Source organism: Rhizobium sp. LjRoot98 (assembly GCF_964252935.1).
Classification (GTDB): Bacteria; Pseudomonadota; Alphaproteobacteria; order Rhizobiales; family Rhizobiaceae; genus Pararhizobium.
Genome location: NZ_CAXUPW020000002.1, coordinates 1 through 57,481 on the forward strand (window position 1 = coordinate 1; position 57,481 = coordinate 57,481).

Annotated in this window: 50 protein-coding genes (1 of these 50 cut by a window edge); 27 read left to right on the forward strand and 23 right to left on the reverse strand. The window is 58.7% G+C overall.

The window, feature by feature from the left end; all coding sequences use genetic code 11:
• Positions 1–407 precede the first annotated feature (407 nt).
• Positions 408–605: a hypothetical protein gene (locus ACSQ3J_RS08705; RefSeq protein ID WP_436038976.1), complete on the forward strand. Its 198-nt coding sequence runs from the start codon at positions 408–410 to the stop codon at positions 603–605.
• Positions 606–731: 126 nt separating this feature from the next.
• On the opposite strand, the gene ACSQ3J_RS08710 is transcribed toward ACSQ3J_RS08705, so the two are convergent.
• Complete coding sequence (locus tag ACSQ3J_RS08710) at positions 732–1,313, reverse strand: Crp/Fnr family transcriptional regulator (RefSeq protein ID WP_436038977.1); 582 nt, start codon at positions 1,311–1,313, stop codon at positions 732–734.
• A 60-nt stretch (positions 1,314–1,373) separates the two neighbouring features.
• Here ACSQ3J_RS08710 and ACSQ3J_RS08715 point away from each other — a divergent pair, with 60 nt between their 5' ends.
• Positions 1,374–1,892 carry a hypothetical protein gene (locus ACSQ3J_RS08715; protein ID WP_436038978.1) on the forward strand — a complete coding sequence of 173 codons (519 nt, stop codon included), beginning with the start codon at positions 1,374–1,376 and terminating at the stop codon, positions 1,890–1,892.
• A 179-nt stretch (positions 1,893–2,071) separates the two neighbouring features.
• Here ACSQ3J_RS08715 and ACSQ3J_RS08720 read toward each other — a convergent pair whose 3' ends face one another.
• The gene (locus tag ACSQ3J_RS08720) at positions 2,072–2,293 is read right to left on the reverse strand and encodes a heavy-metal-associated domain-containing protein (RefSeq protein WP_062583488.1); all 222 of its coding nucleotides are present in this window, start codon (positions 2,291–2,293) and stop codon (positions 2,072–2,074) included.
• A 265-nt stretch (positions 2,294–2,558) separates the two neighbouring features.
• Between ACSQ3J_RS08720 and ACSQ3J_RS08725 the strand changes: the two genes are divergently transcribed.
• The 12 genes from ACSQ3J_RS08725 (at position 2,559) to ACSQ3J_RS08780 (ending at position 18,365) form a co-directional block, all read left to right on the forward strand.
• Positions 2,559–2,930 (forward strand): hypothetical protein, encoded by a 372-nt coding sequence (locus ACSQ3J_RS08725; protein ID WP_436038979.1) that lies wholly within the window; start codon positions 2,559–2,561, stop codon positions 2,928–2,930.
• 171 nt (positions 2,931–3,101) lie between these two features.
• On the forward strand, positions 3,102–3,458 hold the full coding sequence (locus ACSQ3J_RS08730) for a FixH family protein (RefSeq protein WP_407692741.1): 357 nt from the start codon (positions 3,102–3,104) through the stop codon (positions 3,456–3,458).
• Complete coding sequence (locus ACSQ3J_RS08735; RefSeq protein WP_436038980.1) at positions 3,455–4,882, forward strand: efflux RND transporter periplasmic adaptor subunit; 1,428 nt, start codon at positions 3,455–3,457, stop codon at positions 4,880–4,882. The genes ACSQ3J_RS08730 and ACSQ3J_RS08735 overlap by 4 nt, the downstream gene beginning before the upstream one ends.
• Positions 4,879–8,055 carry an efflux RND transporter permease subunit gene (locus ACSQ3J_RS08740; RefSeq protein WP_436038981.1) on the forward strand — a complete coding sequence of 1,059 codons (3,177 nt, stop codon included), beginning with the start codon at positions 4,879–4,881 and terminating at the stop codon, positions 8,053–8,055. Before ACSQ3J_RS08735 ends, ACSQ3J_RS08740 begins: the two co-directional genes overlap by 4 nt.
• A 299-nt stretch (positions 8,056–8,354) precedes the next feature.
• Positions 8,355–8,810, forward strand: a complete 456-nt coding sequence (locus tag ACSQ3J_RS08745; RefSeq protein WP_436038982.1) for a DUF411 domain-containing protein — start codon at positions 8,355–8,357, stop codon at positions 8,808–8,810.
• Between the two features lie 252 nt (positions 8,811–9,062).
• Positions 9,063–9,665: a hypothetical protein gene (locus tag ACSQ3J_RS08750; protein WP_436038983.1), complete on the forward strand. Its 603-nt coding sequence runs from the start codon at positions 9,063–9,065 to the stop codon at positions 9,663–9,665.
• 55 nt (positions 9,666–9,720) lie between these two features.
• Positions 9,721–11,676 (forward strand): AAA family ATPase, encoded by a 1,956-nt coding sequence (locus ACSQ3J_RS08755; protein WP_436038984.1) that lies wholly within the window; start codon positions 9,721–9,723, stop codon positions 11,674–11,676.
• Between the two features lie 406 nt (positions 11,677–12,082).
• The gene (locus ACSQ3J_RS08760; protein WP_436038985.1) at positions 12,083–12,259 is read left to right on the forward strand and encodes a hypothetical protein; all 177 of its coding nucleotides are present in this window, start codon (positions 12,083–12,085) and stop codon (positions 12,257–12,259) included.
• A complete protein-coding gene (locus ACSQ3J_RS08765) occupies positions 12,256–13,005 on the forward strand; it encodes a hypothetical protein (RefSeq protein ID WP_436038986.1) in 750 nt (249 codons plus the stop codon). Before ACSQ3J_RS08760 ends, ACSQ3J_RS08765 begins: the two co-directional genes overlap by 4 nt.
• 10 nt (positions 13,006–13,015) lie before the next feature.
• The gene (locus tag ACSQ3J_RS08770) at positions 13,016–15,313 is read left to right on the forward strand and encodes a hypothetical protein (RefSeq protein WP_436038987.1); all 2,298 of its coding nucleotides are present in this window, start codon (positions 13,016–13,018) and stop codon (positions 15,311–15,313) included.
• The gene (locus tag ACSQ3J_RS08775) at positions 15,310–16,269 is read left to right on the forward strand and encodes a TniB family NTP-binding protein (protein WP_436038988.1); all 960 of its coding nucleotides are present in this window, start codon (positions 15,310–15,312) and stop codon (positions 16,267–16,269) included. Before ACSQ3J_RS08770 ends, ACSQ3J_RS08775 begins: the two co-directional genes overlap by 4 nt.
• Entirely contained in the window at positions 16,266–18,365 is a 2,100-nt protein-coding gene (locus tag ACSQ3J_RS08780; RefSeq protein WP_436038989.1) for a TniQ family protein, read from the forward strand. The genes ACSQ3J_RS08775 and ACSQ3J_RS08780 overlap by 4 nt, the downstream gene beginning before the upstream one ends.
• 2 nt (positions 18,366–18,367) lie before the next feature.
• On the opposite strand, the gene ACSQ3J_RS08785 is transcribed toward ACSQ3J_RS08780, so the two are convergent.
• From ACSQ3J_RS08785 to ACSQ3J_RS08795, 3 genes are all read right to left on the reverse strand, one after another.
• Positions 18,368–19,045, reverse strand: coding sequence for a hypothetical protein (locus tag ACSQ3J_RS08785; RefSeq protein WP_436038990.1), 678 nt, complete (start codon positions 19,043–19,045; stop codon positions 18,368–18,370).
• Positions 19,042–19,788: a DNA-processing protein DprA gene (locus ACSQ3J_RS08790; RefSeq protein WP_436038991.1), complete on the reverse strand. Its 747-nt coding sequence runs from the start codon at positions 19,786–19,788 to the stop codon at positions 19,042–19,044. The genes ACSQ3J_RS08785 and ACSQ3J_RS08790 overlap by 4 nt, the downstream gene beginning before the upstream one ends.
• Positions 19,789–20,066: 278 nt before the next feature.
• Entirely contained in the window at positions 20,067–21,965 is a 1,899-nt protein-coding gene (locus ACSQ3J_RS08795; RefSeq protein ID WP_436038992.1) for a potassium transporter Kup, read from the reverse strand.
• 275 nt (positions 21,966–22,240) lie between these two features.
• Between ACSQ3J_RS08795 and ACSQ3J_RS08800 the strand changes: the two genes are divergently transcribed.
• Both ACSQ3J_RS08800 and ACSQ3J_RS08805 read left to right on the forward strand, forming a co-directional pair.
• Positions 22,241–22,528, forward strand: coding sequence for a metal-sensing transcriptional repressor (locus tag ACSQ3J_RS08800; protein WP_060506621.1), 288 nt, complete (start codon positions 22,241–22,243; stop codon positions 22,526–22,528).
• A gap of 98 nt (positions 22,529–22,626) precedes the next feature.
• Positions 22,627–23,928, forward strand: a complete 1,302-nt coding sequence (locus ACSQ3J_RS08805; RefSeq protein WP_060506622.1) for an MFS transporter — start codon at positions 22,627–22,629, stop codon at positions 23,926–23,928.
• Positions 23,929–24,028: 100 nt separating this feature from the next.
• On the opposite strand, the gene uxuA is transcribed toward ACSQ3J_RS08805, so the two are convergent.
• Together uxuA and ACSQ3J_RS08815 are read right to left on the reverse strand one after the other, a co-directional pair.
• Positions 24,029–25,216: a mannonate dehydratase gene (uxuA, locus tag ACSQ3J_RS08810; RefSeq protein ID WP_436038993.1), complete on the reverse strand. Its 1,188-nt coding sequence runs from the start codon at positions 25,214–25,216 to the stop codon at positions 24,029–24,031.
• 36 nt (positions 25,217–25,252) lie between these two features.
• Positions 25,253–25,975 carry a GntR family transcriptional regulator gene (locus ACSQ3J_RS08815; RefSeq protein WP_060506624.1) on the reverse strand — a complete coding sequence of 241 codons (723 nt, stop codon included), beginning with the start codon at positions 25,973–25,975 and terminating at the stop codon, positions 25,253–25,255.
• Between the two features lie 90 nt (positions 25,976–26,065).
• Here ACSQ3J_RS08815 and uxaC point away from each other — a divergent pair, with 90 nt between their 5' ends.
• The 8 genes from uxaC to ACSQ3J_RS08855 all read left to right on the forward strand — a co-directional run bounded on the left by uxaC (position 26,066) and on the right by ACSQ3J_RS08855 (position 37,022).
• A complete protein-coding gene (gene uxaC / locus ACSQ3J_RS08820; protein ID WP_436038994.1) occupies positions 26,066–27,466 on the forward strand; it encodes a glucuronate isomerase in 1,401 nt (466 codons plus the stop codon).
• 59 nt (positions 27,467–27,525) lie between these two features.
• A complete protein-coding gene (locus tag ACSQ3J_RS08825) occupies positions 27,526–28,701 on the forward strand; it encodes an extracellular solute-binding protein (protein ID WP_060506626.1) in 1,176 nt (391 codons plus the stop codon).
• Positions 28,702–28,772: 71 nt separating this feature from the next.
• Entirely contained in the window at positions 28,773–29,873 is a 1,101-nt protein-coding gene (locus ACSQ3J_RS08830; RefSeq protein WP_060506627.1) for an ABC transporter ATP-binding protein, read from the forward strand.
• Positions 29,870–30,748: an ABC transporter permease gene (locus tag ACSQ3J_RS08835; RefSeq protein ID WP_436038995.1), complete on the forward strand. Its 879-nt coding sequence runs from the start codon at positions 29,870–29,872 to the stop codon at positions 30,746–30,748. The genes ACSQ3J_RS08830 and ACSQ3J_RS08835 overlap by 4 nt, the downstream gene beginning before the upstream one ends.
• A gap of 52 nt (positions 30,749–30,800) precedes the next feature.
• Positions 30,801–31,643, forward strand: a complete 843-nt coding sequence (locus ACSQ3J_RS08840) for an ABC transporter permease (protein WP_060506629.1) — start codon at positions 30,801–30,803, stop codon at positions 31,641–31,643.
• The gene (locus ACSQ3J_RS08845) at positions 31,640–33,115 is read left to right on the forward strand and encodes a mannitol dehydrogenase family protein (protein WP_060506630.1); all 1,476 of its coding nucleotides are present in this window, start codon (positions 31,640–31,642) and stop codon (positions 33,113–33,115) included. Before ACSQ3J_RS08840 ends, ACSQ3J_RS08845 begins: the two co-directional genes overlap by 4 nt.
• 378 nt (positions 33,116–33,493) lie before the next feature.
• Positions 33,494–34,855 carry a TadE/TadG family type IV pilus assembly protein gene (locus tag ACSQ3J_RS08850; RefSeq protein WP_436039219.1) on the forward strand — a complete coding sequence of 454 codons (1,362 nt, stop codon included), beginning with the start codon at positions 33,494–33,496 and terminating at the stop codon, positions 34,853–34,855.
• A gap of 250 nt (positions 34,856–35,105) precedes the next feature.
• Positions 35,106–37,022, forward strand: coding sequence for a DEAD/DEAH box helicase (locus ACSQ3J_RS08855; protein WP_436038996.1), 1,917 nt, complete (start codon positions 35,106–35,108; stop codon positions 37,020–37,022).
• A gap of 95 nt (positions 37,023–37,117) precedes the next feature.
• On the opposite strand, the gene ACSQ3J_RS08860 is transcribed toward ACSQ3J_RS08855, so the two are convergent.
• From ACSQ3J_RS08860 to pcaD, 5 genes are all read right to left on the reverse strand, one after another.
• Complete coding sequence (locus ACSQ3J_RS08860) at positions 37,118–38,161, reverse strand: 3-carboxy-cis,cis-muconate cycloisomerase (protein WP_436038997.1); 1,044 nt, start codon at positions 38,159–38,161, stop codon at positions 37,118–37,120.
• A gap of 285 nt (positions 38,162–38,446) precedes the next feature.
• Positions 38,447–39,061 (reverse strand): protocatechuate 3,4-dioxygenase subunit alpha, encoded by a 615-nt coding sequence (pcaG, locus tag ACSQ3J_RS08865; protein WP_436038998.1) that lies wholly within the window; start codon positions 39,059–39,061, stop codon positions 38,447–38,449.
• Positions 39,061–39,810, reverse strand: a complete 750-nt coding sequence (gene pcaH / locus ACSQ3J_RS08870; protein ID WP_436038999.1) for a protocatechuate 3,4-dioxygenase subunit beta — start codon at positions 39,808–39,810, stop codon at positions 39,061–39,063. The genes pcaG and pcaH overlap by 1 nt, the downstream gene beginning before the upstream one ends.
• A 9-nt stretch (positions 39,811–39,819) precedes the next feature.
• A complete protein-coding gene (gene pcaC, locus ACSQ3J_RS08875) occupies positions 39,820–40,224 on the reverse strand; it encodes a 4-carboxymuconolactone decarboxylase (protein ID WP_060506635.1) in 405 nt (134 codons plus the stop codon).
• Positions 40,217–41,029, reverse strand: coding sequence for a 3-oxoadipate enol-lactonase (gene pcaD, locus ACSQ3J_RS08880; RefSeq protein WP_436039000.1), 813 nt, complete (start codon positions 41,027–41,029; stop codon positions 40,217–40,219). The genes pcaC and pcaD overlap by 8 nt, the downstream gene beginning before the upstream one ends.
• A gap of 93 nt (positions 41,030–41,122) precedes the next feature.
• Here pcaD and pcaQ point away from each other — a divergent pair, with 93 nt between their 5' ends.
• Both pcaQ and ACSQ3J_RS08890 read left to right on the forward strand, forming a co-directional pair.
• On the forward strand, positions 41,123–42,070 hold the full coding sequence (gene pcaQ / locus ACSQ3J_RS08885; protein ID WP_060506637.1) for a pca operon transcription factor PcaQ: 948 nt from the start codon (positions 41,123–41,125) through the stop codon (positions 42,068–42,070).
• A 121-nt stretch (positions 42,071–42,191) separates the two neighbouring features.
• Positions 42,192–44,165, forward strand: coding sequence for an adenylate/guanylate cyclase domain-containing protein (locus tag ACSQ3J_RS08890; protein WP_060506638.1), 1,974 nt, complete (start codon positions 42,192–42,194; stop codon positions 44,163–44,165).
• A 3-nt stretch (positions 44,166–44,168) separates the two neighbouring features.
• Here the strand turns inward: ACSQ3J_RS08890 and ACSQ3J_RS08895 are convergent, their stop codons facing one another.
• Positions 44,169–44,825, reverse strand: coding sequence for a sulfite oxidase-like oxidoreductase (locus ACSQ3J_RS08895; RefSeq protein ID WP_060506639.1), 657 nt, complete (start codon positions 44,823–44,825; stop codon positions 44,169–44,171).
• A gap of 165 nt (positions 44,826–44,990) precedes the next feature.
• A complete protein-coding gene (locus tag ACSQ3J_RS08900) occupies positions 44,991–46,778 on the reverse strand; it encodes an APC family permease (RefSeq protein ID WP_060506640.1) in 1,788 nt (595 codons plus the stop codon).
• Positions 46,779–47,071: 293 nt separating this feature from the next.
• On the opposite strand from ACSQ3J_RS08900, the gene ACSQ3J_RS08905 reads away from it, so the two are divergent.
• Positions 47,072–49,441, forward strand: a complete 2,370-nt coding sequence (locus tag ACSQ3J_RS08905; RefSeq protein WP_060511759.1) for a DUF1989 domain-containing protein — start codon at positions 47,072–47,074, stop codon at positions 49,439–49,441.
• Positions 49,442–49,450: 9 nt separating this feature from the next.
• Here the strand turns inward: ACSQ3J_RS08905 and ACSQ3J_RS08910 are convergent, their stop codons facing one another.
• From ACSQ3J_RS08910 to ACSQ3J_RS08950, 9 genes are all read right to left on the reverse strand, one after another.
• Positions 49,451–50,050, reverse strand: coding sequence for a PAS domain-containing protein (locus ACSQ3J_RS08910; RefSeq protein ID WP_060506642.1), 600 nt, complete (start codon positions 50,048–50,050; stop codon positions 49,451–49,453).
• A 124-nt stretch (positions 50,051–50,174) separates the two neighbouring features.
• A complete protein-coding gene (locus ACSQ3J_RS08915; RefSeq protein ID WP_060506643.1) occupies positions 50,175–51,512 on the reverse strand; it encodes an NAD(P)-binding domain-containing protein in 1,338 nt (445 codons plus the stop codon).
• A 183-nt stretch (positions 51,513–51,695) separates the two neighbouring features.
• Positions 51,696–52,736, reverse strand: coding sequence for a heme-dependent oxidative N-demethylase family protein (locus tag ACSQ3J_RS08920; protein ID WP_060506644.1), 1,041 nt, complete (start codon positions 52,734–52,736; stop codon positions 51,696–51,698).
• Positions 52,737–52,754: 18 nt separating this feature from the next.
• Positions 52,755–53,720, reverse strand: coding sequence for a PDR/VanB family oxidoreductase (locus ACSQ3J_RS08925; RefSeq protein WP_060506645.1), 966 nt, complete (start codon positions 53,718–53,720; stop codon positions 52,755–52,757).
• Positions 53,717–54,322, reverse strand: coding sequence for a dimethylamine monooxygenase subunit DmmA family protein (locus tag ACSQ3J_RS08930; RefSeq protein WP_060506646.1), 606 nt, complete (start codon positions 54,320–54,322; stop codon positions 53,717–53,719). Before ACSQ3J_RS08930 ends, ACSQ3J_RS08925 begins: the two co-directional genes overlap by 4 nt.
• Positions 54,323–54,326: 4 nt before the next feature.
• The gene (locus ACSQ3J_RS08935; protein WP_060506647.1) at positions 54,327–55,460 is read right to left on the reverse strand and encodes an aminomethyltransferase family protein; all 1,134 of its coding nucleotides are present in this window, start codon (positions 55,458–55,460) and stop codon (positions 54,327–54,329) included.
• Positions 55,461–55,737: 277 nt separating this feature from the next.
• Positions 55,738–55,974, reverse strand: a complete 237-nt coding sequence (locus tag ACSQ3J_RS08940; protein ID WP_060506648.1) for a DUF982 domain-containing protein — start codon at positions 55,972–55,974, stop codon at positions 55,738–55,740.
• A gap of 119 nt (positions 55,975–56,093) precedes the next feature.
• Entirely contained in the window at positions 56,094–56,330 is a 237-nt protein-coding gene (locus tag ACSQ3J_RS08945) for a hypothetical protein (RefSeq protein WP_060506789.1), read from the reverse strand.
• Positions 56,331–56,340: 10 nt separating this feature from the next.
• Positions 56,341–57,481, reverse strand: partial view of an aminomethyltransferase family protein gene (locus tag ACSQ3J_RS08950; RefSeq protein ID WP_060511761.1) — the 3' portion only. 80 nt of this gene lie beyond the right edge of the window; only the last 1,141 of its 1,221 coding nucleotides appear in the window; its start codon lies beyond the right edge, outside the window; the stop codon is at positions 56,341–56,343.

Sequence of the window (57,481 nt, forward strand, 5' to 3'; positions counted from 1 at the left end):
GACTATCCTCATTGAACTGCACATATAAGTAATCCTTCCCATGATGGTAAGGTCAATAGCGAAACAGTTCTTTCTGGAAAAAGACCCGGAGCATGCATCGCGGCACTTTGGGAACGGGAAGGTCAGGCCTACACACCCCCGGCAGTGAAGAACGCGATAAACGTCGCGTCGGCCCATTTCGGCAGCCATTCGGTGGGTCTCTGGGAAAGCGCGACAGGGCTACTCTCGCCCACAATATGGGTCTCGCAGAAGCGACGGGCACAAGTTGAAAAACGGGTACGTACCTCACCTGAAGTGTCACATTTTCATCTTGTGCCCCTGCTACTTTAGGCTAAGGATGCATGTGCTGGAGGCCGCGAGGAGGCGGCTTCTCAACAAAAAAGATGTCAATCCTTGGGAGGGAAATGATGCAGCAATCTGATATCGCAATACCACCAAAAGACCTCAATATGCTCCAGACGGTTCTTGACGCTTGGTGCACTCAGCATCGCATTCTGCGCAAGGATGCGACTGCAGAAGCAAAGATACTGATCAACGAGTACAAGCGCGGCAACCGTTCGCAGCTCAAGCTCATCGACGCACTTATAAACAGCACCACGCACTAGCGGCTCAACTGCCGCTTATAGTCGAGAACCCGGCCTAACCAGCCGGGTTTTTCATGCCGAAAATAAATCCGCCATGACAAACCGCAACAGGCAGGCCCGCCCCAATCAATTCTCTTCGAGCCGCTCTTAGTCAGCCTTCCTGGGCAACTTGCCGATGTGGCCGCAACGCCTACGCTTTGACAGTTCGCGATAGAGCGCCTCCGAGGAAACTCCGAGTTCGTCTGCCAAACCTCTCCAATCGCCCCTGGCTGGGAAGGCATCATCGTTCCAGGCAATCCACGCGTCCAGGCGGGCACTGACCGTTCGGAGTGCAGCCATTTCGGACCGCTTCCTCGCGCTCAGCAGTTCCCGCGAGAGATGAGCCATCCATTCCCCTGCAAAGATCAGGTCATGTTCCAGCAGTCGCAGGACCTCGTTAACAGGTACCAGAATCGCATCGGTTGCTGTCGCTGCCACAGCGTCGCAATGATACCGGTCCGAAAACAGGGACGCCTCAGCCAAGACGGTTCCTGCCGTCGAGCGCTGCAAAAGCGCCTGGTTTCCATCCACTTGGTAGCGGACGAGGTTTACGCACCCTCCTGTGATGAGGAACAGCCCGCGCACCGGATCGTCTCGGTGGAATAGATGATCGCCTTTTGCGAAGGACTTTTGAGCAACGGCCTTGGGCTGCAGACATCTTATAATTTTCTCTGACATGATAGCTATCATGTCGCCAATGATCATAGGTTGGCAAGCTGCCGTTCTTGAAACAAGCCTGCCGGTGAAAATATGAAATCTCTGATTGTTGCGCTCCTTGCCGTGCTTGTGCCTTTTCTAGCTCTGGCGCAGGGGGAGCATACGCATTCTTCGCCTTATGTTGGGCAGCAGCTGCGCGAAATCAAAAGCCTGTCGGCAGAAGACCTTGCGGAATTGGAAAAAGGAGGAGGGTGGGGGCTGGCGAAGGCCGCCGAGCTGAACGGCATGCCCGGACCTTCGCATGTTCTGAAGATGCAGCATGAGCTGGGACTGACGGCAGACCAGGAAGCTTCGACACTGCGAATTATCGACAGGATGCGAGGTGATGCCATTGAGGAGGGGAGGAGATTGATCGCTGGGGAAATGGCGCTGGAGGACGGATTTCGCGAGGGCTCTCTAGATCAAAGAAGTCTCCGGGAGCGGATTCGCGAGATCGAAACAAGCCGGTCAAACCTGCGCTCCATCCATCTTGCAGCCCACTTAGAGATGATGGGCGTGCTGAAGGAAGATCAGGTCAAGCTGTACAACGAACTGCGCGGATACTCCCAGTGATCTGTGCAAGCAAGCGATGTAGCAGGTGAAGAGGAGTGGTTCGAGCACATCACCCCGGATGAACTCTTTTCGAAACATGGCTCGTTTGATACGATCTGTCCGTTAGCTCTCTTTCTGCATCAATCACACGCGCCGTCGAGACGGCGCGTGTTTATCTGGTTGAGCTGCGACCGACAATTCTAGGCAACGTGGCTGCAGCAGGATTTCTTAAAAGACGCGCCGTATCCGGCGCTCGCAATCGACGCAATGAATGCTTCGGATGCCACTTGCGACTCTATGGATACGGTCTTGGTGCCCAGGTCGACAGCCACCGATGCGTTCGGATCGACGGTCTTTACAGCCTTTTCCACGGTGCTAACGCAGTGACCGCAGGTCATGTCCGGTATGTTGAGATGATACATTGGAAAGTCTCCGATTAATGTGACTGATGCAATGTGGGGCTTCCAACGATGGGAGGGTCAAGGGCCTTCCTATATTTTAGGAAAACCGGTTCACCAACTTGTGGCCCGCTTGGATCGCGCGTCACTCCGCGAAATAGGCAGGACCTTCGCAGCAATGATATCGGTTTTATGTTGGATGATTGCACTGTTGTCTTGAGAGGCCCTTGCTCACACATCTGCGTGAACCCCACTTCACACGTCGTTCGCCGCGTGCCAGAGTATGGGCATGTCGTTTCTGAAGACCTTGCACCGGCTATTCTTCATTGCTGCCCTGCTCGGGATCATCCTTGGTCCCGTCGGCGTTGGAGCAGCCGACGGTGCTATGGCGTCATCAGTTTCGTCTGCACCAGTCGCGATGGCTGGCATGGATATGCCGGATGAAATGCCGTGCTGCCCGGAACAAACGCCCATCAAGCTAGACTGCGGTAAAGCCTGCCCCCTGGCGTTGCTATGCACTACAGCGATTGTTGGTCAGTCGGCCAATAATCATGAATGGGCGCTAAAACCAGGCTGGATCGCGCAGCGGTTCAGCGTGATGCCCCATGCCGAACTGGCATCCACATTCATTGATCCGCCCGCTCGCCCTCCCAGAGCCTGATCTCCCGTCATTGAAGCGCGTTGTCATTTAAACCGTGTCCGCATCTTGCGACCGGTCGTCCTGACAGCGATCCATTTTGACTAAGGACGCGGTCCAGGACCCGTCCGGATGAGACATTGAATCATGAGCAAGACACTCTTTAACGCGGGGACCGTCCTCCTCGCAGGCGCAATGATGTTCGTAACTCCAGTTGCCTCCTCTGCTGCGGCAACCGACTACGAATTTCAGGCAGTCAAGACCGACATCAAACAGGGGGCTGGGGAAACCGTATCCGTCCGCCTGGTCGACAAGAGAACCGGCAAAACAGTTCCCGATGCCGTCATCTTCACCACCCGTATGGATATGGCTCCAGAAGGCATGGAAACGATGACCACCCCCGTCGAGGCGGCTGCATCCACTGAACCCGGCGTCTATACCTTCACGACCAACCTTTCCATGGAAGGCGGATGGCGATTCCAGATCGCCGCCAAGGTTCAGGGAGAACCGGAAACGGTTCAGGGCGAACTCGTGCTCAAGGCTATGCCGTGACCACGCCGCGCTTTATTGCCACGGTTTCCCTCGCCGCAATTGTCGGTGGGGGAGGCTATTGGGCCGGAAAGAGCGATGTCGTCTCGGTCGTCGGAGCGTACCTCGGGGCCAGTCACATGGCCGCCGAAGCGGAACCGAGACCCGAGGGGACAGGGGCTGTGATCTATTACAGCCACCCGGACGGTCTGGCCGAGTATTCCGCCGAGCCAAAGAATACAAACGACGGGCGGCCATTCGTGGCCGTTCGTGAAAGCGAGGACGTCAGCTTCGGTGAAAAGGGTGTCGTACTCCCGGCCGCTGATGAAGCGTCGGCGAGTACCGAGCGCAAGATTCTATATTACCGGAATCCCATGGGCCTTCCCGATACGTCCAAGGTGCCCAAGAAGGATTCCATGGGGATGGACTACTTGCCTGTCTATGACGGGGAGGTCGGCGAAAGCTCGACCGTGAGGGTCTCCCTCGGAAAGCTGCAGCGGACCGGCGTCAAGACCGCGCTGGCAGAAACTACCACGGTCAGCCGGAAAATCCGGGTGCCGGGCACCGTCACACTCGATGAGCGCATGGTCAGCATCATTTCCATGCGGGCCGACGCCTTCGTTGAGGACGTCGCCGACGTCACGACCGGCGACAGGATCAAAAGAGGCGAAAATCTCTTCCATTTCTATTCGAAGGAGATCGCGACGGCCGGAGCCGAATACGCGACCGAGATGCGCAATGGTGGCAAGCCCGGCCCGGATTCTGGTTCGGCGCTGCGCCTGAAAAATCTCGGTGTGCCGACGGCTACAATAACCAGCATCGCAAACGAACGGAAGGTTCCGCAGAGCATCAGCTACACTTCACCGCGCGATGGCGTTGTCCTGGAGCGCATGGCGGTGAGTGGCATGATGGCGGAGGCCGGTGACATCCTGTTCCGCATCGCGGACGTCTCCAAGGTCTGGGTGATCGCTGATGTCCCCGAATACGAACTGAGTGCCGTCCGAAAGGGGGCGGTCGTGTCCGTTAACGTCCGCAATCTGCCCGGCAAGGTTTTTACGGGCAAGGTCGACCTCATCTATCCGGAGGTCCAGATGCAGACCCGGACGACAAAGGTCCGGATCGAGCTTCCAAATCGGGACGGGCAATTGATGTCCAACATGTATGCAGAGGTCGAAATCGAGGCCGGAGCGGGAAACCCGGTCGTCGCCGTCCCCAACAGTTCGGTTATCGACACGGGCGACCGCCAGATCGTGTTTCTCGACAAGGGAGAGGGAAAGTTCGAACCGGTGGATGTGGCCTTGGGCGTCCGGGGTGAGGATATGACCGAGATCATCAAAGGCATTGCATCTGGAGACCGCATCGTCGTGTCCGCCAATTTCCTGTTGGACGCCGAAAGCAACCTGAATGCCGCCCTCAGCGCCCTGACGCCATCCGAGGTGAAACCATGATCGCGCACCTCATCTCATGGTCGGCCCGCAACCTGGTCCTTATCTTCGTTGGCGCAGCACTGTCCATCGCGGGCGGCATCTATGCGCTGCGGACGTTACCGCTCGATGCGATCCCCGATCTCTCCGACGTCCAGGTGATCGTCTTCACCGACTATCCCGGACAGGCACCGCAGGTCGTTGAGGATCAGGTCACCTATCCCTTGACGACCTCGATGCTGACCGTGCCGAAATCGAAAGTCGTGCGCGGCTTCTCGTTCTTCGGCGTGTCGTTCGTCTACGTGATCTTCGAAGACGGAACCGATCCATATTGGGCCCGCAGCCGCGTGCTCGAATATCTAAACGCGGCCGCAAGCCGTCTGCCCGACGGCGTGTCACCCAGCCTCGGGCCGGACGCGACCGGCGTGGGCTGGGTCTACCAGTATGCCGTTGTCGCAAAGGAACTGTCGCTGGCGGAACTTCGGTCGCTTCAGGACTGGGTCGTGCGCTTCGCCGTTTCGAAGTCCGAAGGCGTGGCGGAAGTCGCCAGCGTCGGCGGCTTCGTCAAACAGTATTCCATCGTCGTCGATCCCGCGCGTCTGAAGGCCCAGAACGTCTCTCTGTCGGATATCGCCGATGCCGTGCGGTCCAGCAATCGCGATGTCGGCGGCCGGACTGTCGAAATCTCCGAGTTCGAATTCATGGTGCGCGGGAAGGGCTACCTTCAGGGCATCAAGGACATCGAGAGCATCGTCCTGAAAACCAACGGCGGCATCCCGCTGCGTCTTTCCGACGTCGCCAGGGTTGAGCTGGTTCCGGACGAACGCCGGGGCATCACTGAGTTGAATGGCGAAGGTGAGGTCGCGAGCGGCATCGTGCTCCAGCGCTTCGGCGCAAACGCCTTGACTGTCATCGACAATGCCAAGAAGAGCTTAGCCGCGATCAAGGACAGCTTGCCGGAAGGGACGGAAATCCTTCCGGTCTATGATCGATCTGAACTGATCAACGCCGCTATTGAGACCCTGAAAGGGACACTCATCGAGGAGTCCATCGTTGTCGCCCTGGTGACAATCGCATTCCTGCTCCATGTCCGTAGCGCCCTTGTCGCGATCATCATGCTCCCAATCGGCATCTTGCTCGCCTTTGCCGGGATGCGTTCAATGGGGATCGGGGCAAACATAATGAGCCTTGGCGGTATCGCCATCGCCATCGGCGCGATGATCGACGCGGCCATCGTCATGATCGAGAACGCCCACAAGCATCTGGAACGCGCTCCGCCTGACAAACCGCGAACGGAGGTTCTGATCAAAGCCGCGAGCGAAGTCGGGCCAGCGCTGTTCTTCAGCCTGCTGATCATCACGGTCTCGTTTCTCCCGATCTTCACGCTGGAGTCACAGGAAGGGCGGTTGTTCGGGCCGCTCGCCTTCACCAAGACATTCGCCATGGCAGCGGCGGCATTGCTGTCGGTCACGTTGGTGCCCGCATTGATGGTTGTGTTTGTCCGGGGCAAGATCGTTCCGGAACACAAGAATCCGCTCAATCGGTTCCTCATCTGGATTTACCGCCCGATCATCTCAGGTGTTCTCAAGGCAAAGACACTGACGATCCTCGTCGCGATGGTGGCACTTGCCGTTACAATTTGGCCCGCCCGTCAGATTGGCAGCGAATTCATGCCCAGCCTGAACGAAGGCACGCTCATGTATATGCCGACAACGCTTCCAGGCTTGTCGATCACTAAGGCTGCCGAACTAATGCAGACGCAGGATCGGATCATCAAATCCTTCCCAGAGGTCGAAACGGTTTTTGGAAAAGCTGGAAGGGCGCTGACTGCAACCGATCCCGCACCGACGGAGATGTTTGAGACGATCATCGCCTTGAAGCCGAAATCTGCGTGGCGGCCCGGCGTGACCATCGACAGCTTGAAACAGGAGATGGACGCGGCACTTCAATTTCCGGGCGTCTCTAATGCCTGGACCATGCCGATCCGCGCCCGCATCGACATGCTGTCGACGGGGATCAGGACGCCAGTTGGCGTCAAAGTCTATGGGACCGATCTCAAGGAAATGGAACGGGTTGCTCGTGACATCGAGACCGTCCTGAAAACGATCCCGGGAACATCGAGTGCCTATGCTGAACGTGTGATTGGCGGCTACTATCTTGATATCATCCCGGACCGCACGGCGCTGGGACGATACGGCTTGAGCATCGACGATGTTCAGGATGTGATTGGCATGGCCCTTGGCTCTGAAGTGGTGACCTCGACGGTCGAGGGCAGGGAGCGCTACGGAGTTGCCATCCGATATCCGAGGGCATTTAGAAGCGATCCCCAATCGATTGCGCGGGATATCCTGGTTTCGTTGCCGGGAGGCGGTACGGTACCGTTGGGGGAGGTGGCAGAGGTCAAGCTTACCCGTGGTGCCACCACCATCCGGACAGAGAATGGTCAGCTTGCCGTCTACATCTTCGTAGATATCGCCAATCGTGATCTGGGCGGCTATGTCGCGGAAGCACAAAACGCCGTAGCCAGCAGTGTGACGATGCCTTCCGGATATTCGGTCGCATGGAGCGGACAGTTCGAATACCTGGAACGGGCCAAGGCACGCCTCGCCATCGTCGTGCCCCTGACACTCGCGCTGATATTCTTGTTGCTCTATCTGAACTTCAAGGCGCTCACCGAGACGCTGATTGTCATGCTCTCCCTGCCGTTCGCCCTGGTCGGCGGCATTTGGTTGATGTGGTGGCTGGGGTTCAATGCTTCCGTCGCGGTAGCGGTAGGGTTCATCGCTTTGGCAGGCGTCGCGGCAGAGACCGGTGTGATCATGCTAATCTACCTCGATCAGGCCCTGAAGGAACGACGGATCGCATGCGAGGCGGAGGAGCGCGGTTTCACGAGGCTCGATCTCCAGCAGGCGATCATGGTCGGTGCTGTCGAGCGTGTTCGGCCGAAGATGATGACCGTCGTGGCGATCATGGCGGGACTGGTGCCTATTCTTTGGAGCACAGGTGCCGGGTCAGAAATCATGCAGCGGATCGCCGTGCCGATGATCGGCGGGATGATCTCGTCGACGATCCTGACATTGGTGGTGATCCCGGCGATCTACGGGCTGGTCAAGGGTTGGCGGCTACCTGCCAGCACAGAATTCCGGATGGTCGATATGAAGCCCGGATCGGTGGTCTTGAACGAGGCGGCCGAATGAAGGGAGGACGCCATGATGAAAGATATGATGGGCACCGGCATGATGTGGGGGATGGGGCTTGCGGGCCTTATCGGGCTCGCCGTCGTTGTTCTCGTAATCGCGGCGCTCGTCAAATATCTGTTCTTCCGCTGACGAGGGTGTTTCTAGGAGGGAAGCAGCCAGCGCCGAAACGTGAGTGAGTGTGATTTGACTGCGGTCCGGCGCAACTCCGACAATGCCTTAGGCATTCGGAAGCTCGGCAGTGGGGACCGATTAGCAGGGTTTCCCGTCGGCTAACGTTTTTGGAAAGGACAATCAAAATGAAACGAAGGCAATTCCTCTATTCCGTCCTCGCGGCAGGATCGATTTCCATGGTCGGAGTAGCTCGGGCGGCTGGTGAAAGCATGATCGTCTACAAGGACCCGAACTGTGGCTGTTGTCACGCCTGGGCCGAGGCGATGAAAAAGGCTGGTTTTTCCGTGCAGGCTGAGGACGTGGACGATCTCAACATCATCAAGGAGCGGTTCGCCGTTCCTGCTGAAATGCAAGGCTGCCACACAGCGGTTGTCGCTGGGTATTACGTGGAAGGTCACGTTCCCGTGGAATCAGTGAAAAGGATGATGGCAGAACGCCCGCAGATTGCTGGCCTCGCCGTTCCGGGAATGCCAGCGGGATCATTGGGAATGGGCGACGATCCGAAGGCATCGTATGACGTCTATGCGGTGAACAAGGACGGATCGAGCACCCTTTATGAGAGGGTTAGTCCGAAAATTTGAACTGGCCAAGCGGGGCTATCCTGCGAATACCGGCGGAATATTGTGATGATTTGTGCAGACACCGCCTGCACAAATTGCGCTACCGGATCGGCGGGTATCGCTTTATTTGAAATTAATCCCCACTTGACATACGTGTTTTTGTTCTCTATTTGTTCTCGTCATGTCAAAGCTCTGCGCACCCTCGCTACGAATACTACGTTGATCGCTCCGCATTCGCGGTGACCACGTTTTTGTATCTCGTACCGAGAGGCCATGATGAGCATCTCCATGAAATCTATGAATGAAACGCAGCCATCCGCGTTCAAATTCTATTATCCGCTCGGCACCGTGAAGTGCGACGGCTCGCCTGTGTTCCGCAGCCAAGCGGCGAGGGATGTTGCGTGCCTTTTGGACGTTGACGAAGAAGTCAGGTCCTGGAGATGCATGTCTGTTTCCCTCCATTTCGAGACTGGAATTCATCGGCCTGACCTTGAAGTTATCCGAGACGACGGACTCGTTCTTATCGACGCGAGCTATGAACCATCTCGACAGTTCGACGGCATTGTCGAATGTGCCGGTGGCGCTGGTTACCGATACGAACCTGTCGAGCGGACCGCGCTGCCGTTGATCCGGCTCAGGAACGCCAAAGACCTCCTCCGGTATGCGCGTTTCGAAACCGCATTATCGGATCGCATCCGTTTGCTCGCAGCGCTTGATGAGAACGGAAGCCTTTCGGTGGCCGAATGTCTCAGCGCCTTTACCGAAACCAAGCCCATAGCGGGGTTGGCGAGCCTTGCACTCCATCGTTTTATCGAGATGGAGCTAGACGAGGCTTTGATCGGACCTGAAACGCAAGTTCGCCGCAAGCGCGGTTGAGCCATTCCCACAGTTAATATTTTCGAGCTGCACCCGCTGCAGCAGTAGGATTCCCATGTCCAAAACTTACAAAACCAGGAGCCAAAGGCTTCTTACCAGCGTTAAAGACTACGCAATGTACTGCGCTATGTGCCGCGCGATCAGACCAGCGCGATTGTTCAAGAGCGGTGGCCCGGGTATTATCGTTCTGGTGGTTCCAGAGAAAACTTCCGTCCCCGACTACGTCTTGGCGATGACAAACCTCATCTTTGAAGACGATGATCGAGGTCGCACCGATGATGTTGGTTTCAGCTGTGTCGCCCCGAATGACAGTGTTGAGAAAGTTGAGGAACGCTTTGAAACAGAGTGCCGGGAAAAGAGGCGAGCCATCGTGCTCACCTGGTCCTCAGAGGCTCTTCCGGCGACTGTCATTCTCGCTGCGGACCACATCTTTGAGATCGATCCGATTGGCGAACGCGATCTTCAGGCTGCTTGTGCGGTCGTGTTGAACATGTCTCTGACCCGCGAACAGGCGGGTCAACTCTTGAAGTTTCCGATCAACAGCATTGTTAGCGCTCTCCGGATCGGCCGTAGCTTCGACAACACCATGCGCCGCCTTCGGTCGGTGCCCGCCGACCCTAAACCCGAGGAGCCAGAGCATGTGCAGCCAAAGGTCGTGAAGGTCACCAGGCTTGAAGACATGCACGGTTACGGGGCCGCGAAGGACTGGGGGCTTCAGCTTGCCCGGGACCTCCAAGATTGGAAAGACGGCAAGATCGCCTGGTCTGATGTCGACACCGGGCTCCTCTTGAGCGGCCCCCCGGGTACAGGGAAAACAATTTTCGCGAAGGCCTTGGCGGAAACCTGCGGCAGTCACTTGGTAGCCGCGTCCTTGGGGCAATGGCAAGCAAGCGGCCATCTCGGAGATTTGCTGAGAAGGATGCGAAAGGACTTCGACACCGCAAAGGAGAAGGCTCCATCCATCTTGTTCATCGACGAACTGGACTCCGTCGGTGATCGAGACCGGTTCAGCCATGACAACGCCAATTATTCGACGCAAGTCGTGAACGGTTTGCTCGAATGCATCGACGGCGCATCAGGGCGAGAAGGCGTTGTCGTCATCGGCGCAACAAACAATCCGAATCGGATTGACCCTGCTGTGAGGCGGGCTGGGCGCTTGGACAAGCACATTGTCATCTCAATGCCTGGCCCAGATGATCGGATCGCGATCTTATGCCAGCATCTCGGCGAGAGCATTGCCGAGGACGAGAAAGCAGAGTTGGGACAGCTTACGGAGGGAATGTCCGGTGCAGACCTTGCCCAGCTCGCTCGCGATGGGAGGCGCGTGGCGCGAATGGAAAAGCGGCAAGTCAAAGTCGCCGACTTAAAAGGGCACTTGCCTGTTTTGCTCCAGGTGACCGGATTTTATCGTCAATCTGTGGCGGTGCACGAGGCAGGACACGCCGTTGTTGGTGAATACCTTCAATATGGAAAGTTAGCTGACATTGCTGTGGCAAGCCAATTGAATCCACGCATTCGCGAGCAGAACGTAGGGGGTGCATTGTTCCACCACAACGTCGTCGCTTTTCGAGATAGGCAATCGCACCTGAATGAAATCTGCACGTTTCTCGCGGGGATTGCGGCGGAACAAATTGTTCTCGGCAGTCATGGCGACGGAGCTGGTGCAGGTCCAGGCAACGATCTCGAACGAGCGACCAGCACCGCCACGGCAATGTTGGCTCACTACGCCATGGGCGATCAACTTCGCTATTTTGAGGAGCTTTCAAGCCGCCGACCGGCGGCAATTTCGATCACCGATCCTTGGCTGGCGGAAAACATCAACAAAGTCCTTCAGCAAGAATTGGCTCGCGCCACCGACATCTTGAGAAGCCGTCGTCATTTCCTTGATCGCCTCGCGCACGAGTTGTTTGAGACCGGGCGTGTTTCGCCTGAACGCTTCGATCAACTGCAAGGTGAACGACCTGGATCGACGTCAGGGTTAGTGCTTCACCAAGGAAATAATTCGAAATGAGTCCAGACAATTTGCAAGGAATTACCCATGAAAATAGGTCTGTCGTGACTCTTCTAAGTTGCATGATCTAAGCTGCAGGCACGTTTGTTTTGGAGAACTTAACTGTGCAAACAGCAGCGCTAACTCGATTGATGGACCTACGGGCGAGCTGCCTGTCCGTGCGCTGAGTTTCCACTCGGCCGCGACAGGCCGAGCGCCCACCGACTAACCCTTGTGGATTTGGTGGCCATGAACGTACTTTTAGAAACGATGAAGATGACCGTCCCGGTTAGCGATAAACAGCGCCGCCGTTTGGGCAGTTGCGCCTCAACACACCGACTATCGCGCATACCGAACTGACCATTCCCCGTTCAGTCCGAAATGCATTTGGCCGACCGAAGCTGTCGTGCCGACGATGGAGTAAGGTGTGAAATATCCCGCATCAATTTTTTCACGACAGGTATCCGCTGTCGCCCTTAGCGAACTGCCGCGCCTCGGCGTGCCCGCGTTTGTCATCAAGGTGCTTTCGGAGCTGGTCGAGCAGGTCGCTGGCTCGACCAGCAATACCACCATCCCAAGCCGGGGTGAGGGCGGCCGCCAATGAAAACAGGATTCGAACCAAATAGCGTCCCCGTTTTCGAACCGGCGCGGCGTCAGATGCACGCCTCGTTGCCTGGCATCGCGCCAAGCCTCAAGGTTGAGGGTGGTTATGTGCGAACACGCTCGCCTCTTATGTCGGATGGCATGATCCATTTGGAGACGAACCCGGACGTCTCCCGAATTTGCCCATATCCCATCCGCATCGAATACGCATCGAGCGAATCCGGCGAAATGTTCAAAATGCGCGATCACATCTTTGACCTCGGTGTCGAAATGCGCGATTGCCGTCGGCTTTATATCGATTATCGGCCGCTCGCCATCCAACAGGAGCGGCCCTGGATGAAGAAGCGCACCGAGGAGCTTCAAACGGTGGCGCGGCGGGAGTTGAACGCAGACTACGTCGTCCACGATGAACGCATGATCTATATTCAGCCCCGGTTTGCCAACCTCAAGATCATGTATCAGCACATCCGCGTCAAAGACGACGACGCGTTAATGGCCGTCCGTCGGGTGATCACACAGATCGACCTCCCCACGAACATTGGCTCAGTACGCAAAAGCCTGCAGTTGGCCACGCTTCGTTTTGAAGTGACTGACCTCTCGGGACAGACAGTCACTTATAGGCGAGACCTGGAGGAGGTGGACCGGGTTTTTACCGCCATCATGCAGATGGCTGTAATGGGTGAGGTTTCTATCGATCTCGCTCGCCCCTTCAGTGACACCTCCCTCCTGTGCAAACCCGTGAAGTAGGAGGACCGACATGTCGATCCGCGAAAACCCTACCGCATTCCTCAATCCTGAAGCGATGAAAGTCATCATGACGGCAGATCAACTCGATTTGCCGCCGCCAATGGATGCGCGAAATGATCAGCCGCTCGAAATGGCCGCCGGGGAGCGCTATCAGATTTATTCGGCAGACAGGTTGAGAGTCGGTCGCTACGTCGTTCGTTCCTGGACCTACGATGATCAATTCGGCGCTCTCGCGATCATGGAAAACATGCTCAGCCAGAGCGCTGCATACCTTACCACATCGCAGATTGTGTTCCTGGAGAAGCATCGCCGCCTCCGTCCCGACACCGGACAGCGTCACAACGACAACGCACCAGGAGCCGCGTTCAGAATCCCAGACGCGCAGCAGGAGAAAGGCGCTCGCTATCTTGGCTATGTCAACGCGTGCTTTGTCGCCAGCGATCAAGTTGGGAAACCGCTGACGCGAGGGCTGATTGAATTTGCCGTCAAACAACACGCAACCTTGATCGCTGATAAGAAACCACCGTGTTTCAACACGGTTAAACGTAAGATTGCGCAATACTGCGACGGCGCTTTCGACCCGTTGGTTGCTATTGTCCCGAAGCTGAGTTCCGGCAATCGTACGGATCGTTTCTGCCCTCAAATTGAAGAGCTTCTGGCGGATGCGGTTGAGGTCGCATGCCGTCTGAAGAGTGGGGATTGGAAAGACGCTAAGGAAGCCTTCAGAGATTTACTGAGGTTGCCCGAGAACGATTACCTGCGTGCAATTACTCACAACGACAAAGGCCGGTTTTTCCGTCCGGGAGATCGAACTTTTCAGCGGCGTTTCGGTAGTGTGGACAAGGTCCAGAAGGCTTTGTGGCGGCATGGGCCCGCGTATGCGAAAAAGCACTTCGACATCTACCTGCGCCAGGCGTTGCCTGACCATCCGCTCGACATCGTCGATTGCGACTTCACGCCGATTGACGTCATCGTAGTCGACGATGAACGGCCGATCATCTACGGCCGCCCCCACATCATTGTTTTCCGCGACCGCAAGTCTGGTTCGTTCCTTGGATACTCCGTCAGTTTCAAGGGGGCAACTTTCGAGACGTTCCTCGAAGGATTGAAAATGGCGATCATGCCCAAGGACATGTCGCAGTATCCGGGTCTCGAATGGAAACAATACGGGACGTTCCTGCGACTTGGCGTCGATAATGACATGGCATTGATCAATGACCATGTTCGTTTCACCCTCTCGCAGCTCGGCATCCAGTTGGTCGAATATCGTCCAGGCCACCCATGGGAGAAGGGGGCGATGGAGCGGCTTTTCCGCATTCTCAATCAGGATGCGATCCATAACCTTCCCGGCGCGACGATGTCAAAGCCCGCCGACCGAGACAAGTTTCTTGAGGTGAACGCCAACGTCCCAAAGATCACGCTGAGTGAACTCAACCACTTCCTGACCCATTACATCTGTGGCGATTATCATGTCAGTGCGCATAAAGGACTTGGTATTCTCCGTACCCTTGATGGCGTTCCCAACCAAATTTGGGAGCAGGGCATTCGGCACGCAAAGCAGCGTCGCCCGACCGATCCAGACATCTTGGTTCGCGCCATGGGGAACGTTGCGGATGTTACCATCCATAACGGTAGCATTCGCTGGGATAACCTCATTTACACGCACCCCGATTTGATCGTCGTCCAAGCGGATGCCCGCAATAAGACAGCTGTGCCTGGGGTAAACACCACCACATACAAGGCATGGCGTGATCCTGCCGATTTGGGCGAAATCCACGTGCTCGACCATCACAATGATAGGGTCATCATCGTTCCAATTCAATCCATCGACGCCTGGTACGCAAAGGGCCTTCGCCTCTATCAGCATACTCAGATCGTGAAATTCAATCTTGAGAACGGACGCGACGCTCGTGATTTTGAGGGAGCCTACGACTCGTTTTCGCGGCGTCTTGCTGAGATCAATAACGTGCGGACAAGCAAACGAACGCGTCAGGCGCTTGCACGCTTCCATGCCAAGGCTTCCAAAAAGTTCGTCCGCAGCCGCGTCATCGAGGTTGATCACAACGATCCCTCCGGCGCTGGTCACATGCAGCTTACTGGTCCCGGCCCGAGCATTGGCGAGGCAAACCCGGCCTCTCTGGTTCCGCAGGCTCCAACCATGGCGACCCCTCCTTTCTCGCCAGACACAAAACCACGCACGGATCGGAGGCCTTCTGCTCCCGACGACGGAAGGAAGTACGACCTCGACCTTTCAGAAGACGACGACGACATCACGAAACTTTTTGGCGACAAGGACAACACGAAATGACGATTTTTCCGAGTTTTCATACGACCCCATTTGTCACGACGGACGAGCGCGAAGCAGCGGCTCTCCTGCCTCCAGGTGAACGGCAAGCAATGGTGAAAAACGTGCTTTTTCCCTATGAGCAATTTCTGGAGGTTTCGAAACAGATCGAACGATTTCACCGTCCCGTTAAAGGTGGGGCTGCTGACACCGGTTGGATGGCTGGCGTTATTGGGGAGTTTCGTTCAGGCAAGACCTTCATCCTTCAAAATTTCGCACGACAACATCCAGCCGCACTTACTGATAAGGGCTTCGAACAAGAGGTCATCTACCTCCAAGCTCGCCTCGACTGGGATTCGTTGGAACTTGGGCGGCAAATCTATCTTGCGACCGGCGTCCCAACTGTACCGAGCATTAAGACGTCAACACTGAACACGAAGGCAGCGCGGCGCATTGTCGATTGCAACGTAAAGCTCATTATTATCGATGATGCCCACTGCCTCCTCGGGGTGGCAGGCCGGAGGCGGACAGTTTTTGTTTCGCTGATCAAATACCTCCTGGACCAGGTGAATGCCTGCAACATTCTTTTGGCAGGCCCGTCTATCGTAGAGCGCTCCATGGAAACTGATATGCAGATGATCGGGCGTGGAGGGTTTCCCCGGTTCTACGTGAATGGTTTCAGCTCAGAGCAGGAGGGACGTAACCAATTCCGCATCTTCTTGCATGGCGTTGATCAACGGCTTCCGTTTCGCACGCTCTCCGACCTTGCTTCGCTGCGCTATTTCTCTGACCTCATGGAAGTATCTGATGGGTCCATCGGGATGGTCATGAATATCGTGCAGGCCGCCGCGTACGAAGCAATCAACGACGGGACAGCCTGCATCATGAAGGAGCATCTTGCTCAGGCTGCCCGAGAACGGAGGCGCGTAGGAAAGAAATATGAGCCATTCGGCCAAGGCGTCGCAGGGCCTGAAGAATGACGCTCACCTTCGATATCCGGACCACCCCTTTCAGCCGGTGGAGCGTCGAAAATGCTGAAGATGAGCCAGCTCACGGGTATTTTGCCAGGCTCGTTGCCGCCGAGGGCCACAGCAGCGTCACTCGCTATAGCGATGGGATCGATGTCGACGCGCGGTACATGAATCCGGAAAGTCTGTTGAATGTGATCCTTCGGTTGCCGCTTGATGACATCCAAAAACATCGACTGAGGAACGCAACTCCTCGACGATCTGGCGATGGCGTGACACTGGCTGGTCAACGTTTCAATGCGACAGACTTTTCATTTTCATCCCGTCGCTGGTGCCCGGGATGCCTTCAGGACAGTCCTCATCATCGTGCTTGGTGGGACATCGTCGCAATCCACGAATGTCCTCATCACGGACAGCCTCTTACCGACACGGATGATCAGGGCAATCAACTCCGTTGGTGGTGGTCGGCCATGACGGTATCGCCAGCGGGCGCTTTGCTTGCAGCTCGACACCCACGACAAGAAGGGCTGTCGACATTTTCATCGTATCTTGTGGGCCGCCTTGGGTTCGGTCCGCCGACACGCGCTCCGCTCCTGGACTCGGTTGATCTTGGGTCCGTTATTTCTGTCTGCCAGTTAATCGGCCGACTTGTTTCTTCGTCATGGTCCTCCACCCTCCCACCACTGACCAGCGAGATGGTGGAAGCGGGATATCAGGCACTGCGTGCTGACGCTGTAGCTCTTGTCGAGAGCCTTCGCACCTGGATTCGACTTAGCGTTCCAAACGAGCTGCGCACGCGCGGCTATACGATTGTGTTTGGTTGGGCGAATAAACAGAGGCAAGTTCTCGACAACATGAGGCTCGCGGAGGTCTTGAAAAAGGTCTTCCGGAAAGCCCTCGCTCTCGAAGCCCGCTCATCTGCAGGACCATTGACGTCAGTTGGTTTCTTGAATGGTGAAATCGGTCTCACTGAGCTGGCGAAGCGCATTGGCATCAATCGGCGGGGTTTGCCAGCTGTTGCGGATGCTATCGGGCTTCTTCCAGAGAGAGAATGGTATCGAGCGCCAGTCAAGTTCGACCCTACGGAGGCCGATGCTGTTGAGTTCCATGTCCGTAGAATGATGACACGGGTTGAAGTTGGCTCGAAACTCGGCCTGCCGTCGCAAGAGCTGCGGGCGCTTGTTAGCGCTGGCTATTTACGAGAATTTGCAGACGTCACGACTGATGGCTCTGCGGGCCTTCGTTTCCTGGAGATCGATGTTTGCAACGTTTTGAGAACGCTGGAAATCGCCGATATGAACGACAATCGATCAGCCTCCTCGTCATTTTTCACCTACGCTAAGAATAACAGCATCCGCGCAGGAGCTTTGGCAGTTTCAGTTCTGAACGGACAATACGAAATTACGTCAAACGGGATCGGAAAACCTGGCTTCAAAGGCATCAGAATCGCCATCAATCCGCCTGACGCCGCACCTCGGTTTTCGAAGCAGGTCTTATCACTTGCCGAAAGCGAAGCGGAATTAAACGTCGACAGACCGACACTGTGCCGCTTGATCGAGGAGGGGCATTTAGAACCGCGATCAAAGACTGGAAACTCAAGGCTAATCACCGCAGCTTCGGTTAAGAAATTTGCGGCGGAATACCGAAACGCTCGCGAGATTCTGCCATTCTTTGGGGATAATCTCCGTCGATTGATGAGCCTCATGGCCGAACATAACATCTCGCCACTACTTGAACGGCTGTCCAACGACGCCCAGAATGTTAACGTGATCTATCGATATGCCGATCTCGCAACGGTATTTGGCCTCAGCCGTGATCCTACTCGATTCAGTGATCCTGAGTTTGAGACTTTCTGGACGGAAGTCTGCGCTGTCAGCGCAAATTCGCCGCCTTATCTTCAACTTCCGTCTGCACTGCCGGTAAGTGGACAGATCGTGACCAACGGAAAGAGGAAGTTCTCTTTCCTTGTTTCGTTTAACACCAAATCACGGTGCATCGTTTTCGAGGGAAAGCGGCAGGCGGCCCATTTCACTCCAATAGAGTTACCAATCGCCGACGAGGCCGGGTCGATTTCTCGCCTGAAGGAATTATTCGCGGCCTTGTCGTAAATCTACAGATTAACGTTCTGAAAGAAATCGGCGATCCGCATGACATGGCGGGTCGTCAACCTCCAACCCGGCGGCTCGACCTGAACGCCTGCGTCGAGGCTTTCAAAAATCGTGTAACAACCGACGACATTAAAGCCTGCGTCCTCCAGTTTGATTTTCGCAGCCGCCATTTGAGACCCTGTCGTAAGGAAATCATCGAATAAAATAACGGGCAGCTGCGTTCCGCCGTTGATCTGTAGGGCTGCGATATGATCATCAACCCGACGAGCACGTTGCCCCAAATGAGCTTTTCCAACGGGTGCGTTCCACCGTAAAAGGTCCAGCGCAACGGAGCCGTTGTTCATTACCCGTACAATCGAGTTGGCGATGCTCAAAGTTCTGAACACATTGGTTTGCCCGATCAAACCATCACCATTTGGTATCGGAACGAGGGCCACAGGGTAGGGGTGATCAAGCATTAGCTTGGCAGCAAACCTGCGGTTAATCTCGTGCTGAAAAGTTCCGATGTTGTTTCTGTCGATTTTAGTGAGCACGCCGTTCACGGCAAAATTGAAGCTGCCGTTAAGCTGCTCATTCTTCACAATCCTCTTCATGTGGATTGCTTCCCATTCAACTTGGGGGCGGTTTTCTTTATGCTCCGCGTTGTAGGGAATTAGGCACACCACGGAGATATCGGTCATTTGCGGATCGCTTCCAATAGCTCGGAGGTGTCGGTGAGTACCCGGGTTTTGGGGTGTTTCAGAAATTTTGACGGCCACGTAACGCTTCTATCTTCGGCCACCGATTTCATAATAAAGAGCCAACGGTCGTTCCTTTGGCACTCCGCAGCCTGATGAAGCGTACCAGAAGTATCTGATGCTTCGACGATAACGGTCGCATCGCTCAGAACTGCCATAACCTTGTTACGAGCCGGAAAATTCGATTTGTAGACCTGCTCTCCAACGTTGAATGGGGAGATGAGAAGATGACGGTTGTATATTTCCATCTGCAGCTCAGCGTTCTCGGCCGGATAGACACGATCAACCGGAGTGCCAATAACGGCGGCGGTATGCCCTCCGGCTTCCAACGCGGAAGTATGCGCAACGGTATCGACGCCCCTTGCCAACCCGCTCATGACCAGCACTTCCGATTCAGCAAGCTGACGCGCCAGTTTTGCTGCCCGGCGAATTCCTTCAGGGGAAATCTGACGTGTACCTACAATTGAAACCGTTGGTTTTTCCAACAGACGCAGGTCACCGGCAAAATAAAGGAACGTATCGCGTTCCCCGTAACTTCGAAGCAGGTCAGCCTGACCGGTGCCGTTGGCACTGCGACCGAAGCGGTGAAGCACCTCTTGCAGCGTGGCCGTGCGCGTGTGCTCAGGCCCCACGTACGATGAGGCTGATTGCTTGCCCTTTGAAGTGGTTGCGGCACCGGCTTTCATCGGCCCATCTTTACATAGATTTCAGACGATTCGAAAGGTTTACAACCGACTGTGAAGGCCGTAGTTCCAGCGTGTTCAGAGGAATGAGGCGAAAATGCCTGGTTGCTCATGGGAATGAGGCGATATGTTCAAACGGTTGTGGCGACGAGCGCTGAAAACCTAACAAAATCAAGATTGGCTTGTTCAGATGTATGTGGCGAGCAACAATTTCTTTGTCGATACCGCGTGTAAGCAAACCTGGCCGCGTTTCTGCGGCACCGGTCGCAGTTTCTCGAATGTCAGATCGCCACCTGCTCGCCGAGTTCCACGACGCGGTTGGCCGGGAGCTTGAAGTAGGCCGATGGATCGATACCGAAGTCTGCGAGTACGATATAGAGCCGTTCCTGCCAGACGGGCAGGTCCGTGTTCGGCGTGCTGATAAGGTTGCGCCGGCCAAGGTAGAACGAGGTCTGCATGATCTCGAACTTGAAGCCCTTTTTCTTGCAGAGGACGAGGGCGCGGGCGACGTTCGGTTCGTCCATGAAGCCGAAATGGATATCGACACGCAGGAAGCGCTCGGAAAGTTGGGTGATGTCCACGCGCTGGCTGTCGGGAACATGTGGCTTGTCTTGCGTCCAGATCGTCAGGATGACGTTCTGTTCGTGCAGGACATGGTTGTGCTTGATATTGTGGAGCAGGACGGCAGGTGTCCTGTCCGGTACGCTCGTCAGGAACACGGCGGTGCCGGGGACGGTGACGGGCGCGTGCTCCGACGGGCGTTCGATCGACTTGATGAAAATGTCCAATGGCATGTCGTTCTTGGCCGTCTTCTCCCGCAGGATGCGCGAGCCGCGTGTCCAGGTCCACATGACCGCCATGATGGCGAGCGCAAGGGCTACGGGAACCCAGCCGCCGTCGTGAATTTTGAGGAGGTTCGCTCCGAGGAATACGGCTTCGAGGATCAGAAGCGGCAAAAGGACAGCGGCTGCCTTGATGGTGGACCAGCCCCAGATGGAGCGGAGAAACTGGAACGACATCAGCGTGGTGACGACCATCGCGCCGGTGACGGATATGCCATAGGCCGTTGCAAGCGATTCTGAATCGCCGAACGAGAAGATCAGCACGATGACACCGATGAACAGCAGCAGGTTCACGGCCGGGACGTAGATCTGCCCGGTGTTTGTTTCCGAGGTGAACTTGATCGCCAGCCGCGGCAGGAAACCGAGATGGACGGCCTGCCGGGCAAGCGAAAACGCGCCGGTGATGACCGCCTGGCTGGCGATGATGGTCGCCATGGTGGCGAGGATGACAACAGGCAGTAGCGCCCATTTCGGGTACATGAGGTAGAACGGGTTTTCGATGGCTTGCGGGTTGGCCAGCACGAAGGCACCCTGTCCGAGATAGTTCAGCGCCAGTGCCGGGAAGACCAGGATGAACCAGGCCACCTGGATCGGCTTGCGGCCGAAATGCCCGAGGTCGGCGTAGAGGGCTTCGGCGCCGGTGACGGTCAGGAAAACCGCGCCAAGCACGATCAGGCCGGCAAAGCCGGCATGGGTGATGAACCACAGAGCGTTGATCGGGTTCAGCGCCTGGAGGATCGTCCAATCGTCGCCGATATGGATCAGGCCGCCCCACGCCATGACCAGAAACCAGACGGTCGTGATCGGGCCGAACAATTTGGAGACAGCGGCTGTGCCCTTGGATTGCACGAGGAAGAGACCGGCCATGATCGCCGCCGACACTGGCAGGACGTAGCCCGCGAAGGCTGGCGTCACCAGTTTCAGGCCTTCGAGCGCCGACATGACCGAGAGTGCCGGTGTGATCATCGCGTCGCCGATAAACAGCGCCGCACCAATGATGCCTGCGAAAAACAGGATGGGGGTGAAATTGCCGGTTTTCTTCATCAGCAGCGCCAGCAGCGACAGCGTGCCGCCTTCGCCGTCATTGTCGGCGCGCAGAAGGAAGAGGACGTATTTGAAGGTGACGATGATCGTCAGCGTCCAGACCATCAGCGAGATCAGGCCCAGCACCTCGTTTTCATGCACACCGTCCGCCGCAAACGGTCTCAACGCCTCGCGGAAGGCATAGAGTGGGCTGGTGCCGATATCGCCGTAGACGACGCCGATCGAGCCGAGCAGTAGAACGAGGAATTTGCGCGTCTCGGAGGTGCCGTCAGGGGCTGCGGTAGACGATGTCATGCGATATTGGCTTTCTGGGCTTTTGCGGGCCTTCTGGCCCTTTGACGGCAATATGGTGCAATGCAGCGTCCGTCGCAAACCCCGGATATGATTGTTCGTCGTTTCACGGTTAATTGGGCAGCTTTCTGTGAAAACCGGCAGTTTCGCAGTGCGGTTGATGCCGCGTTCCTCTTGCCGTCTCAAGTCAGATCTCGGCTATGGGCTGATCGCGGTTATCCGCGGTTCGGGTCAAGATCACGATTGAAGTATCCTATCCAGGAGGATAGGATATAGGTATGAGCGAAGATAATCACGAACACAGACACGAGACCCACTCCGATATCGTCAAGCGGCTCAAGCGCGTCGAGGGACATTTGAAAAGCGTGATCGCTATGATCGAAGGCGGCCGCTCTTGCGTGGACATTGCGCAGCAGCTTCATGCGGTAGAAAAGGCGATCACCAATGCCAAACGGACGCTGATCCACGATCATCTTGATCACTGTCTCGAAGATACCGTCGGCTCGCTCGGCCGCGAGCAGAGGCAGGCAATGGCCGAGTTCAAGACCATCGCCAAGTATCTTTGAGGATGATTCGTCACCGCAATTTTCAATCCTGATCGAAGCGCGACCGGTGCAGGCATGGGCGGCAGCGGCGATCCAACACGAGATGCAGGGATGACCTGATGCTTTCCGTTCTGAAGAACCGCACCTACCGCCATCTCTTCCTCGCCCAGGTCATTGCCCTGCTCGGCACGGGGCTCGCCACCGTTGCCCTCGGTCTGCAGGCCTTCGAATTCGCAGACGGCAACGCGGGCGCCGTCCTTGGCACGGCGCTGGCGATCAAGATGATCGCCTATGTCGTGGTCGCGCCGGTCGCCACGGCGTTTACCGAGCAACTTCCGCGACGTGCGATGCTGGTCACGCTCGATCTGATCCGCGCCGGGGTGGCCGTCTGTCTTCCGTTCATCACCGGGGTGTGGCAAGCCTATCTGCTAATTTTCGTGCTGCAGGCGGCATCGGCAGCCTTCACGCCGACATTCCAGGCGACCATCCCCGACGTGCTGCCGGACGAAGATGATTACACAAATGCGCTCTCGCTTTCGCGGCTGGCCTACGATCTTGAAAAAGTCGGAAGTCCGCTACTGGCAGCTGCGCTGCTGATGCTGATGAACTATCACAATCTCTATCTTGGGACCGTCGTCGGCTTTTTGGCCTCGGCAAGCCTTGTCGTCTCGGTTCTGTTGCCCGATCCGAAGCCCGCGGAGCCGCGCAGCATCTATGAGCGGACGACGCGTGGTATTCGCCTCTACTTGACAGTCCCACGCTTGAAGGGCCTTTTCGCGCTCAACCTTGCGGTTGCTGCGGGTGGCTCAATGGTGTTTGTCAATACGGTCGTTCTGGTCCAGAGCGTGCTGGCGCTCGGGGAGCGTTACACAGCGATCGCGTTGGCGGCCTTCGGGCTGGGATCGATGCTTGCCGCGTTGCTTCTGCCGCGCCTGCTGAAAAAGGCCGACGACCGTCGGACGATGCTGGCGGGAACGGTGGTGCTCGTCGCCGCCCTCGTGGTTGGGATGTTGACGACGTCCTATGCCGGTATTGTCGTCGTGTGGGCCGTGATCGGCATCGGCTATTCTCTCGTTTTGACACCGTCAGGGCGGATCCTTCGGCGTTCCGCGTCGCCCGAGGATCGGCCTGCATTGTTTGCGGCACAATTCGCCCTTTCCCATGGATGCTGGCTGATTACCTATCCATTGGCGGGATGGCTGGGAGCGACGGCAGGCCTCACAGCAACATACGCGGCCCTTGCCGTCCTAACGGGATTTGGAGCCGTTCTCGCCGCTTGGCTTTGGCCGGCCGCAGAGGAAGACGAACGGCACCTTCATTCGGACCTCCACGCCGACCATCCGCATATCGCGGGAGCGAAGATTGTTGTGGGCGGGCACGAACACGCCCACCCTACGCGCAAGGACCGATATCACGGCTGACCGCGTCTTGCGGACAGTTCACGACCTCTTTTCCATCACAAATGCCGCGACGTATTCGGCGCGGCAGGCCATCGGCTGACGCGATGCTGATACATCCGTTTCAGGTCGGACGTGCATCGAGCGCGTGCAGGATGCCACGTAATTCGGCCAGGCCCCGCAGGCGGCCGATCGAGGGGTAGCCGGGAGTGACGGTCTTTTCGAGGTCGTCGAGCATGCGGTGGCCGTGGTCGGAGCGGAAGACGATGGTGTTTTCCGCTGAGCGGCGGCGGTCCTCCGCGACGAGTTCCTTCAGCACCGCCACCATATCGACGTCGCCGTCGAGATGGGCGCTTTCGTGGAAGCTGCGGCCGTCTCCCTCGCGGGTGGTGGCGCGCAGATGGGTGAAATGGATGCGCGCGGCGAAACGGCGGGCAATGGCTGGCAGGTCGTTGTCGGCGCGCACGCCGAGGCTGCCGGTGCAAAAGCACATGCCGTTGGCTGGCGAGGGTACCGCATCGAACACGGCGGCGTAGTCGTCAGCGGTCGAGGCGATGCGCGGCAGGCCGAAGAGCGGGCGTGGCGGATCGTCCGGATGCAGGGTCAGTTTGACGCCCCGTGCTTCGGCCGCAGGTGTGACGGCTTCCAGGAACTCGATCAGGTGCTGGCGAAAACGGTTTGCATCGACGCCGCTATAGGCGGCGAGCCGTTCGCGAAAGCCGGGGACCGTCATCGGTTCGGTGGTTGAGCCGGGCAGGGCGGAGGTGATGATGCGGGTGATCTCGGCCATTTCGGCTTCGGGCATCGCATCAAACACGGTTTTGGCGCGCAGGCGGTCTTCTTCTGAATAATCGTTTTCAGCGCCGGGGCGCTTGAGGACGAACAGATCGAAGGCGGCGAAGCGTTCATGATCGAAGCGCATGGCGGTGGCGCCGGTGGGGGTGATGAAATCAAGCTCCGTGCGCGTCCAGTCGACCACCGGCATGAAATTGTAGCAGATGATCTTGATGCCGCAGGCAGCGACGGCCTCGAGGCTGGCAATCCATGCTTCGATTTCGGCCTTGGCCTTGGCCCCGGTGCGCTTGACGGCATCGGGGATGGGGATGCTCTCGACCACGGACCACGTGAGCGGCGAGCGCCCAGGGGGCGTGGTTTCGATCAAAGTCTGGCGCTCGCGGACTTCGCTTTCCGTCCAGGCGCGGCCGATCGGTACCTGATGCAACGCCGAGACGATATTTGTCGCCCCGGTCTGGCGCACATCGTCCAGCGTTACCGGCGCATCCGGCCCGAACCATCTCCATCCCTGACGCATGCCTGCTTCTTCCTCCGGTTCATTCAGTCGTTTTGTTCAGCAAAAATAATTGGGGTGCATGACCCGCAATTCGGCAACGTCGGGAATGACGGCGCTCAAATGGTGCATCATGGCGGCCCGGGCGCTTTCGACGTCATGGGCGGCGATGGCATTGCGGATCGTCACATGCTCTTCGATCACGCTCTCCATGCGGCCGAGCGCCGGCAGGGTCAGACGCCGGGCACGGTCGATCTGGATTTTGACGGTTTTCAGAATGGCCCAGATACCGGGATAGCCGGCAATACCGGCGATCGCCTCGTGAAAGGCTTCGTCCTGTTCGTGAAACAGGGACGTTTCGTTATGGGCGGCATGGACGCGTTGACGGGCGATGATGGCGTCGAGCTTGGCAATGTCGGCGAGGGTCGCAATTGCTGTTGCCGATTCCACCGTTGTTCCCTCCAGCGACTTGCGGATGACCACAGCCTCGGGAATGGCGGCGACCGGAACCAGCGACACGAAGGTGCCGGACTGGGGGAATATGTCGACAAGTCCGGCTTCCGCCAATCGCAGCAGCGCCTCGCGCACCGGTGTGCGGCTGACGCCGAATTCCTCGGCGATCTTTTTCTCCTGCAACGGCATGCCGGGCGGCATCTGCAGCGATGTGATCGCTAAATGCAGCCGCTCATAGATTGCCGAACCGGCCGTGACGCGCCGGAGCTTTGCAGTTGCCGGTTCTGCAAGGAAGGGCGCGACGGCGGTGTTTCGTGGCGATGATGGCATGAGGTTTCTCGAGGCGTTGACACTGTCGTGAATACTAGTATATCAGTTTGCTCACGTTGCCAAGACGTGAAGCGGGAGGAGCGACAAGGAATGGCATTGCACCCCGACAGGCTGTTTCCTGCCGATCCCGGTATACGGGCTATCGCAAGGCAGCTTTACGAAACCGTTGCAGGACTGCCGATCGTATCGCCGCATGGCCATACGGACCCGTCCTGGTATGCGGAAGACAAGCCGTTTCCAGACCCGGCAGCACTGTTCATCACCCCGGACCATTATGCGACGCGCATGCTTTATTCGCAGGGTGTGCGGCTGGAGGATCTGGGTGTCCCCCGGCGTGACGGGGCGGCGGTCGAGACGGATCCCCGCAAAATATGGCGGTTGTTTGCCGCGCATTTTCATCTTTTTGCCGGAACGCCGACGCGCATCTGGTTCGAGCATTCGATGGAGACTGTGTTCGGGATCACCGAGCGCCTGTCGCCAAAGACGGCAGACGCCTTGTTCGACCGGATCGAGGCGGCGATCCCGACGCTGGAGATGCGGCCGCGCGCCCTGTTTGATCGGTTCGGTATTGAGGTGATTGCAACAACGGACGGTGCGCTGGAAGATCTCAGGCATCACGACGCCGTGCGCAATTCGGGATGGCATGGCCGCGTGGTGCCGACATACAGGCCGGATGCGGTGGTCGATCCGCAGGTGCTCGGATTTGCCGGAAACCTCGACCGATTTTTGGCGATGACCGGTGAGGCCGCGACGTGGTCAGGTTACCTGAATGCGCACCGGGCGCGGCGTGAATTCTTCAAACGGCGCGGAGCAACGGCGACGGATCACGGTCATGCCACCGCGCGGACCGAGAATCTGTCTTCCGACGATGCGGCCCGGCTGTTTGATAAAGTGCTTGCCGGCAAGGCGGATGCCGGCGAGGCGGACGCCTTCCGTGGCCAGATGCTGACGGAAATGGCGCGGATGAGCAGGGATGACGGGCTGGTCATGCAGATCCATCCGGGCTCCTACCGCAACCACAATCCGTCGCTATTTGCGGATTTCGGTCCCGACAAGGGCGCGGATATTCCGCAGTCAACCAACTATGTGCAGGCGTTGAAGCCGCTGCTCGACGCTGTTGGTAACGACCCGGCGCTGACGGTGATCCTCTTCACGCTCGACGAAACCGCCTATTCGCGCGAACTGGCGCCACTTGCCGGCCATTATCCAGCCCTGAAGCTCGGACCCGCCTGGTGGTTCTTCGACAGCCCGGAAGGCATGCGCCGCTACCGCGAGACGACGACCGAAACCGCCGGGTTCTACAATACGGTTGGCTTCAACGACGACACTCGCGCCTATCTGTCGATCCCGGCCCGCCACGACATGGCGCGGCGGGTGGACTGCGCCTATCTCGCCCGTCTCGTGGCGGACCACCGCATCGATGAAGACGAGGCTTCCACTCTGGCGCATGAACTCGCCTACGGGTTGGCAAAGAGGGCCTACCGACTGTGACCATCTGGCAGACGGGCGGCTGAGGAGGCGTCCGCTGCACAACAAGGGAGGAGAACGACATGAACGTTACACGCAGGACCTTTGTCGGCGGAGTTGCCGGCCTGACCGGCCTGGGGCTTTTGCCCGGCCGTCTTTTTGCGCAGCTGAAGGCTCCGGCAAGCCCCGTCACCATCACGGTGGTGGATGTCGCCGGCAATCTTGCCCTGACGCAGGGCATGCTCGAGGCCTATGCCGCGGCAAAGCCGGAATGGGTATCGAGCTTCGCCTTCACCAAGGCACCGGCACCGGAACTGCCGGCCAAGATCAAGGCGCAGCAGGCCGCCGGCAAGGTCGATATCGATCTCGTTCTGACGGGCACCGACGTGCTCGCGGCCGGTCTCGACCAGAGCCTTTGGGTCGATCTTGCCGCCCATAAGGGCGACCTGCCCAATCTGGAAAGTATCCTCCTGCCGCAAGCGTTCAAGATGCAGGCGCTCGCCAAGGAGCAGGGCGTCGTCGTCACCTATTATCCATCGGGCCCGCTGATCGAATATATGCCGAACCGGGTTCCGGCACCGCCGAAGACAGCGGCGGAACTGCTGGAATGGTCGAAGGCCAATCCGAAGAAGTTCATGTATGCTCGCCCGGCCAATTCCGGCCCCGGCCGCACGTTCCTGATGGGGCTTCCCTATATTCTCGGCGACAGCGATCCGCGCGATCCGGTCAAGGGCTGGACGAAGACCTGGGAATATCTGAAGGCTCTGGGTGAAAACGTCGAATATTATGGTACCGGCACGACCCAGACAATGAAGGAACTCGGCGAAGGCACCCGCGATATCGTCGTCTCGACGACCGGCTGGGATATCAACCCGCGCGCGCTCGGCATCGTTCCGGCCGAGGCCAAGGTCGGCAAGCTCGATGGCTTTCATTGGGTGACGGATGCGCATTATGCGGTCATTCCGAAGGGCGTTTCGGATGAGAAGGTCGCCGTTCTGCTCGACATCATCAACTTCATGCTGCAACCGCAGCAGCAGGCGATCGCCTACGACCAGGGCTATTTCTATCCGGGCCCGGCAGTCAAGGACGTGACGATCGAGATGGCGCCGCAGGAAAGCCAGGATGCCATCAAGGAATTCGGCCGCCCGGAATATGCCGACTGGATCGCCAACAATCCGCTGGAAGTGCCGCTTGAGCCGGCGCAGATCGTCGATGCGTTCCGTATCTGGGACGAACAGATCGGCGCATCCAAGGGCTGAGCCTGACAGAGCCTGAAACGGCGGCGGTTTTGCCGCCGTTTCAAATTGCCTATCGACGTGGAGGAACGACCTTGAATTTGCCGGTTCAGAACGCAGCGGCGGTGCTTTCGCCCAAACAGTCGGCCCGCCTCGAGCTGGATGGCCTGCGCCGATCGTTCGGTGCCTATACCGCGCTCGATGGCATCGATCTTGCAATCGAGCCTGGCGAGTTCATCGCGCTTCTCGGGCCGTCCGGTTGCGGCAAATCGACGGCGCTGAATTGCGTGGCCGGGCTTCTTGCCCTGTCGGGCGGCGAAATAAGGCTGGGCGGCTACCGCATCGATCAGCTGGAGCCGGAAAAGCGCGGGTTCGGAATGGTGTTCCAGAGCTACGCGCTGTTTCCGCATATGAGTGTGCGCCGCAATGTCGGGTTCGGGCTGACCATGCAGGGCATTCGCGGCAGCGAGGCCGACCGGCGCATCGAGCAGGCCTTGGCGCTGGTGAGGCTGGAAAGCCAGATCGACAAGCTGCCGGGGCAACTCTCCGGCGGACAACAGCAGCGTGTGGCGATTGCCCGCGCCATCGTCATCCGGCCGCCGGTCGTGCTGATGGACGAGCCGCTATCCAATCTTGATGCCAAGCTGAGGCTGGAGATGCGCGCCGAAATCCGCGGCATCCATGACCAGATCGGCTCGACAACCATTTATGTGACGCACGACCAGGACGAGGCGCTGTCGCTTGCCGACCGGATCGTCGTCATGAGCCAGGGGCGGATCATGCAGATCGGCTCGCCGCAGGATCTCTACCAGCGGCCCAATCATATCGACGTCGCCGATTTCATGGGTTTTCGCACGCGCATTGCCGGTCGGGTGACTGGCATATCCGGTGACGAAGCCCGCATCGAGGTGGCCGGGGCGCAGCTGACGGGCACGATGCGCGAGCCGCTTGCCGTTGGGGATCAGGCCGTGCTGTCGGTGCGGCCGGAGGATCTTGTTGCCGTCGAGGATGGCAACGGCATGCCCGCTACGGTCGTCAACATGGAATATCGCGGCCGTGCCTTTTTCGGGCTGGCCAAGTCGGCTGACGGTTCCGATCTCTATTTCCGCGCCGAACAGGCTCTGCCACGCGGTGCATCCGCAACCCTGCAACCAGCGCAAGGCCGGGCGCTATTGTTCAAGGGGAAGGGCGCATGAGCACGCCGTCGCTTCGCTATCGGCTTGCCGCGCGCGGTTTCGATGGCACGACACTGCTGGTCCTGCCGGGGCTCGCCGTCATGCTCGGGCTGTTCATCTACCCGTTTTTCTATGGCCTTGCCGATTCGGTGATGCCGAAGGAGGGCGCCTGGTATGCCAATTATGTGGCCTTCTTCAGCGACCCCTTCCAGTACCGCACGATTGCCTCGACGCTCTGGCTGGCGCTGCCGGTGACGATCGTCAATCTCGCCTTTGCCGTGCCGATTGCCTTCAGGGTCCGGCTGATGACGCGGCAACGGCTGTTGACGACAATCCTCGTCCTGCCGATCACGCTTGGCACGGTATTCGTTGCCGACGGACTTCTGACGTTTCTCGGGCCGCAGGGCTGGTTCAACCGCGTGCTGGTACTTGTCGGCTTGCTGGATGCGCCGGTGAAGCTCACCAACAACTATTGGGGTGTGTTTGCCTCGCTGGTGATCACCGGTTTCCCCTTCGCTTTCCTGTTGACGCTGTCCTACGTGACGGGCATTGACCCGGCGATCGAACAGGCGGCGGCAACGCTTGGTGCCAATGCCCGCCAGCGGTTCATGAAAGTCTTCCTGCCGCTGCTGGTGCCGGGGCTGGCGGTGACCTTCTGCCTGGCCTTTGTCCAGGCCTTCGCCGTCTTTCCCTCAGCCGTCCTGCTCGGAGCGCCAGCCGGCTCGACGCGGGTGATCTCTATTGCCGCCTATCAGGCCGCCTTCGAGCAATATGATCATTCGCTGGGAACGGCGATCGCCATGGTCATGGGCGCGGTGGAACTGGTCGTCGTGCTGATCGTGCTCGGCGCACGCTCGATGTTTTATCGCGGCCCGACCGGGGGGACAAAGGGATGATGACCATGACAAAGCCTGTGCCTCATCACGCATTTTTCCGGGAGATGCCGCTATGATCCGCGATCAGGGCCTCGTGTCGAAAATCTGGCGTTTTGCCGTCTGGGCAGTCGCGGGGCTGTTCATTATCAACCTTATCGGCGTAATCGCCGCCGTGGTGGTCAATTCCTTTGCCACCCGCTGGCTTGGCACCTGGCTGCCGGTTGGCCTGACGACGAAATGGTATTTTAGCGCCTGGAAGGAATTCCAGCTGTCGAGCGTCGTGTTCGTGACATTCCAGATCGTCTTCACCGTGGTCCTCATCTCCGGAATCCTCGGCGTCACCACGGCTTACGCGCTGGCGCGGCGGGACTTTCCGGGCAAGCGTCTTGTCGTGCTGCTATTTCTGCTGCCCTTGCTCATTCCGCCGCTAACCTATGGCATCCCATTGGCGACGGTGCTCTACCAGATCGGCCTCGGCGGTTCCTTCTGGGGCGTCGTGCTGATCAATCTCGTGCCCTCGCTGCCCTTCGTCGTTCTGGTGATGATCCCGTTCATCGAGCAGATCGACCCGCGCATCGAGGCCGCGGCCCGTGTCTTTGGCGCAGGCACCGGCAGCCTGTTTCTGCGCATCCTCCTGCCGCTTCTGTTGCCCGGCATGCTGGCGGCATTGCTTCTGGTTCTGGTGCGGACCATCGCCATGTTCGAGCTGACCTTCCTGATTGCCGGACCGACAAGCCAGACGCTGGTCGTGTCGCTCTACTACGCGGTCTTTGCCGCCGGTGTCCGGGCCGGGCAATCGATCGACGCCATGGCGGTGATCTATATGGTGACGACCCTGTTCTGGCTGATCCTCGCCTTGCAGTTCGTCAACCCGTCGCAGATTGTCGCCCGTGCCAAACAGCAGCCTGCATCATGACCAGATTGTCGAACCAAACACTTCCGGACCTGCCGGCTGCTATTGTAAAGCCCGGGTATGACCGGGCGAAGGTATCCATCGGCATTGTCCATCTCGGGATAGGTGCTTTCCACCGGGCGCATCAGGCGGTGTTTACCGATGACGTTTTGGCACGCGATCCATCCTGGGGAATTTGCGGGGTTTCGTTGCGCAGTGCGGAGACCCGTGACGCGCTGACGCCGCAGGACGGGCTCTATACGTTGAAGGTTCAGGACGGTGAGGGCGAAACGCTGCGCATCATCGGCAGTGTCCTCGAGACCCTTGTCGCGCCGGAGGACCCGCAGGCCGTTCTGCAACGGATGGCTGACCCGGCGACCCGCATTGTCTCGCTGACGGTCACGGAAAAAGGCTATTGCCACAATCCGGCGACCGGCACGCTGGATGAAAACCATCCCGATATTCAGCATGACCTGCAACATCCGGAAAAACCGAAATCGGCTATCGGCTTCATCGTCGAGGCTTTGGCCCGACGGCGGGCGGCAGGCGTGGAGGCCTTTACGCTTCTGTCCTGCGATAATCTTCCATCGAACGGTCATGTGCTGAAATGTGTTGTCCGCCGCTTCGCCGAACTGCGGGATACGGAACTGGGCGCTTTCGTCGCCGGTATTGCCTCTCCATCCACGATGATCGACCGGATCGTGCCGGCAACGACGGAGGCCGATCGCGCTGCCATTGCAACTGCTCTGGGTGTTGATGATGCCTGGCCGGTGGTGACCGAACCGTTCCGGCAATGGGTGGTGGAGGATCATTTTCCGCTCGAGCGTCCGGCATGGGAGGAAGCCGGCGCTATCTTCATTCCCGAGGTTTCCGCCTTCGAGACTATGAAGCTGCGGCTTCTCAACGGCAGCCACTCGACGCTTGCTTATCTGGGGCTTCTCGCCGGGGCCGAAACGGTTGCCGAGGCCATGGCCTTGCCGGGCATGGAGGCGCTGATCGAGGGCTTGATGCGTGAAGAGGTGTCTCCGACGCTGCCGCCGCTCGCCGGGTTTGATCTGGCGGCCTATCGAGGCGATCTCATTCAGCGCTTCAAAAACCCGGCGCTGCGCCACCGCACCTGGCAGATCGCCATGGATGGGTCGCAAAAGCTGCCGCAACGGTTGCTTGGCACGATCCGCGCCCGTAGGCGGGCAGGGACGTCCTGTGACCGGCTGGTGCTCGGAGTTGCCGCGTGGATGTATTACGCGCGTGGCGTCGATGAAGCCGGAAAGGCGATCGATGTCCGTGATCCGCTGGCTGGGCGCATCAGGGCTTTGTCGCAGGGACTGGATGATCCAGAAGAGATCGTTGCGGCGTTTCTCGGTTTGACTGAGGTCTTCGCCGACGATCTCGGCGGCGACGCTAATTTCCGGGTGGGGCTTGTCGATGGCTTGTCGCGGTTGCTCTCAACAGGGGCGGCGGCGGAGCTGGCTAGATGGCAAAGACCACGCGGGTGAGCTTGTTCTTTGCAGCCGTTGCCACGGCGGGCTGCCATCGGCATCCGGCCTGAGCCTGATCGGTGTGCGAGTGATTCACGAAATAGAGAGTAAATTCAGGGTTGAGTCCTGATTTTTATGTTTACTTTTTGTTGTGTTCTCCGGATTGCTATACTTGATTGCCGCGGTTCTTTGTCATCACAAGTCAGATATTGCGTTTTTCTTCACAATGGATCGGTTCCGTCGAAACTTTAATGAAATAACGCTCTGCTGAATTACGTTTCGGTTAACTACTGCTTTTTACCGCCATTTAGAATTTCGCAGCTACTGTCCATTGCCTGGGGAATACATTTACGCCGGGAAGTACCTGGTGCGGGGCAGGGGATCACTGTGCGTCTATTGAAGAAGCTATTTGCCGACCGGGCGGGCAATTTTGCCGTCATCGGGGCCATCGCCATCGTTCCTATCCTTGGCGCTGCCGGGATGGCTGTGGATTTCAGCCGCGCCATGGAACTCAAGTCGCGCTTGCAGAATGCCGCTGATGCAGCGGTGCTCGGCTCGATCGCCGAAAGATCCGCAGGTGTTGCACAAGCTGTCGGCATGACCAGCGATGGTCCCGTGCCCCTCAGTGAGGCGGAGGCGGAGGCTCTTTTTAAGGCTCAAAGCCAAGCCAAAACCAACTCTATAAAAGAGGATGGCATCGAAAAAGAGAAGATCGAATCCGAGGATATGAAGCTCGATCTCGTCAAGGCAACGGTCGTCAAGGACGGCAAAGATATCAAGGCCAAGCTGGCCTATCAGGCAACGTTGAAGACATCTTTCCTGCGTATTCTCGGCAAGGACAGCCTCTCGGTATCCGGTGGCGCCACCGCCGTTTACCAAACACAGTCCTTCATGGATTTCTACATGCTGCTCGACAACACCCCGTCGATGGGCGTGGCAGCGACACCTGCCGATGTCTTAAAGATGGAAGCCGCGACCAAGAACGTCTCGGATGCTGGCTCTAGAAGCTGCGCTTTCGCCTGCCACATCGTCGCAGAAAACGGCACCATCAATACCAACAGCAACTATTTCGTTGCCAAAAACAACGGTATCGAGATTCGCATCGACGTGGTTGCGAAGGCGGTCAAGGCATTGACAAGCGAGGCAGAGCGCCAGCAGAGCTATCCCAATCAGTTTCGGATGGCCGCGTACACATTCGGTGAAAAAGCGGAGGACGTCAAACTGCTGAAGGTGGCGGACCTGACCAGCGACCTGTCCAAGGTGAGGACAGGAACGAAGGATATCAAGCTGATGAGTATTCCCAAACAGGGGTACAACAATGACCAGCAGACGAGCTTCGACGATGCACTGACAGAGATCAATAAGGAAATCAGTGCGCCGGGCAATGGTACCACGTCTACCAATCCCGAGAAAGTTGTGTTCTTCGTTTCCGACGGGGTAGGCGACAGCAAGAAGCCGAAGGGGTGCACGAAAAAGCTCACGGGTACCCGCTGTCAGGAGCCGATCGACATCACCTACTGTCAGACCTTGAAGGATCGCGGCATCAAGATCGCCGTGCTCTATACGACCTATCTGCCTCTGCCCACCAACTCATGGTACAATAGCTGGATCAAGCCATTCCAGTCGGAAATCGGCACGCGGATGGAGGCCTGTGCCTCGCCGGGTTATTATTTCGAGGTGAGCCCGACCGAAGGAATCGAAAAGGCGATGAAGGCGCTGTTCAACAAGATTATACGGACGCCGCGGCTGACAAGCTGAGTGCAGCACTGTTCCGGATCGCTAACGAATGGCCATGAGTCCTCGGGACCGCATGGCCATTTTGCATTTCAGCGTGTGCTGCAGACCGAAATGCCGCGTTTTTGCAGCGCAACATCGCGACACCCTGTACAATTGCGCTCAGGCGCAGTATGAGGCGCGCATGTATTGGCTGGCGACGTGCCGGCCGCGGACTGTGCTTACCCTCATCGACCGAGGCGCGCATGACATCCGAATTCCGAAAGATAAACATATGGTAGAGTTAGACGGCATCGCTCCGGCGATCGCTCAGGCATTGAGCAAGCGCGGTTATTCAGAGTTGACGCCGGTTCAGAAGGCCGTTTTGGGGCCTGAACTCGAAGGCAGGGACGCGCTGGTTTCGGCGCAGACCGGCTCGGGCAAGACCGTTGCCTTCGGACTGGCGCTTGCCTCAACGCTGCTCGATGGTAAGGACCGGTTCGGTCAGGCAGGTGCGCCGCTGGCGCTCGCCGTAGCACCGACCCGGGAACTGGCATTGCAGGTGAAGCGCGAGCTGGAATGGCTCTATGAACTCACCGGCGCAACCGTTGCTTCCTGTGTTGGCGGCATGGACATGCGCAGTGAACGGCGCGCGCTCGATCGCGGCGCCCATATCGTTGTCGGCACGCCCGGCCGTCTCTGCGATCACATCCGTCGCAGCGGCCTCGACATGTCGCGCCTGAAGGCTGTCGTTCTCGACGAAGCCGACGAAATGCTCGATCTCGGATTCCGCGAAGATCTCGAATTCATCCTTGAAGCCGCACCGTCCGAACGCCGCACGCTGATGTTTTCGGCGACTGTGCCGCGCTCGATCGCCAATCTGGCCAAAAGCTACCAGCGTGATGCCGTGCGTATTTCGACGCAGGCCGAGCAGAAGCAGCATCTTGATATCGAATACCGGGCGCTGACCGTTGCTCCTTCCGACCGCGAAAATGCGATCATCAACGTTCTGCGTTTCTACGAGGCGAAGAACGCGCTGGTGTTCTGCTCGACCCGTGCTGCCGTCAACCACCTGACCGCGCGCTTCAACAACCGCGGTTTCTCCGTTGTCGCCATGTCCGGTGAACTCAGCCAGAACGAACGGACGCACGCGCTGCAGGCGATGCGCGATGGACGCGCCCGCGTCTGTATCGCCACTGACGTTGCCGCCCGTGGTATCGATCTGCCCGGCCTCGAACTGGTGGTTCACGCCGACCTGCCGACCAACCCGGAAACCCTGCTGCACCGGTCTGGCCGTACCGGCCGCGCCGGGCGCAAGGGCGTCAGCGCACTCATCGTGCCGAACAGTGCCCGCCGCAAGGCCGAGCGTCTGTTGCGCGATGCCAATATCAATGCCGACTGGGCCCGGCCGCCATCGGCGGACGAAGTCAGCCGCCGTGACGACGAACGCGTTCTGGCCGATCCGGCGCTCACCGAAGCGATCACGCCGGATGAGGCCGATTTCATCCGCGAACTCCTGGAAAAGCATGGTGCCGAACAGGTCGCCGCCGCTTTCCTGCGGCAGGCGCGTGCTGGCCGTTCAGCGCCTGAAGACCTGATGGATACTCCGAACTACACACCGACCGGTGATCGTGGCGATCGTCCGGATCGCGGCGAGCCGCGGGCTCCGCGTGGTGATTTCGGCGATAGCGCCTGGTTCTCGCTGTCGGCTGGCCGCAAGCAGAATGTCGAGCCACGCTGGCTGATCCCGATGCTGTGCCGCATCGGCAAGATCACCAAGCAGGAAATTGGCGCCATCAAGATGCAGACCGAAGAAACCTATGTCGAGATTGCGCGCGAGTGGGTGGATCGTTTCGTCGAGGCGATCGGTCCGAAGCGGGCGCTGGAAAAAGGCATTACCGTAACGCAGCTCGATGGCGCGCCGGACCTCTCCGGCCCGCGTGGTGGATTTGCAGGCAAGAAGCCTTATCCGGCCAAGAACGACTGGAAGGGTGAAGGCAAGCCGAAGCGCAAGTTCGAAGGCAAGCCTGACTATGCCGGCGCTGACAATCGCGGGTCCGAGAAAACCGACAGCAAGCCCTGGACGAAGAAGGCCGGCAAGCCGGGCTTCGACAAGGCGAAGTTTGATAAACCGAAATTTGACAAGCCTAAGTTTGACAAATCCGGAACCGAAGGCGCCAAGCGCAAGCCGCACAAGAACAAGGCGAACTGATTGGGCCTTGGCAAAGGCATTGCTTGCCAGAGATTGGAAAACCCGCGTATCTGACGATACGCGGGTTTTTGTTTGACCAGACTGCTCATGTACGGTTAGCGGCCAAGCCGCTCGATTTGCGTGGCGAGCGTTTGCGCAAGCCGCGTGCTCGCACCGCAGGCGATCACCATTTGCGGTAGAATCATCCATTCCAGTGTCCAGGCCGCCCCCGAGCGTTCCTGTTCATGCACCATCGATTGATGGATGGCGGAGAGCTGCACCGCGTTGAAGCGGGCGAGCGACACCAGTGTTTCTGCGGCGACCGGGTTCTGCTTGTGCGGCATGGCCGAGGAGCCGCCGCCGCAGGACAGCGCGATTTCGTCTCCGCCTTGAGCGAGCAGGGCGATATCCTGGCCGAATTTTCCAAGACTGCCCGAGATCAAAGACAGGAGATGGGCGAGGTCGGCTATGATTGCGCGCTGGCTCTGCCATTGCGGGGTATTGGACAGTTCGAGGTTTCCAGCCAGAGCCGCCCGAACGGCATCGGCTTTGTCGCCAAGCTTATCGAGGGTACCGGCTGCGCCGCCGAACTGGAGGGGAAATGCCGTTGCGTTCAGCCTCTGGCGATAATCGGCAAGCGGCCTTGACCACGCGGCGAGGCGATCGGCGACAGTGATCGGGATCGCTGCCTGCATGCGCGTGTGGGCCATCAGGTGGTTGCTGCCGTAATCGGTGTCGAGCTTGCCGAACATATCCAAGAGTTGCGACAACCGATCAGAGAGGACGGCGCTGGCCGCCTTTAGCCGCAGCATCAGGCTGGTGTCGATGACATCCTGGCTGGTGGCACCGAAATGCACTTTTTCGGCCGCGTCCCCACCAACAGCCTTGCGCAATTGCCGGATAAGTTCCGGGATCACCACGCCATCGGTGGCGACCGCGTGGCGCAGGGCAAGGACATCAGGCTGGAATGTGGCGCAGGTTCCGGCAATACGGGCGGCTGATTGCTTTGAGACAATCCCGTGTTCGGCTTCTGCCTGCGCCAAGGTTGTCTCGAAGGTCAGCATGGCACGAATATCCGCCTCCGCCGAGAAGAAGGCGGATATTTCCTCGTCGCCGAGAAGGCCTGAGAGATAGGGGTGGTCGAAAACCGAGGCGGTCATGTCTGTCCTTGGTCCCGGGGCTTTGGCAGGCTGCTGAAAAACCCTGAAGATTGATTTGACGAAAGCGGTACCTCACTCTCCGTCTTCCTCGCCCTTGTGGAGGGGATCCAGCGACCCGACGCCTGTCGGGTCAAAAGACCCTTTCAGCCCAAGGACTTGGGTTGACTGGTTCCCTGTGACACCCCTCGGGTCAAGCCCGAGGATAGGGATGACGGAGGATTTGGCAAACGCATAATTTCCAAAATGATCTGCAAATGCCGAGAAAATGACTTTATCAGCAGCCAGCTAGATGTCGAGGAACACGGTTTCCTTCTCACCCTGCAAATAGATGTCGAACGTATAGACCGATCCTTCGCGTGGCGCGACCAGGGTTGCCACGCGGTGACGGTGTTCGATGCGTGCAAGCAGCGGGTCTTCAGCGTTGGCCTCAGCCTCGTCGGCAAAATACATGCGGGTGTGCAGGCCGATATTGATGCCGCGGGCAACGATCCAGACCGTGATGTGAGGCGCCATCTTGCGCCCGTCCTTGTAGGGTGCGCGGCCGGGTTTGATGGTTTCGAACGTGAAGATACCGTCGTCGGCACTGGTCGGGCAGCGGCCCCAGCCGGCGAAATTGGGATCTGCTGTGCCGCGCAGCTCCGAGGGGCTGTTGTAGAGGCCAGCAGCATCGGTCTGCCAGATTTCAACGAGTGCATCCTTCAACGGCACACCGGCGCCGTCGATGACGCGGCCGCGCATGGTGATGCGTTCGCCGATCGTCTTGTCGTTGACCATCGTGCTGCCGAGGTCGGTTTCATAGACGCCGGTTATCCCGGCGAAATTCGGCGTACAGCCGATGTGGACATAGGGGCCGGCCGTTTGCGACGGTGATTCTTTCAAGTAGCCGAGATCCTGGACCATCAGTTGCCCTCCATCCGGTTTTCAAACAGCGTCGAGCGGCGTCCACGCAGGACGATGTCGAATTTGTAGGCGCGTGCATCCATCGGGATGGTGTTGGCCCAGTCGAGCGGTGCGATCAACTGTTCGATGGCGCTTCTGTCGGGAATGGTGGTGACGATCGGACACTTCCAGATCATCGGGTCGCCTTCGAAATACATCTGAGTGATCAGGCGCTGGGCAAAGCCGTGGCCGAAGATCGAGAAATGGATATGGGCCGGGCGCCAGTCGTTGACGCCGTTTGGCCAGGGATAGGCGCCGGGCCGGATGGTGCGGAAGCGGTAGCCGCCGTCCTCGTCCGTGATGGTGCGGCCGCACCCACCGAAGTTGGGGTCGAGGGCTGCGAGATAGCTTTCCTTCTTGTGGCGGTAACGGCCGCCGGCATTGGCCTGCCAGAATTCCAGAAGTGCGCCGGGTACCGGCCTGCCGCGCTCGTCCAGCACGCGGCCATGGACGATGATGCGTTCGCCGATGGCGCTTTCGCCGGGCCGGGCAAAATTGTGAATGAGATCATTGTCGAGTTCGCCAAGCAGCGAATGGCCAAACACTGGCCCGGTGATTTCGGACATCGTGCCGTCGAGCGACAGCAGCGCCTTTTGCGGCGAGCGCAGCACCGAGGTCTTGTAGCCGGGTGTCAGCGCCGGCGCATGCCAAGCGCGATCACGCTGGAAGAAGGCGCCGGTCTCCGGCTTTTTGTTGGAAAGATCAGACATCGTCCTGCCTCATACCGCCTGTCCGGCGTCCATCTGTTCGAAAACCTGCTTGGCGATCTTGATGGCGCGGTTGGCGGCGGGAACGCCGGCGTAGATCGCCACATGCAACAGCGCTTCGCCGATATCCTCGCGGCTGGCGCCGGTATTGGCGGTGGCACGTACATGCATCGCCACTTCCTCATCATGGCCAAGGGCGGCAAGCAGGGCAATGGTGACCATCGAACGCTCGCGTTTTGTCCAGGTTGGCCGGGACCAGACGTTGCCCCAGGCGGCCTCGGTGATCAGTTCCTGAAACGGCTGGTCGAAATCAGTGGTCGTGGACTGCGCCCGGTCGACGTGACGATCGCCCAGCACGGTGCGGCGGGTGGCGAGGCCCTGGCGGTAACGTTCAGTGGGCGCAGTGGCGTCACTCATGGGCTTTCTCTCCAGACAGGACGGTATCGATAAAGGCGCGCAGCACGGCGGTCAGCATTTCCGGTTGTTCAACGCAGGGGATATGACCTGCATCCTTGATGACCTCGTAGCGGGCACCGGGGATCAGTTTTGCGGTCGACAGGACAACATCGGGCGGTGTCGAGCCATCCTGATCGCCGACGATGCAGATCGTCGGAACGGCGATGCGCTTGGCTGCCTCGGTGAAATCCGCATCGCGGATCGCGGCACAGGTGCCGGTGTAGCCTGCCTCTGGCTGGCGGACCAGCATGTTGCGATAGCCGTGCAACGCGTTGTTTTCCGGGCGCCGGAAGGCGGGGGTGAACCAGCGCTCGAGAATGCTGTCGGTAATGCTGGCGATGCCGTTCTCTTCGATGGCGGCAATGCGGGTGTTCCAAAGGTCCGCCGTGCCGATCCTGTGGGCGGTGTCGCAAAGCGCCAAAGCCCGCACGAGATCAGGCCGGGCAGCATAAAGGCCCTGTGCGATCAGGCCGCCGACCGAGAGGCCGCAAATGACAGCCTGCTTGACGGCGAGGAGATCGAGAAGACCAGCGAGATCGGCGACATGCAGGTCCATCGAATAGGGCATGTCGCCGACATCGGAAAGGCCATGGCCGCGCTTGTCGTAGAGAACCATGGCAAAGTCACCCGCGAAACGCACGATCACGTCGCGCCAGATGCGAAAATCCGTGCCGAGCGAATTTGCAAAGACCAGCACCGGTTTGTCATTGGCTGCACCAATGATCTGATAGTGAAGCGTGACGTCGTTGATGCGGGCAAACTGCACGGAAATTCTCCTCGGAAACAGATTGGAACTTTAATCTGGTTCGGTAAAATGACATTTTATTGCCTATCATTAACTCTCAGGTTATGAGTTGTCATGATCGACGCCCGTGTGAAATTCCGCCATTTGCAAACCTTTGTCGAGGTTGCCCGCCAGAAGAGCGTAATGAAGGCGGCCGACCTTCTGCATGTCAGCCAGCCGGCGGTGACCAAGACCATCCGCGAACTGGAAGAGGTTCTCGGCGTGTCCGTGTTCGAGCGCGACGGCCGTGGCATCAAGATCACCCGATATGGCGAGGCCTTTCTGCGGCATGCAGGGGCGGCGCTGACGGCGTTGCGCCAAGGGCTGGATTCCGTCTCGCAGGAACGCTCGGGCGATGGACCGCCGGTGCGGATCGGTGCGCTGCCAACAGTCTCGACGCGGATCATGCCGAAGGCGATGGCGAATTTCCTCAAGGAGGAAACCGGCAGCCGCATCAAGATCGTCACCGGTGAAAACGCGGTGCTTCTGGAGCAGTTGCGCGTCGGCGATCTCGATCTGGTCGTCGGGCGGCTTGCGGCACCTGAACAGATGACCGGGTTCTCCTTCGAACACCTCTATTCCGAGCAGGTCGTCTTCGTGGTGCGCGCCGGTCACCCGCTGTTGTCGGCAAAGCAGTCGGTGTTCGACAATCTTGGCGTCTATCCGGTGCTGATGCCGACGCGTGCCTCGATCATCCGGCCGTTCGTCGAACGGTTCTTGATCACCAACGGCATCGCCAGCCTGCCCAACCAGATCGAAACCGTCTCCGATTCCTTCGGGCGGGCCTTCGTGCGGGCAAGCGATGCCATCTGGATCATTTCGACCGGCGTGGTGGCCGGCGATATCGAGGACGGAATGCTGGCGGCACTACCGATCGATACCAGCGAGACCAAGGGGCCGGTCGGGCTGACCATGCGGGCCAACGCCATTCCCTCGATGCCGCTGGCCATCTTGATGCAGACGATCCGCGAGGCGGCGGCTGAGATTTCCGCTGTTTCGGCTGACCATGCAGAGCGGCGGTAAAACTCCACTGCGATGGGTATTCACTTGATGGTTTTCCTGTACGAAATTACCACCGGCTGATAGTCTGCGTTCAACTTCAAGTTTTGGATTTTATTGGCGTATTAGGGGTCAGAGGCAAAGCATGTCGGAAGTAACGGTAGAGCCTGCCGCAAAAGGCCGGCCGACGGTCTGGACCAAGCCGCTGAGATCGCTTTTGGGGCTTGCCATGGCAGCCCTGCTGATCGCCGTTTCGGGTACGCTTATCACCCTTGGCTATGTGCGGGCGCGCGATTCCGCATTGATCAATGCCGAGGCGGACATGCGGGCCTTTTCCGAGCGTTTGATCGACCGGTTGGGTATTCTTTCCGGCAGGACGACGGCGCTCGTGGGGTTCACTGCTTCGATCGCCAATTCCTTTCTCGTGCCGCCGCCCGAGCGCATGAGCGACAAGATCAAACTGCTGCGCGAAATCATTGCTCAATCGACCAATCTGGATGGCATTTATGCCGGCTATCCCGACGGGGAGTTCATCCAGGCCGTCGACCTGAGCGCCCCGGCGTGGCGCAGAGCGCTCGATGCGCCGGAAACCGCGGCGATTGCGGTTCGCTCCATGCAAACAGAGCCGACGGGTGAGCGCAGCAACCGGCTGATCTTCCTCGACAAAGACGGCAATCAGATGCTGGAGCGGCGCCTCCTGACTACCGGTTTCGATCCAAGAAAACGCCCCTGGTATCAGGCTGCAGTCAATGGCACGAGGCCAGCTGCGATCGGGCCGTATACGATGGTGACAACAGGCGCTCTGGGGATGACCATTTCACAGGCACATCACGGTAATGGCGGTATTGTCATTGGCGCGGATATCGATCTTGGCACAATCACCGAATTCATGGCGCGTGAACGCCTGACCGCGGAAACGGTCGCCTTCGTGATGGACGCCGGTGGAAAGCTGATCATGCATTCCGATCGCGGACTGATGGCCCGCATGACAACGGTGAAGGAAAAGGGGGAAACGGATGTTGCCAAGCCTCTCGATCCGCTGCTTTCAGGCATCAAGGCCAACCTTCCAACAGGCAACGGGGTAAGCTTCGCGGATATCAACGGCCGCACCTACATCATCATGGCGACCTCGGTAAAATCCGTTTTGCTGCTTGCCGGGCACCGGACCGTGGTGGCGGCCCCGCTCGACGAACTGACCGCGACCGCCAACCGCAACCTCTATCAGGGGCTTGCCATCGCGGCTGCCATTGTCGTTCTGGGACTGCTTGCGGCGCTCTTCCTGGCGCGGCTGGTTACACAATCGCTGAGCCAGCTGACCGCTAACGCCAAGCGGTTGCAGGATCTCGATTTCACGGCTCCAAGCAACGTGTTTTCACACGTCACCGAAATCTCGACACTTGGCCGGGCAATGAACCGGGCGCGCGATGCGATCTTCACCTTCGCGCTCTATGTGCCGAAAGAACTGGTGCGCAAGGGCATCGAATCCGGGCAGTTTGCTGGCCGCAGCGCGCGACGCCAGGAGGTGACGGCCTGGTTTACCGATATCTACGACTTCACCACGCTCAGCGAGCAACGCATGCCGGAGGAGGTGGTGGCGCTACTCTCCGACTATTTCGACATCTTCAACGAGACTGTCGGCGAGCATGGGGGCGAGATCATCCAGTTTCTCGGGGACTCGGTCTTTGCCATGTGGAACGCGCCGGTTGCCGATGAGCGCCATGCGGAAAACGCCTGCCGCTGTGCGCTGGCGGTGGAACGAAAACTCAGGGTATTCAATGCTGATCTGAAGGCGCGAGGCCTGCCGGAATTGCGCACCCGCTTTGGCATTCATACAGGCGCGGCGGTTGTGGGGAGTGTCGGCGCCAAAGAGCGGCTGCAATATACCGCGATGGGCGATACCGTGAACGTCGCGTCACGTCTCGAAGGCATGAACAAGGTCTATGGCACGACAATTCTTGCCAGCAGTGCTGTCGTCGCCTTGTGCGACAATACGATTGTCTTTCGTCCGCTGGGGGAGGCGCAAGTAAAAGGCAGGGCGACGGCGCTGCAGTTGTTCGAGGTTGTGGGTGAGAAAACCGAAGCGGACTGTCTGCAGACGCAAGTCGCGCTACAAAGCTGACGATCAATCGTCCGAGTAGCGTTGCTCGCGCCAGGGATCGCCAAGCATGTGGTAGCCGTTCTTCTCCCAGAAGCCGGCCTGATCGCCTACCAGGAATTCAATGCGGCGCAGCCATTTGGCGCTTTTCCAGAAGTAGAGATGCGGGATGACGAGGCGCACCGGGCCGCCATGATTGCGTGTCAGCGGTTCGCCTTCCCAGGCCGTTGCGAGAATTCCGTCTTCGGAGGCGAAATCGGCAAGCGGCAGGTTGGTGGTATAGCCGTCATAGCCGGTCAGCATGACGAAATTGGCCTCCGGTCTAGGCATGACCAGATCGAGCAGATCGTGGGTCGAAACACCTTCCCAACGACTGTCGTAGCGCGACCATGTCGTCACGCAATGAATGTCCGACTGCTTACGGCTTTGTGGTAGCCGCCGGAACGTGTCCCAATCGAGTTTGACAGGATTCTCGACGCCGCCGACGATCTGCAGCGTCCATTCCGCCTCCTGGATACGCGGTTGCTGGCCGAGATCAAGCACCGGCCAGTTGGTGACCAGATGCTGGCCCGGTGGCAGGCGGCCGGTTTCCGGGCGGGTTATCCTGCCGGCCAGAAACTTGCCTTGTTCGGCCCAACGCCGCTTGGAGGCCGTCAGTTTTGTTTCCACGGTTTCATCGGTCATGATCGGACCTCGCAGTTTGCACCCTGCCGGATGGCGTCGCATGGTGGAAGTACAGTTTCAATCTGGAAGCGTGTCAAGCGGGCGGCACAAGCACCGGCGTATTTCGAAACGACGAAGGCCGCGCATCTTTCGATGCGCGGCCTTTGTTAGCCTCTTTCAATCCGGTCAGGCCGGAAGCTGGAAGTAGGCGTTGGCGAACAGCACGACGGCAAGGCCTGCTGCAAGGGCAACATAGGGCAGGATGCCGGCTTTCTTGACGCCGAGATCCTGGCCAACGAGCCCCAGATCTTCCATTGCCCCTGCAGGGAACTTGCCGCCGTCACGGACGAAGTGGCGATAGGCAAAGACCGGCAGGATGAGGGCGGCGAAGATGAAGCCAACCCACAGCGCGTTAGAGTAACCCCAGACCTTGGCACCGGCGCCGAGGAACAGCGCGTTGACGAAGGCGAGAACCGTATTGAGACCGATCAGCCAGGTCGGTGCCTTCCAGGGGCGCGGGATGTGGCTGGAGTCCATGCGGTGGATCCAGCCGGCATTGAGGTTGAGGAAGTTGAAGATGATGTAGCCGACATTGGAGACCGCCAGCACAAAGAAGTAGCCGGCCACGTCGGAGGCGATCGCAAGCAGGATCAGGTTGAAGCCGAAGTCGGTCCACATGGCGCGGGTCGGAGCGCCGTGCTCGTTGACGTGATCGAGGTACTTTGGCAGCCAGCCGTCCTTGGACCCCTGGTAGAGGGTGCGCGACGAACCCGCCATCGCGGTCATGATGGCGAGGAACAGGGCCATGATCATTAGGAGAACGAGGATCTGCGTGATGATCTGGCCGCCATGGACGAGGCTTGCCAGGGCTTCCGCAACACCTGTTCCATCAACGATGCCAGGTGCGAGCATGCCCGCATGGCCAAGAACGCCCTGGAAGGTGAATGGGATGAGGAAGAAAAACAGGCAGCAGAGCAGGCCGGAGTAGAAGATGGCCTTGAACGTGTCAGTCTTCGGGTTCTTTAGTTCACGGGTATAGCAGACGGCCGTTTCGAACCCATAAGTCGACCAGGCGGCGATATAGAGGCCGCCGAGGAACAGTGTCCAGCCGCCATTGCTCCAGACGCCGTCGATACCGGAATAACCGGCCGTCGGCGGCACGAGATTGGTGATATTGGCGCTGTCGATCTGGCCGGAGAAGATGGGATAGAGGCCGATGAGCAGCAGCGGCAAGAGAACGATGATGGCAAGCCATTTCTGGACACTGGCCGTTCCCTGGATGCCGCGATGCTGGATCGCAAAGATGATCAGCATCAGGATACCACCAATGACGAAGGTGGCGTTGAGGTTTGCCTTGGCGAGGAAGGGAATATCGAAGGTGATCAGCGACCAGTTGCGGATCGCCGGGGTGAGGGCGGCGATGGCATCGGTCGACAACAGGGCCGAGATGGCGTCCTGCGGTGTCTTGCCGGCATTGGCAGCCAGCCATTCCGCGACGCGCGGGCTTTCGGCCGTCAGAGTTGCCATGTTGGCGCTGATCCATTCCATCACCGCCGGGCTACCGGCGCCGGGAATGGGGAACAGAGCATTCAGGATATAGCCCGCCGCGATGGCGCAGCCGAGCGACAGAACCGGTGACCAGGCGAACCAGTTGCACCACACCGATAGTGGCGCGATGAATTTCGAATAACGCAGCCAGGCGGTGGCGCCATAGATCGATGCGCCGCCGGATTTGTTGCCGAACATGCCGGCGATTTCGGCATAGGTGAAGGACTGCAGGAAGCCCATGACCATGGAAATGATCCAGACGACGAAGGCGAGTTTGCCCGTCGTGCCGGCAATGCCGCCGATGGAGAAGAGCACCAGCGGCGGTACGCCGGCAGCAACCCAGAATGCCCCTTTCCAGTCCAGCGCGCGGATCAGCCCGGTGCCCGAGGCAGCGGTCGACCCGTCGGTCTCAACGATAGATGCCATAAACAGTCTCCTCGACCAGTTTTGTCTTCAAGCGCGCGTGGCGCGTCCCCTTTATTGATGATGCTGGCTGCGGTTTTTATTGCTTGGCGAAGCCTGCATTGAGCAGTGTCATTCACCGTTCCCGTCACTGAAACTCGTGACCGCAGTTATCTTCATAGTGAATTTTTTTTCTTCTCGGTCAAGTCTCTCTTTACTTTCCAAGGGCTCCCATAGGATAGTTTGGCCATATTGCCGGTGCATAACGTGGCGCTTATAGATCGCTGAACCGACTGTGCCTTCGGGTGGGAGCTGAGATGATTGATTCCGGACGATTTGCCGGCACCTTGATGCCGCCGCGGCCCAGTACGATTCTGCGTCCGGGTATTCCGGCGCTTGCGCCTGGCGTCGAGCGTTACCGGGTCAAGGGACGCGGCACGACCGCGGTCAAGGTGATGGCCGGTGACCGGATCAGCATCAAGGATATCGAGGGCGGCCAGTTGTGCGAGGTGAGCTTCATTGATGCCGCAGGGCGTTTCAATGCGGCCGGTCTCGGGGTTGCGTTTTCGCAGCCTGCCCATGGACTTCAGGAAATCCTTGCTCGGGACGAGGAGAGTGCGCGGCGAACGCTGGGGGCTTTGAAACGGCGCAATGTCGATCCTGCCGGGGCGCAGGCGCTGGTCCTGTTTGGCGAAAGCTCGTCACCCGGGGCCGTGGCGGAATTGACCCTTGTCCTTGATGGATTGCTGATCGTCGCTGCCCCGGCACCGGCGATGGACGCCGAGGCGCAGAATACCGCAACGGCGCTCGAACTGCGCGTGACCCGCTCCAAAATCGAGCGTACCTATGAAGAGATGCTGCCGGAACCGATGGCCGATCCGATCCAGGACCTGCGCATCCAGGCGGCAAGAGCGTCGGCCTATTTCGTGCGCGCCGGCGAGTTCATTCAGGTCATCGACGTTTCCGGCCGGCAATGCACCGATTTCCAGGCGTTTTCGGCCCGCAAGGTCGACAAGGGGCTGGATCTGGCGCTCGACGCGACAGTGACCCGGACGCTGCTTGGCCGCAGCTATCCGACGCCGGGTCTGCCGTCGAAGGCGTTCGACCGGGATTTTGAGCCGCTGGTGGAGATCGTGCAGGATACGGTTGGGCGTCATGACGCCTTCGCGACCGCCTGCAATTCACGCTATTACGACGATATGGGCTATCCGGGGCATGTCAATTGCACCGATAACTTCAACCATGCGCTGGCGCCCTATGGCATTGCACCGCGCAAGGGCTGGGAAGCGCTCAATTATTTCTACAACACCAATGTCGACCACCACAACCAGCTCTATCTTGACGAACCGTGGTCGCGGCCGGGCGATTATGTGCTGATGCGGGCGCTGACCGATCTGGTCTGCGTCTCCTCGTCCTGTCCCGACGATATCGATGCGGCCAATGCCTGGAACCCGACCGATATCCATGTCCGCACCTATGCGGACAAGGAGAAATTCGCCCGCGCCGTCGCCATCCGAATGACCCCCGATGCAGAGCCAGAAATGACCCAGGAAACCGCCTTCCATCCGCGCTTGTCGGCACTGACGCGCAACCATACCGAATATCGCGGCTACTGGCTGCCGAACCGCTTCAACAACGAAGGACCGATCGAGGAATACTGGGCCTGCCGCGAGAAGGCGGTGGTGATGGACCTGTCGCCGCTTCGGAAATTCGAGGTGACCGGCCCGGATGCGGAGGCTCTGCTGCAATATTGCGTCACGCGCGATATCCGCAAACTGTCGCCGGGCCAAGTCGTCTATACGGCGATGTGCTACGAGAATGGCGGCATGATCGACGACGGTACTGTATTCCGGTTGGGCGATAACAATTTCCGCTGGATCGGCGGCGACGATGTCAGCGGCATCTGGCTGCGCGAGCAGGCGGAAAAGAAGGGCTACAAGGCCTGGGTGCGCTCTTCCACCGACCAGATGCATAATCTCGCTGTCCAGGGGCCGAATAGTCGCGACCTTATCAAGGAAATCATCTGGACGGCACCCTCGCAGCCATCGATCGGCGAGCTTGAATGGTTCCGCTTTGCCGTCGGCCGCATCGGCCATTTCGAGGGCGCTCCGGTCGTTGTCTCGCGCACCGGCTATACCGGCGAACTCGGCTATGAAATCTTCTGTCATCCGAAGGATGCGCTCGCCGTCTTCGACGCGGTCTGGGAGGCCGGGCAGAAACATGGCTTGAAGCCGATGGGTCTGGAGGCGCTCGACATGGTACGCATCGAGGCCGGGCTGGTATTTGCCCATTATGATTTCTCCGATCAAACCGACCCGTTCGAGGCCGGTATCGGCTTCACCGTGCCGTTGAAATCAAAGACCGAGGATTTCATCGGGCGTGACGCGCTGATCAAGCGCAAAGAAAACCCGCGCTACAAGCTGGTCGGGCTCGATATCGATGCCAATGACGCCGTTGGCCATGGCGATACCGTGCATATCGGCCGCGCGCAGGTTGGCGTCGTTACCAGTGCAACCCGCTCGCCGCTTCTGAAAAAGACGATCGCGCTGGCGCGGATGGATGTGCTGCATTCAGAGATTGGCACGGATGTCGAGATCGGCAAGCTGGATGGCCAGCAGAAGCGGCTACCGGCGAAGATCGTGCCGTTTGCGCATTATGATCCGCAGAAGCTCAAGCCGCGGTCGTAACGCCGCGGTTCAGCTCGATTTCCCTTGGGCCGTTGCGATCTGCCGGGCGACGGCTTCGGAATCGTTGGCGAGGGTGCGCATTTCCGAGGCGAGAACGGCAAAGCCGGCACCGGCTGTACCGGCACGGGCGGCTTCGATACCGGCATTGACGGCAAGCAGTTTCAGGTAGCGCAGGGAATGCAGGATTTCGGCCGTCCGCGAGGCGGTCGCGCGCATGTCGGCGGTCTGTTCGTCGATGCGCTGGTAGAGGGATTCGATGTTGACGATGCTGCCTTCGAGATAGAGCAATTCGCCGTTTGTGTCCCAGACGCCGCCGCCGGTTTCCGTAACCCAGATGAGGTGACCGCTGTTGTGGCGGATGCGGTATTCGAGCGTCCAGTCGGTACGGTTTTCCAGCGCTTTGCCGACCACGGCATCCATGGCCGGAACATCGTCTTCGCACATGATCGACGTGAAGGTACGCACGCGATTGCCGACGATTTCGTCCGCCTTGTAGCCGAAGATACGCTGGATGCCGTCGGTCATATCCAGCATCGTATAGTGTTCGTCGGCCCGGCATCGGTACAGAAACCCGTTCATGCGGCCGAGAACACTGCTCAGAAAATCCATGGCTGATCCGGTGATGCTGGAGGAGGAAAGGGCAGGTGAACTTATTCTTGAAATTCCGGCAATCTGACATCGGAAAGCCGAAGGCCATCAATTGGCCTCCGGCTCCATTATCGGGGAAACGCGGTCAGTTCTTGAGATAGACTTCCAGCGTGTCGTCCATGGCTTCCAGCCAGGGCGTATGGTGCTTCGGTGCCATGGTGCCGGTCATCAGCGATTTGTAGGCGTTGTCGCGGAAGCCCATGATGTTTTCGGCCTTGTGATGCTCCCATTCCATGAAGGTCTGGTTGGTGCCTTCGACATCGAACTTGGGATAATCGGTGTCTTCGAGAAGCTCGATGACGTAATCGCCCTGGAACCAGATCATCTGTTCGGCATCCTCGAGCGTTTCCTCGCGGGCGCGCCATTTGTCGAAATGCGCCTGCATCTCCGCCTTCGGCGGCAGCTTGATGCGGTTCATAATCACATCGCGGGCATACCAGGCCTGGGCGTCGAACATGTTGAAGGTGTAGAACTGGTCCTGCATGCCGATATACATCAGCTGCGGATTGTCCTCGTAGACGACGCCCTTGTAGAGGCTGTCCGACCACAGGCGGTTGGCGGTCTTCAGGCGCAGGTCGTCGGGCAGGAACGGGAAGTGGTGGAGATAACCGGTGCACAGGATCAGTGCATCGACCTCCTTGGTCGAGCCATCGGCAAAATGCGCCGTCTTGTTGACGAGCTTTTGCAACAGAGGCCGCTCTTCGAAACGCTCCGGCCACTTGAAGCCCATCGGCTTGGAGCGATAGCTGGTGGTCACCGATTTCGCGCCGTATTTCCAGCATTGCGAGCCGATATCCTCGGCCGAATAGGAGCGGCCGACGATCAGCACGTCCTTGTCCTTGAATTCCAAAGCATCGCGGAAATCATGGGCATGCAGGACGCGGCCGCCAAAGGTTTTCACACCTTCGAAATAGGGGACGTTCGGCGTGGAGAAATGGCCGGAGGCGACGACGACATAATCGAAGATCTCGTCATACATGACGTCGTTGACGCGGTCGTGTGCGGTGACGGTAAAGGTCTTGGATTCCTCATCGAAACGGACCATGCGCACCGGCGTGGAGAAGCGCACCCATTTGCGCACATCGGCCTTTTCGACACGGCCCTTGATATAGTCCCAGAGCACGGCGCGGGGCGGGTAGGAGCCGATCGGCTTGCCGAAATGCTCCTCGAACGAGTAGTCGGCGAATTCCAGGCATTCCTTCGGACCGTTCGACCAGAGATAGCGGTACATGCTGCCATGAACCGGCTCGCCATATTCATCAAGCCCGGTGCGCCAGGTGTAGTTCCAAAGGCCGCCCCAGTCGGCCTGTTTTTCGAAGCAGACGATTTCGGGGATTTCTGCGCCCTTCTGGGCGGCGGACTGGAAGGCTCTCAACTGGGCAAGGCCCGAAGGTCCTGCGCCGATCACGGCTACTCTGGTCATGTCTGTTTGTTCCCTTTTTATGTCGTTGTGTGCTTTGTGAAGAACCCCTCCCCAACCCTCCCCACAAGGGGGAGGGAGCAGATCGCGTGTGCCTCGCCCTCATTATCCTGTGACGATGGAGCGGCCGCATGCCGTGTTAACTCCCTCCCCCTTGTGGGGAGGGTTGGGGAGGGGCCTTAAATCTCAATCCGGATAAATCCCTGCACTGGTCGGCGCCCCATCGTCATATTTCGCCAGCCAGTCGATCATGATCGGGCGGTTGCGGGTCAGGCCCTTGTAGTCGACGATTTCCGGTGGCAGGCTTTTGAGCACACGCGGCAGGCGGCGGCCCCATTTGGGGACGGTCACCAGTTCGTCGAGGCTGATCAGGTAGCAGCGGATGACGAAGAGGATGGCGTTGGAGCGTGGCAGGCGCCAGAGGCTCTGCAATTCGACGCGCAGATGCATCTTTTCGCCGACGTTTTCCGGTGTCACCGTCGTGCGGTCTGGTCCCCATTTGTGGTAGTTTTCCGGGGAGGTATCGAGCCGCGGATTGACCGTCATCGTCCAATTGAGGCGGCGGGTCGGCTTTCCCTGTTGCAGGTTCAAGAGGAACTTCAGCGCCCGGTCGAACACGCCGATCTGGTGGGCGAGCGGCACCGGCCCATGCCATTCCATGAAGTTCATGCCGATGTCGAAATCAAGCGACCAGTCGGCCTGGGTGGTGACCATGCCGGCATCCATCCAGAGATTGTTGTCGCGCTGGTCGACGATGCAGAAATCGCCCTGGGCCTGCCGGGTGATATATTCCATCGGCGGATAGGGCAAGGTCGATGGATCGCCGAACGTAAAGGTGTCGTCGATACCCATCGGCCGGTTGATCCAGCGCCAGCGGTCACCGTTCTTCTCCAGCGTGAAGTGCTCGGGATAATCCTGTGCCTGATGCTCCATCAAAAGCTCCAGCACATCCCATTGCGCCGCCATCATATGCGGCAAGGCCTGGCAGCGCAGCGGATCTTCCTTCAAGACCATCGCCCGGTCCTGCATCTCGGCAACATAGTGCTCGTCGACGTCGATCAGGTTTTCAAAGACGCTGTCCGCCTTGCCGCGGATATGCGGCTCCATGTTGACCGAATACATGTATTCGTCGCGGTCGAAGGGGAAGGGGAAACGCCTGATATTGTAGAGGCTGTTACGGAAGGTGAAGTCGTCGCGGAACGTTTCGCTCCTGAACGTGATGGTCATCTGTCCGGTCCCCTTGAGCTAGAGTTGAAGAACGAGTTGCTGGCCCTTGAACCGCGAGACGCAGATCATGACCTTCTTGCCAGACGCCTTTTCCTCGTCCGACAGGTAGATGTCGTTGTGCTGCAGCTTGCCGTCGCAGGAGGAGACTTCAGTCTCACACTGGCCACAGGCGCCGCCACGGCACATGTAGGGAGCGTCGCAGCCATGCGCTTCGGCCGCTTCCAGGATGCTCTGGTGCTCGCCGACAGTCATGTGGATGTTGGATTTTTCCAGGAAGACCTGGAACGGCAGACCAGTCGGCGGCGCCAGGAAACGTTCCGAATGCAGGTTTTCCTTCGGCCATCCTGCTTTCAGCGCGGTCATCAGCACGCCGTCGATCATCCCAGCGGGGCCGCAGACATAGAGATGCGTTCCAAGCGGCTGATTGTCGGCGATTTCGGCGACCGGGATGAAGGACTTCTCCTCGTCGACATAGATCTTGATCCGGCGCGGGCCGTAGCGATCCAGCAATTGCTGCCAATAGGCGCCGTGCGAACGGGAGCGGATGGCGTAGTGCAGTTCAAACGCGATGTTGTCGCGGCTGAACTGTTCCATCATGGCGATGAACGGCGTGATGCCGATGCCGCCGGCAAAGAGAATGTGCTTGCGGCCGCGATGATCCGGCGCGAACAGATTGACCGGTTGGCTGACGGTCAATTGATCGCCGGGCCGGACCTGTTCGTGCATGAAGATCGAGCCGCCGCGCGAATTCGGCACGCGGAGAACGCTGATTTCATAGGCGCTGTTGTCGTCGGGATTCGACATCAGCGAATAGGGATTGCGGCGCAAAAGGCCGTTGTCGTTCATCGAGACGACGACATGGGCGCCGCCGGAGAAGAACGGCATTGGATGTCCGTCCAATCGCTCGAAGCGGAAACGCTTGACCAGATCGGTCACCTGCGTCACCGCAGCGACCCTGACCGGCATATCGGTGTTGAGGCTCATGGGAACATCTCCTCCGGCGCAGGCGCCGTCCCCGGTTCTTCCGCATCGATATTGACGCCCTGGAACGCGCCGAGACGCCGGGAGTAATGATCGCGCACCAGCAGCGGCAGGCCGCAATGGGTGCAGGCGAACGGGCTGGTCGTCACATTATCGGTGATGCCCTTGCAGTGGACACACTGGACGCGCCGTGCTGTCGAGCCGCGATGCTCGGTATGGATCGAGTTGAAATCGATGCCGAATTCCAGCGCTACCTGCATGATCTGGCCAATGAAGCCTTCGGTACCGGCGATGTAGAGCCGCGTTCCCATCTGCGCCTGCTCAAGACAGGCGCGCAGGCGAAACAACAGCGGCTGAAGTGTTGGGGCCTGCCAGAAGACATCGGGTGACAGAGCCGAGAGGACTACGTCGTACGCTTTCGGCGCAGCGCCTGCGGCGAGATAGAGAATTTCTGATTTGGCCAGAAAATCCGTGTCTTTCAGTTCCACCTGAGCGGTGAGGGCCGCTGCCCCTTCGCCCTCGAGGACGAAGAGGTGACGTTTGGCGTGGGGATCGATGTCGAGCCCCTTGTATTCCGGCCGGCTTTTGATCCCTTGTACGAGCATGGCGTCAGCCCTGCGCCGTCCGTTTCGTCTTTTTCGGATCGTCGAAGGTGATCGTATGCGCGATGGCCGGGGCGTTGACGGTCTTTCCCTTCACCTCGAGCTTCGTACCCTGGACGGCATAGGGAACATCGACGCGCATGATCGCCATCGAGCGGTTGGTGAGCTTGGAATAGGACGGGCAGGTGATGACGCCGACCTTCTTGTCGCCGGCCCAGACCTCGTCGCCGAGATCGGTCGGGCCATCGGCTTCGACCAGCAGGCCGAAGATCTTGAAGCGCTCCTTGCCCTTCAGGCGGGCATGTTCCTCGGCGCCGCGGAAGCCGGTCTTGCCGGGGCTGACAGTGAAGTCGAGGCCGAGTTCCCACAGGCTGTCGCCCGGCTGTTCGTTGGCGAAAGGATACATCTGCGAGTTGTCGTAGGGGTAGAACAGCAGGTAGCTTTCGACGCGCAGCATGTCGAGAACGCTGAAGCAGACGGGGATGATGCCCATCGCCTTGCCTTCATCGACGATCCGGTCCCAGACCATGCCGGCATCCTGGCCGCGCACGAAGATTTCATAGCCCCGCTCACCGGTATAACCGGTGCGCGAGATCATCACCGGCGCGCCAAACAGCGTCGTCTGCATATGGTGGAAGTATTTGAGATCGCGAATGCCGGGCACGTATTTTTCGAGATAGTCGACAGCGAGCGGACCTTGCAGGGAGAGGTCGTGCAGGTCGTCATCGAACAGCACGGCGCAATTGCGGCCCTGCGCCTGCTTGACGATTTCCTCAAAGCCCGAGCCCGAGCCATGCACCAGCATCCAGGAGTTCGGGCCAGTGCGGTAGACGATGCAGTCATCGGTGAAATGGCCACGATCGTTGAGCATGCAGGCATAGACCGACTTGCCGGGATAGACCTTCGTCATGTCGCGGGTGGTGATGTATTCCAGGATGGCAATCGCATGCGGGCCAACGAGATGGACCTTCTTCAGGCCGGAGACATCCATGATGCCGGCCTTGGTGCGCACGGCGATGTGTTCTTCATAAATATCCTTGTCATAGGTCCAGGCGGTTCCCATGCCGCTCCAGTCCTCGAGGTTGGATCCCAATGCACGATGTCGGTCGCCCAAGGCGGAGAAACGCCAGCTAAGTGCCATGATTTGTTCCCTTATTTATTTCACTCTGTGGAAATAATTATTCCTGAGTATATTCGCGTTTTTGGGAACGGCAAGCCCGCGATGTGGATTTATCGCCGGAAAGTGCGGTGTCGCGAACGGCGAAAATCATGCCGCATTCGCGCTTCAGTAGGCAGGGCTGTAGGCATTCAACGCCGGAAAACCGCACTTTTCAAGTGGCGCAATCCTGCCGGAGGGCAGAAACGAAAATGCCCGGACAAGCGGTCCGGGCATCATGGGGGCAGGGATAAGGTGAGAATCAGGCAAGCACGCCTTCTTCCTTCATGGCGGCGGTAAACGACGCCCAGGCTTTTTGCGGGCTGAGGATACCATCAAGCGCATCAAGGCAGTGCTGCAGGGCGCGCCGGTAGGCAAGGCCACGGCGTCCCCGCCAACGGCGAAGAAACTCGACGGCATCCCAGGCGGTGGCGATGATATTTTCCTGGCTCTGTTTGATGATCACTCTGACGGGGGTTGGAAAGCGTTTGTAACTCACGTCGTCCTCATGCTGCTTTTAGAAATTGCAGCACCCAAACGCTCCGGATTCGAGAAGGTTCCATGAGGCGATTTATTTTGGAATCTGCTTTCGAAATGATGTTCCGATGCAGCCGATCCTTACCGTGTGCTCAGGAACTGCTCTATCCAGTCCGAGCCGATATTCCAGCGCCGCAAGACATCAAGCGGATCTTCCGCATCCAGCCTCGAACAGATGCGGTAGACCTCCAGAACCTCGGCGCTCATTTCTCCCTGGTGATGCAGGAACGTTGCGGCGGCATAGCGGGTGCGGCCGGACCATTCGATGCCGGGCGGCGTTCGGATCAGCTCCCAATTCCGGCGTGTCTCGTCGTCCATCTTGTGGCCGTCAGAACAGGCCGGGCGGCGCGGCGGCGCGGCGGTCAAGCTTGATGAAGGGACGCGGTACGATGCGGGCGCGTTTCATCATTTTCTGGTATTGCAGCTCGCGCAACGCGTAGATCTCCACCCAAAGGTCTTCGGTGAGGCGCGTGCCATAGGGGCGCGTCAGGCTGGCAATAGCGATATTGCGCTTGGCAAGCGGCGACCAGATGGCAGCGCTGACGAGGCCGGCTTCATGCTTTTTCCGGTGATAGATGATGGCGCCGTCAGCCGGAATATTGCCTTCAATTTCAAGGCCGACGAGCACATGCTTCAGAGTTTGATTCCGCCTTGCTTCAAGTATTGCTTTACGGCCATTGAAGTTGGGTTTCTCAGTATCGACCAGCCATTCCAGCCCGATCTCGTCCGGCATGCGGGCGCGGTCGGCCCGCAGCGCTGTTTCGGCGGTCATGAAATCGGCATTGGCAACGATGAAGCCGGCTTCGATGCGGGCGCGATTGAGCGCCGCATAGCCGATGGCGCGGATGCCATGGAGTTGACCCGCCGTCCAGAGACGATCCCAGAGGCTGAGAGCCGCTTCGGCCGGGACGAAAAGTTCGTAACCGAGGTCACCGGTAAAGCCGGTGCGCGAAATGGTGACCGAGCCATCCTCATGCGGGAAATCGGCAAGCTGGAAAGGTTTTAGCCGTTCGATACAGTCGAAGCCCGCGTTGGACAGGACGGCGAAGGATGTCGGGCCCTGCAAGGCGAGCCCTGCGATCTGCATCGTTTCTTCTTCGATCCCGACATCGAAGCCGATGGCGCTGTCGAGGAGCCAGGGCAGGTGGCGTTCCTGGCAGCAAAGACGGAACGTATCGGCAGACAAGCGGAACAGCGTGCCGTCATCGAGAACGTGGCCGTGGTCGTCGCACCAGGCGGTATAGTGGACGCGGCCGGTGCTGAGCTTGGCGACATTGCGGACGGTCAGGCGGTTGAGGTAACGTTCCGCATCCGGTCCGGCGATGCGGTATTTGACCATTGGCGAAATATCGAACAGCGCTGCCGTCGAGCGTATGGCGAAATATTCGAGTTCCTCGTCGAAAACGGAATGTGGCGCCTTATAGCCTGCCCAGGTGTACCAGTCGCTGGTTTCGCTGATTGCGGCGATG

Excerpts from the sequence above, each read along its gene's own strand:
- ACSQ3J_RS08740 (WP_436038981.1), top strand. The coding sequence starts at position 4,879 with ATGATCGCGCACCTCATCTCATGGTCGGCCCGCAACCTGGTCCTTATC.
- pcaH (WP_436038999.1), bottom strand. The coding sequence starts at position 39,810 with ATGTCTGATCTTTCCAACAAAAAGCCGGAGACCGGCGCCTTCTTCCAG.
- ACSQ3J_RS08920 (WP_060506644.1), bottom strand. The coding sequence starts at position 52,736 with ATGACCATCACGTTCAGGAGCGAAACGTTCCGCGACGACTTCACCTTC.
- ACSQ3J_RS08900 (WP_060506640.1), bottom strand. The coding sequence starts at position 46,778 with ATGGCATCTATCGTTGAGACCGACGGGTCGACCGCTGCCTCGGGCACC.
- ACSQ3J_RS08945 (WP_060506789.1), bottom strand. The coding sequence starts at position 56,330 with ATGGACGACGAGACACGCCGGAATTGGGAGCTGATCCGAACGCCGCCC.
- ACSQ3J_RS08860 (WP_436038997.1), bottom strand. The coding sequence starts at position 38,161 with ATGACCGCCTCGGTTTTCGACCACCCCTATCTCTCAGGCCTTCTCGGC.
- ACSQ3J_RS08915 (WP_060506643.1), bottom strand. The coding sequence starts at position 51,512 with ATGACCAGAGTAGCCGTGATCGGCGCAGGACCTTCGGGCCTTGCCCAG.
- ACSQ3J_RS08800 (WP_060506621.1), top strand. The coding sequence starts at position 22,241 with ATGAGCGAAGATAATCACGAACACAGACACGAGACCCACTCCGATATC.
- uxaC (WP_436038994.1), top strand. The coding sequence starts at position 26,066 with ATGGCATTGCACCCCGACAGGCTGTTTCCTGCCGATCCCGGTATACGG.
- ACSQ3J_RS08930 (WP_060506646.1), bottom strand. The coding sequence starts at position 54,322 with ATGCTCGTACAAGGGATCAAAAGCCGGCCGGAATACAAGGGGCTCGAC.
- ACSQ3J_RS08815 (WP_060506624.1), bottom strand. The coding sequence starts at position 25,975 with ATGCCATCATCGCCACGAAACACCGCCGTCGCGCCCTTCCTTGCAGAA.
- pcaG (WP_436038998.1), bottom strand. The coding sequence starts at position 39,061 with ATGGTCCAGGATCTCGGCTACTTGAAAGAATCACCGTCGCAAACGGCC.
- ACSQ3J_RS08745 (WP_436038982.1), top strand. The coding sequence starts at position 8,355 with ATGAAACGAAGGCAATTCCTCTATTCCGTCCTCGCGGCAGGATCGATT.
- pcaQ (WP_060506637.1), top strand. The coding sequence starts at position 41,123 with ATGATCGACGCCCGTGTGAAATTCCGCCATTTGCAAACCTTTGTCGAG.
- ACSQ3J_RS08925 (WP_060506645.1), bottom strand. The coding sequence starts at position 53,720 with ATGAGCCTCAACACCGATATGCCGGTCAGGGTCGCTGCGGTGACGCAG.
- ACSQ3J_RS08805 (WP_060506622.1), top strand. The coding sequence starts at position 22,627 with ATGCTTTCCGTTCTGAAGAACCGCACCTACCGCCATCTCTTCCTCGCC.
- ACSQ3J_RS08770 (WP_436038987.1), top strand. The coding sequence starts at position 13,016 with ATGTCGATCCGCGAAAACCCTACCGCATTCCTCAATCCTGAAGCGATG.
- ACSQ3J_RS08825 (WP_060506626.1), top strand. The coding sequence starts at position 27,526 with ATGAACGTTACACGCAGGACCTTTGTCGGCGGAGTTGCCGGCCTGACC.
- ACSQ3J_RS08895 (WP_060506639.1), bottom strand. The coding sequence starts at position 44,825 with ATGACCGATGAAACCGTGGAAACAAAACTGACGGCCTCCAAGCGGCGT.
- ACSQ3J_RS08840 (WP_060506629.1), top strand. The coding sequence starts at position 30,801 with ATGATCCGCGATCAGGGCCTCGTGTCGAAAATCTGGCGTTTTGCCGTC.
- ACSQ3J_RS08845 (WP_060506630.1), top strand. The coding sequence starts at position 31,640 with ATGACCAGATTGTCGAACCAAACACTTCCGGACCTGCCGGCTGCTATT.
- ACSQ3J_RS08835 (WP_436038995.1), top strand. The coding sequence starts at position 29,870 with ATGAGCACGCCGTCGCTTCGCTATCGGCTTGCCGCGCGCGGTTTCGAT.
- ACSQ3J_RS08705 (WP_436038976.1), top strand. The coding sequence starts at position 408 with ATGCAGCAATCTGATATCGCAATACCACCAAAAGACCTCAATATGCTC.
- ACSQ3J_RS08775 (WP_436038988.1), top strand. The coding sequence starts at position 15,310 with ATGACGATTTTTCCGAGTTTTCATACGACCCCATTTGTCACGACGGAC.
- ACSQ3J_RS08935 (WP_060506647.1), bottom strand. The coding sequence starts at position 55,460 with ATGGCACTTAGCTGGCGTTTCTCCGCCTTGGGCGACCGACATCGTGCA.
- ACSQ3J_RS08765 (WP_436038986.1), top strand. The coding sequence starts at position 12,256 with ATGAAAACAGGATTCGAACCAAATAGCGTCCCCGTTTTCGAACCGGCG.
- ACSQ3J_RS08755 (WP_436038984.1), top strand. The coding sequence starts at position 9,721 with ATGTCCAAAACTTACAAAACCAGGAGCCAAAGGCTTCTTACCAGCGTT.
- ACSQ3J_RS08905 (WP_060511759.1), top strand. The coding sequence starts at position 47,072 with ATGATTGATTCCGGACGATTTGCCGGCACCTTGATGCCGCCGCGGCCC.
- ACSQ3J_RS08730 (WP_407692741.1), top strand. The coding sequence starts at position 3,102 with ATGATGTTCGTAACTCCAGTTGCCTCCTCTGCTGCGGCAACCGACTAC.
- ACSQ3J_RS08855 (WP_436038996.1), top strand. The coding sequence starts at position 35,106 with ATGGTAGAGTTAGACGGCATCGCTCCGGCGATCGCTCAGGCATTGAGC.
- ACSQ3J_RS08910 (WP_060506642.1), bottom strand. The coding sequence starts at position 50,050 with ATGGATTTTCTGAGCAGTGTTCTCGGCCGCATGAACGGGTTTCTGTAC.
- ACSQ3J_RS08725 (WP_436038979.1), top strand. The coding sequence starts at position 2,559 with ATGTCGTTTCTGAAGACCTTGCACCGGCTATTCTTCATTGCTGCCCTG.
- ACSQ3J_RS08710 (WP_436038977.1), bottom strand. The coding sequence starts at position 1,313 with ATGATAGCTATCATGTCAGAGAAAATTATAAGATGTCTGCAGCCCAAG.
- ACSQ3J_RS08890 (WP_060506638.1), top strand. The coding sequence starts at position 42,192 with ATGTCGGAAGTAACGGTAGAGCCTGCCGCAAAAGGCCGGCCGACGGTC.
- ACSQ3J_RS08780 (WP_436038989.1), top strand. The coding sequence starts at position 16,266 with ATGACGCTCACCTTCGATATCCGGACCACCCCTTTCAGCCGGTGGAGC.
- ACSQ3J_RS08785 (WP_436038990.1), bottom strand. The coding sequence starts at position 19,045 with ATGACCGATATCTCCGTGGTGTGCCTAATTCCCTACAACGCGGAGCAT.
- pcaC (WP_060506635.1), bottom strand. The coding sequence starts at position 40,224 with ATGAGTGACGCCACTGCGCCCACTGAACGTTACCGCCAGGGCCTCGCC.
- ACSQ3J_RS08750 (WP_436038983.1), top strand. The coding sequence starts at position 9,063 with ATGATGAGCATCTCCATGAAATCTATGAATGAAACGCAGCCATCCGCG.
- uxuA (WP_436038993.1), bottom strand. The coding sequence starts at position 25,216 with ATGCGTCAGGGATGGAGATGGTTCGGGCCGGATGCGCCGGTAACGCTG.
- ACSQ3J_RS08795 (WP_436038992.1), bottom strand. The coding sequence starts at position 21,965 with ATGACATCGTCTACCGCAGCCCCTGACGGCACCTCCGAGACGCGCAAA.
- ACSQ3J_RS08790 (WP_436038991.1), bottom strand. The coding sequence starts at position 19,788 with ATGAAAGCCGGTGCCGCAACCACTTCAAAGGGCAAGCAATCAGCCTCA.
- ACSQ3J_RS08715 (WP_436038978.1), top strand. The coding sequence starts at position 1,374 with ATGAAATCTCTGATTGTTGCGCTCCTTGCCGTGCTTGTGCCTTTTCTA.
- ACSQ3J_RS08720 (WP_062583488.1), bottom strand. The coding sequence starts at position 2,293 with ATGTATCATCTCAACATACCGGACATGACCTGCGGTCACTGCGTTAGC.